Here is a 57671-nt window from a genome sequence, read left to right on the forward strand (position 1 = left end):
GGCTAAGAACGAATGGATTTACGATAAAAATTATAGTTCTTATTACTATCTAACAGCTGAAGGTAGCTATGCACGTAACAAATTGGTGGGTAATTACTATCTAAAATCAAACGGTAAGATGGCTAAGAATGAATGGATTTATCACACAGATTCCCTCTCTTACTATTATCTAACATCCGAAGGTAGTTACGCTCGAAATAAATGGGTAGGAAATTATTATCTTAAATCAGATGGTAGGATGGCGAAAAGTCAGTGGGTAGATGGTGGCCGTTATTATGTTGATCCGAATGGTCTATGGCTACCAAAGTCAACAGATGGTGATCCGTATGCAGCAGCTTTAAATGAAGCAAAAAGTTATAATAGGATACATTTGTCAAAAAAAAGAATTTATAAGACATTAATTCTTTTTGGGTTTAATAGTGATGTTGCACAATACACTATCGATCATTTGTATGCAGATTATAAGGCAAATGCCTTAGCTACAGCAAGGAATAATCGTAAATATAGTAAACTCTCAAAAACGGAAATTTATGAGAGACTAGTCTCCTCATCATATTTTAACGGTGAATTTACAAAAGAAGAAGCCAACTACGCAATTCAACATCTTGATGACTAATTGTTTCAAATATTGAACTGTTTTTAGATGTTTTAATATTGGTTTTAACATGCAAAGCTTTGCACAAATCTAACGATTTTGTTATACTATGTCTGTAAGCATTTCCATTAATAAATATAAAGGAGAAAAAGATGAGTCAAAAGATTATTGGGATTGACCTTGGTGGAACTTCTGTCAAGTTTGCAATTTTAACTCAAGAAGGAGAAATCCAAGAAAAATGGTCTATCAAGACTAACATTTTGGATGAAGGAAGCCATATCGTAGATGATATGATTGAATCTATTCAACATCGTTTTGAATTGCTTGGATTGGCTGCGACGGATTTCCAAGGGATTGGTATGGGTTCACCTGGTGTAGTTGACCGTGAAAATGGAACTGTTATTGGTGCTTACAACCTCAACTGGAAAACTCTTCAACCGATCAAAGAGAAAATGGAAAAAGCCTTGGGTATTCCATTCTTTATCGACAATGACGCTAACGTAGCTGCTCTTGGTGAGCGTTGGATGGGTGCTGGTGAAAACCAACCAGACGTTGTCTTTATGACTCTGGGTACAGGTGTTGGTGGCGGTATCGTGGCAGAAGGCAAATTGCTTCACGGTGTTGCAGGTGCTGCAGGTGAACTTGGACATATCACAGTTGACTTTGACCAACCAATCCCATGTACTTGTGGTAAAAAAGGCTGTCTTGAGACAGTGGCTTCAGCAACAGGGATTGTCAACTTGACTCGCCGTTACGCGGACGAATATGAAGGCGATGCAGCCTTAAAACGCTTGATTGACGACGGTGAAGAAGTAACTGCTAAAACTGTCTTTGACTTGGCAAAAGAAGGGGACGATCTTGCCTTGATCGTTTACCGTAACTTCTCACGTTACTTGGGTATTGCGTGTGCCAACATCGGTTCTATCCTAAATCCATCAACGATCGTTATCGGTGGTGGTGTATCAGCTGCTGGGGAATTCCTTCTTCAAGGCGTGCAAAAAGTTTATGATGAAAATACCTTCCCACAAGTTCGTACAACAACAAAATTAGCTCTTGCAACTCTAGGAAATGACGCTGGAGTGATTGGAGCAGCATCTCTTGTCTTGTAATAAGAAATAAAAAGGAGAAAATCACTATCTTGAAGCGAGTGATTTTCCTCCTTTCTTTTTTTATGCTATACTAGTTAAGAATAAACGTTGAGGAGAGAGTAAATGACAAAAGCAGATAAGATTTTTAAAGAAAATATTGAGCGAATTCTCAATGAAGGAGTCTTTTCAGAACAAGCTCGTCCCAAGTATAAGGATGGAACAGTAGCTAACTCCAAGTACATTACAGGTGCTTTTGCGGAGTATGATTTGTCCAAGGGTGAATTTCCCATCACAACCCTACGTCCAATTGCTATCAAATCAGCTATTAAAGAAGTTCTTTGGATCTACCAAGACCAGACAAATAGCCTAGAAGTTCTCAATGACAAGTACAATGTTCACTACTGGAATGACTGGGAAGTGGAAGATACAGGGACAATCGGTGAGCGTTATGGGGCTGTTGTTAAAAAGCACGAAATCATTAACAAGATTCTCAAACAGTTAGAAACTAATCCTTGGAACCGTCGCAATATCATCTCTCTCTGGGATTACCAAGCTTTTGAGGAAACAGACGGCCTTCTTCCATGTGCCTTCCAGACCATGTTTGATGTCCGTCGTGTAGATGGGGACATCTATCTGGATGCAACCTTGACCCAGCGTTCTAATGATATGCTGGTGGCCCACCATATCAATGCCATGCAGTATGTTGCGCTTCAAATGATGATTGCTAAACACTTTGGTTGGAAAGTTGGAAAATTCTTCTATTTTATCAATAACCTTCACATCTATGATAATCAATTTGAACAAGCTCAGGAATTGCTCCGTCGTGAACCTTCAAATTGCCAACCACGTTTGGTCTTGAATGTACCAGACAAGACTAATTTCTTTGATATTAAAGCAGAGGATTTTGAGCTGGTTGATTATGATCCAGTGAAACCGCAGTTGAAGTTTGACCTAGCTATTTAATACTCTTCGAAAATCTCTTCAAACCACGTCAGCGTCGCCTTACCGTAGATATATGTAACTGACTTCGTCAGTCATATCTACAACCTCAAAGCAGTGCTTTGAGCAACCTGCGGCTAGCTTCCTAGTTTGCTCTTTGATTTTCATTGAGTATAAAAGAATAGAAAAAAAGAAGTTGGAAATTCCAACTTCTTTTTTTATTAATTAGCGTGATACGCGACGGCGAGCTGCTTTTTTACGATTTTCTTCGATGAAAGCTGCTTTTTGTTCTTCTGGTTCAATCACTTTCTTTTTGAATGCGTATACTGCACCTGCAACAGCAGCAACAGTTCCTGCAACACCTGTTACGAGACCTTTAGCAAATCCTTTAGCCATGAGTCTTCCTCCTTTTATTTATAAATCAGACGGAAATAGCTTAAGATATAGCATTTTTCTGCCTGTCTATTTTGTGATATAATAATAGTAACGAAAAAATGGGAATTTTTCAAGGAAAAACGATGAAAAGCAAAATAATTGTGATTGTTGGTCCAACTGCAGTTGGAAAGACAGCCCTAGCCATTGAAGTTGCTCAGCGATTCAATGGTGAAGTAGTCAGTGGGGATAGCCAACAAGTATACAGAGGACTGGATATTGGAACAGCCAAGGCAAGTCCGGAGGAGCAGGCAACTGTCCCTCATCATTTAATTGATGTGAGAGATGTAACCGAGTCTTACTCGGCTTTTGATTTTGTTTCAGAAGCAAAGGCAGCCATCGAGGATATTCAAAATCGCGGTAAACTTGCTATTATCGCTGGTGGGACAGGACTTTATATTCAGAGTCTACTAGAGGGATATCATCTAGGTGGAGAGACACCACACGAGGATATTTTAGCCTACCGAGCTAGTTTAGAACCTGTTTCGGATGAGGAGTTATTTCATCTGGTAGAGAAAGCAGGTCTTGAAATTCCACAAATTAATCGTCGTCGTGCTATGCGTGCCTTGGAGATTGCTCATTTTGGTCAAGATTTGGAAAATCAAGAAAGTTTATATGATCCGCTGATTATTTGCTTGGATGATGAGCGTAGTCAGCTTTATGAGCGTATCAATCACAGAGTGGACCTGATGTTTGAAGCTGGACTTCTAGACGAAGCCAAGTGGTTGTTTGACCATTATCCAGATGTGCAGGCTGCTAAAGGAATTGGTTACAAGGAACTCTTCCCCTATTTTCGTGGAGAGCAGAGATTGGAGGAGGCTAGCGATAGTCTCAAGCAAGCGACTCGCCGATTTGCCAAGCGCCAGTTGACCTGGTTCCGTAACCGCATGCAGGTGACTTTTTATCAGATAGGAGAATCGGGTGTTAAAGAGCGTATTTTAAGCCAGATTGAGGAGTTTTTAAATGATTGAAACGGAGAAAAAAGAGGAACGAGTCCTGCTCATTGGTGTTGAGCTCCAGGGCATGGATAATTTTGACCTCTCCATGGAAGAGTTGGCTAGTCTAGCTAAGACAGCTGGAGCAGTTGTGGTAGATAGCTACAGACAAAAACGAGAAAAATACGACTCTAAGACCTTTGTCGGTTCTGGTAAGTTGGAAGAAATTGCTCAAATGGTGGACGCAGAAGAAATCACGACTGTCATCGTCAATAACCGTCTGACACCTCGACAAAATGTCAATTTAGAGGAAGTCTTAGGTGTCAAGGTCATTGACCGTATGCAGTTGATTTTAGATATCTTTGCCATGCGAGCTCGAAGCCATGAAGGTAAGCTACAAGTTCATCTTGCACAACTCAAGTATCTCTTGCCTCGTTTGGTTGGTCAGGGGATTATGCTCAGCCGTCAGGCAGGGGGAATTGGTTCCCGTGGTCCAGGTGAAAGTCAGCTGGAGCTGAACCGTCGTAGTGTTCGCAACCAGATTACAGATATCGAACGTCAACTCAAGGTGGTTGAGAAAAACCGAGCGACAGTTCGAGAAAAACGTTTGGAGTCAAGTACCTTTAAGATTGGTTTGATTGGTTACACCAATGCTGGAAAATCAACCATCATGAACACCTTGACCAGTAAGACCCAGTATGAAGCAGACGAGCTCTTTGCGACTTTAGATGCGACGACTAAGAGTATCCATCTGGGAGGCAATCTCCAAGTAACTTTGACAGATACCGTTGGCTTTATCCAAGATTTGCCGACAGAGTTGGTGTCCAGTTTCAAGTCAACCTTAGAAGAAAGCAAGCATGTGGACCTTCTGGTTCATGTTATCGATGCCAGCAATCCTTACCACGAAGAGCATGAAAAAACAGTTCTTTCCATCATGAAAGACTTGGACATGGAGGATATTCCTCGCCTGACCCTGTATAATAAAGCGGATTTGGTGGAGGATTTTACGCCGACCCAAACGCCTTATGCCCTTATTTCTGCCAAGTCTGAGGATAGTCGTGAGAATTTTCAGGCACTATTTTTAGAGAAAATCAAGGATATTTTTGAATCTTTTACCTTGCGCGTGCCTTTTTCAAAATCCTACAAGATTCATGATTTAGAAAGTGTTGCGATTTTGGAAGAACGTGATTATCAGGAGGACGGCGAAGTGATTACAGGCTACATTTCTGAAAAAAACAAATGGAGGTTAGAGGAATTTTATGACTGATATCAAAACTTTGGCTCTAAAATATGGGGGCTATACAAGTCTAGACAAGGTCTATCTAGATCAGCTTCTAGCTGGAAAGACAGAGCAGGAGCAGTTGGCACTGATCACACCTCCGCCGAGTGTAGTTAACGCCTACTTTGCTGAACTCTACCAGAAAAAGAGTCCTGAGGCTGCGACGGATTATTTTGCAGAACTCAGTCAAGAATTGAATCTTTACAATGTTGAACCAAGTTTCACCTTAGAAAGTAAGCCTTTTATTCGGCTTAATCTGTCTGGCAAATCCTTTGGTTTTTGTTATGAGAGTGAGGGTCTGGGTAGAATTTTCTCTGAAAATAAAGAGGTTATTTCAGAAGACTTGCTCTTTGAGATTGCGCAAATTTTCCCCCATCAACTAGTCTTTGAGGAGTCTGGCAAGATCTACATGAAGGCTGTCGGGGACGAGGAAGTTGTTAGCGTGGAAAATCTTACAGCTTTGACTGATTTGGAAAGTTTGGCTGATGGTCGCAAACGTCTAAAAGGCTACAGCCAAGAGGATTTATTGCAAGAAGCTGTTGCTTTTTCTGGCAAGCGCTATTTCCAATCGGAAAACCGCACTGCCATGTTATATATTGATTAATTAGAAAGTATCGAATGGATATTCAATTTTTAGGAACGGGGGCTGGCCAGCCCTCTAAAGCCCGCAACGTTTCAAGTCTCGCCCTGAAACTCTTGGACGAGATTAACGAAGTCTGGCTCTTTGACTGTGGAGAAGGTACGCAAAATCGCATTCTGGAAACCACGATTCGACCACGCAAGGTCAGCAAAATCTTTATTACACACTTGCATGGAGATCATATCTTTGGTTTGCCAGGATTCCTTTCTAGTCGTGCCTTTCAAGCCAATGAAGAACAGACAGATTTGGAAATCTATGGTCCCCAAGGCATCAAATCTTTTGTCTTGACCAGTCTACGAGTGTCAGGTTCACGCTTGCCCTATAAGATTCATTTCCATGAGTTCAACCAAGATTCTCTAGGGAAAATTCTTGAAACCGATAAATTTACAGTTTATGCGGAAGAGTTGGATCACACTATTTTCTGTGTGGGCTACCGTGTCATTCAAAAGGACCTAGAAGGCACTCTGGATGCTGAAAAATTAAAGGCTGCCGGCGTACCATTTGGACCACTCTTTGGAAAAATCAAAAACGGTCAGGATGTCATCCTAGAAGACGGCACCGAGATTAAGGCAGCAGACTATATCTCAGCGCCACGTCCAGGTAAGATTATCACTATCTTGGGTGATACTCGAAAAACTAATGCCAGTGTGCGTCTGGCTGTCAATGCAGATGTCCTTGTCCATGAGTCTACTTATGGCAAGGGAGACGAGAAGATTGCTCGTAATCACGGTCACTCCACCAATATGCAGGCTGCTCAGGTAGCGGCAGAAGCGGGAGCCAAACGACTCTTGCTCAACCATATCAGTGCCCGTTTTCTTTCAAAAGATATCAGCCAGCTTAAGAAAGATGCTGCAACGATTTTTGAAAATGTCCATGTGGTTAAAGACTTGGAAGAAGTGGAAATCTAGAATCTCGAGAAAGGAAAAGTATGTCTACTATTCTCATTACGGGTGCTAGCGGGGGTCTAGCCCAAGAAATGGTCAAACTCTTGCCTCAAGACCAACTCATTTTGCTAGGTAGAAATAAGGAAAAATTAGCTCAACTATACGGAAATTATCCTCAGGAAGAATTGATTGAAATTGATATTACCGACGCTCAAGCCTTAGAAGAACTAGTTGCTGAACTCTATCAGCGTTATGGTAAGATTGATGTCTTGATTAACAACGCTGGATATGGGATTTTTGAAGATTTTGACAAGATTTCTAATCAAGATATTCATCAAATGTTTGAAGTCAATACTTTTGCTTTGATGAATCTGTCTCGTTTGGTTGCTTCTCGTATGAAGGAGATGCGAAAAGGTCATATCATCAATATCGTCAGCATGGCAGGATTGATTGCGACTGCTAAGTCTAGTCTATATTCTGCGACCAAGTTTGCGGCCATAGGTTTTTCAAATGCTCTTCGCCTTGAGCTCATGCCCTATGGTATCTATGTGACAACTGTTAATCCAGGACCTATCCGTACAGGATTTTTCGACCAGGCAGACCCAGATGGGACCTACCTCAAATCGGTCGACCGTTTTCTATTGGAACCAGATGATGTAGCGAAAAAGATTATCAAGACCATAGGAAAAAACAAACGCGAGCTCAATCTCCCAGCCTTGCTCAATCTAGCCCACAAATTTTATACCCTCTTTCCTAAGTTAGCCGATAAGTTGGCTGGGGAGACTTTTAATTATAAGTGAAAAGGCTGTTCCCTTGAGGAATGGCTTTTTATTTTTTTCGGTTGCTAATTTGTAGAAAAATACCACATGATAAACAGGCAGTTTATAACGATTAAGCCCATTTAAGGTATAAATAGAGATAAGAAAGCAGAAAAGAGAGGATAAACTTCGAGTCTAACATAACTGAAAGTATATCTATAGCCGAAGCTTATGAAGTCAAGATAAAATAGGATTAAAAGAACTTGCCCTTTGTCAGATTGATTAGACTGTAAATTGGAGTTAGGAATATTCTTAGAATAGATGAAGAAAATAAAAAAAGTAAAAATGTTAAAATATCTTGACATTTTATCGATTTAGAGTATAATAAGAAATGTAAAGAGCTCTTGACATTATTACAAAAATTTGGAGGAACAAAGCCATGAAAAAGATGGATGAAATGGACAGAGATATTCAGTTGCGTTCTGAGGAGTGGGGCTATAAAAAAGCGCTTTTGGGTTTATGTGCATGGACAGGATTTAATATCTATCAAGCACTTGTTGTTGGTGGCAAACTTGAAATGCTTCCTTGCTTAATTTTGATCTTATCTGTAAGTGTGCAAGGATTTGCTCAAACCGCAATAAAACGCAATATGATTGCTGGTGATGAAGAGTATAAAGAACCAAATAAACTTGTTCAAGGAGTCATTCTAGCAGTTGTCACTGTTATCGTAGTATTGGCTGTTGGCGTTTATTTTTTTCAGAAAGACTAATGCTGTATGAAAAATAACATCAAACAGTTAAGAAAGTCTGAGGGACTACGTCAGGAAGATATGGCAAGAATATTAGGCGTTAGTCGACAAACCATAATTGCTATAGAGAATGACAAGTACAATCCTACACTTGAACTAGCAATGAAAATTGCAAGGTTGCTACGACTACATGTTGAAGAAATTTTCATTTTAGAAGATTAAAGATATCAGATAGCTTTTATTTTAATCATCTGATTCGTAATGATGAGAGAGTTTTTCAGTTCATGGAAACTCTCTTTTTAAAGCTCAAAAAGAGTCTACTCAATTTTACCCTTGTCCATCTTATATATCTATCGTAAAACTGGTATAAAATTTGCAAATAAACAGCTAAAATAGTATACTAGTTCTGTTAATTATGAAAACGTTTGCGTTTTTGTTGATGATAGATTATTTAGGAGACAAATGATGGAATTAACAGCTATTTATCATAGACCAGAATCAGAGTATGCATATCTTTACAAGGAAGATCAGCTACATATCCGAATTAGAACCAAGATAAATGATGTCCAGAAGGTTATCTTACACTATGGAGATCCCTTTATTTTCATTGAGGATAAGTATGAAGCCAAGAAAGAAATGACCAAAGTAACCTCAGATGCCCTATTTGACTATTGGCAGATTACAGTCTCGGTTGATTTTGCACGGATTCAGTATCTCTTTGAGCTCCTCGATGAGGAAGGTCATGGTGTCTACTATGGGGATAAGGGTTGTGTAGAACATACTCAAGAAAACTTGGATGCTGAAGGGAATGGCTTGAAGCTTCCTTATATTCACAAAATTGACGGTTGCCAAGTTCCTAACTGGGTTTCAAATACCGTTTGGTATCAGATTTTCCCAGAACGATTTGCAAATGGAAATCCTAATTTGACCCCAGATAGAGCTCGAGAGTGGGATGCTGAGCTTGCGCCTAACAGGGATGACTTTTTTGGTGGAGACTTGCAAGGAATTATCGACCACCTAGACTATCTAAAAGACTTGGGAATCACTGGACTTTATCTATGTCCGATTTTTGAAGCTACGACCAATCACAAGTATGATACGACAGATTATTTTGAGATTGACCGTCACTTTGGAGACAAGGAAGTCTTCGCTAATCTTGTCGAGGAAGCTCATAAACGGGGCATCAAAATCATGCTTGATGCAGTGTTTAACCATATCGGTTACCAGTCAGCCCAATGGCAGGACGTTCTAAAGAATGGAGAAAATTCCCCTTATAAAGATTGGTTCCATATTCAAGAATTTCCAGTTACAGAGGACAAACTTAAGAACCCAAGAGAACTACCTTACCATACCTTTGCCTTTGCTAGCTATATGCCTAAGTTAAATACAGCTAATCCGGAGGTTAGGGACTATCTTTTAAGTGTTGCGACCTACTGGATTGAAAATTTTGATATCGATGCTTGGCGCTTGGACGTTGCCAATGAAATTGACCATCAGTTCTGGAAAGATTTTAGAAAGGCAGTTCTCGCTAAAAAGCCTGATTTGTATATTTTAGGTGAAATCTGGCATACTTCTCAGCCTTGGCTACAAGGGGACGAGTTCCATGCGGTCATGAATTACCCACTCTCTGAAAGTATCAAGGATTATTTCTTGCGTCAGCGTAAAAAGACAGAGCCGTTTATTTCAGAAATCAATAGCCAGTCGATGTACTACAAGCAACAAATCTCAGAGGTGATGTTTAACCTTTTAGATTCTCATGATACAGAGCGTATCCTTACAACTGCCAAAGGAAATCTCCAGCATGTCAAGGCAGCCCTAACTTTCCTCTATCTTCAAAAAGGGACCCCTTGTATCTATTACGGAACAGAGTTGGCCCTAATTGGTGGACCAGACCCTGACTGCCGTCGTGTCATGCCTTGGAATCGTGTTTCTGAAGACAATGACATGCTGAATTTTATGAAGAAATTAATCAAGGTTCGTAAGGACGTTGCAAGCATTATTCAGCATGGAAATTATCGCTTGGAAGAAGTGGAACCAGATGTCCTATCTTTGAAGTGGAACTACCAAGAAAAAGAAGTTCAGGCCATCTTTAATCAGTCTTCTGAGAATTTTGTTTTAGAAAGAGACTCTGTTGATTTATCTAGTCATTGCCAGTTTGAAGATGGTCAGCAAGTCATCTTGCCAGATGGATTTGTCATTACTGTTTCGAAATAAAGCAATCAACTGCAACAAGTATCTAGTTACAAAAAATGAAGGGATTATGTGATTTTAGATGCATTAAAAAAAAAAGAAGCTGTCCTCTAGTAGGACAGTTTTTTGGTAAATTTCACTAAATGTACATTCAGATTTTTATAGTTTTCTACAAAATATAGAAAAAACAATCAAAAGTATGATTTTTACAGTCATAGTATTGAAGTTTCCTATATTATTTTATAAAATAGAAGTAATAATTACAAAAAAAGTATAGCGCTTTCAACAAAAATGGAAGCGGTTACTTAACAAGGAGAACCCTATGGGAAAAGATTATTGGAATCGCAAAAGTATCTATAGCATCCGTAAATTTACGGTAGGAACATGCTCAGTGCTTATCGGGACTTGCTCTGTTTTATTTGGAGCAAATCTAGCAGGTGTAAATTCTGTATCTGCAGATGAGACACCAGTCGCTGTTGCTACAGAAAAAGTGGAGAAAGAAACTCCTAAAGAGGAAGCTGTAGATTCAAAAGCTTCTGAACAACCTGTAACAACAGAAACTGTTAACAGTGAAGCAGTAGAAACTAATCATGAAGTAGAGAAAAAAGTGGAAGCCCCAACTACTGAGACTACTCCTGAGAAAAAAGAAACCTCTGATGTAGAAAAGCAAGCTCCAGCTGTGACTCAGGATCAATCTGCTCAAACAGAAAAACCAGAGCTCAAACCTGCAACTAATGATGAGGTAAAACAGTTGATTGAGGATAGAAAAGTAGAATTCAACCAAAACTGGCATTTCAAGCTCAACGCCAATGCTAAAGATGCAGTCAAGCCAGATGCCGATGTTTCTAGTTGGAAGAAATTAGACCTCCCTCATGACTGGAGTATCTACAATGACTTTGACCATGACTCACCTGCCCAAAACGAAGGTGGGCAACTCAATGGTGGTGATGCTTGGTATCGTAAGACCTTTAAACTCGATGAAGAAGACCTCAATAAGAATGTTCGTATCACATTTGATGGGGTTTACATGGATTCTCAGGTTTATGTAAATGGACAGCTAGTTGGTCACTATCCAAATGGTTACAACCAATTCTCATATGACATCACTGACTATCTCCATAAAGACGGTCGCGAAAATGTCGTAGCAGTGCATGCCATCAACAAACAACCAAGTAGCCGTTGGTACTCAGGAAGTGGAATTTACCGTGATGTTACCCTTCAAGTCACAGATAAGGTCCATACTGAGAAAAATGGAACAACTATCTTAACACCAGACCTTGAAAAACAACAAAATGGCAAGGTTGATACTCATGTAACAAGTAAGATTGTCAATACTGATGATAAAGATCATGAAATTCTTGCTGAGTATCAAATCATTGAACGTAATGGTCAAGCTGTAACGGATCTAGTTCGTACAGCTAGTCAAGTCTTGAAAGCTCATCAATCAGCCAGCTTGAATGCTATTTTACAAGTTGATAAACCAAAACTTTGGACAGTTAATAGCGACAAGCCTGCCCTTTACGAATTGGTGACACGTGTTTATCGTGATGGTCAATTGGTCGATGCTAAGAAGGACTTGTTTGGTTACCGTTACTACAATTGGACACCAAATGAAGGTTTCTCTTTGAATGGTGAACGCATTAAATTCCATGGAGTTTCTCTTCACCATGACCATGGAGCTCTTGGAGCTGAAGAAAACTATAAGGCAGAATACCGTCGTCTGAAACAAATGAAGGATATGGGTGTGAACTCTATCCGTACAACTCACAACCCAGCTAGTGAGCAAACTTTACAAATCGCTGCTGAGCTTGGTTTGTTGGTCCAAGAAGAAGCTTTCGATACTTGGTATGGTGGTAAGAAACAGTATGACTATGGTCGTTTCTTTGATAAAGATGCTACTCACCCAGAAGCTAAAAAAGGTGAAAAATGGTCTGATTTTGACCTTCGTACCATGGTTGAACGAGGAAAGAACAACCCTGCTATCGTTATGTGGTCTATCGGTAATGAAATCGGTGAAGCAGACGGGAAACCTCGTTCTCTAGCAACAGTTAAACGCTTGGTTCAAGTTATTAAGGCTGTTGATAAGACACGCTATGTCACTATGGGAGCAGATAAGTTCCGTTTTGGTGATGGTAGTGGTGACCATGAAAAGATTGCCAATGAACTTGATGCCGTTGGTTTTAACTACTCAGAAGACAACTACAAGAAACTTCGTGCGAAACATCCAAACTGGTTGATTTACGGTTCTGAAACTTCTTCAGCTACTCGTACACGTGGAAGTTATTTCCGTCCAGAACGTGAATTGGTCCACAGCAATCAGGCTTACCGTAATTACGAGCAATCAGACTACGGTAATGACCGTGTTGGTTGGGGTAAAACAGCAACAGCATCTTGGACTTTTGACCGTGACAATGCAGGTTACGCAGGTCAGTTCATCTGGACAGGTACGGACTATATCGGTGAACCTACTCCATGGCACAATCAAAACCACACACCGGTTAAAAGCTCGTACTTTGGTATCGTAGATACAGCTGGTATTCCAAAGAATGATTACTACTTGTACCAAAGCCAATGGGTTTCTGCTGAGAAGAAACCAATGGTTCACTTGCTTCCTCACTGGAACTGGGAAAATCCTACCCTAAAAGAGAATGTAGCGGATGCAGATGGTAATATTCCAGTCCGTGCCTATTCTAACGCTGCAAGTGTAGAACTATTCTTGAATGGTAATACTCTAGGCAAGAAGACATTTACTAAAAAACAAACAAGCGATGGCCGTACTTACCAAGAGGGTGCTAAACCGAATGAACTTTACCTTGAATGGAAGGTTGCTTTTGAAGCTGGTACTTTAGAAGCAGTAGCTCGTGACGAAGCTGGTAACATCGTTGCTCGTGATAAGATTGTGACCGCTGGAGAACCTGCAGGAGTTCGTTTGGTCAAAGAAGAAAATGCTATCGCAGCTGACGGAAAAGACCTCACTTATATCTATTACGAAATTGTTGACAGTAAAGGTAACGTAGTTCCTACAGCCAATAATCTTGTTCGCTTCCAGTTGCATGGACAAGGTCAGATTGTCGGTGTGGATAACGGGGAACAAGCCAGCCGTGAACGTTACAAAGAACAAGCAGATGGTTCATGGATTCGCAAAGCCTTTAATGGTAAGGGTGTTGTGATTGTCAAATCAACTGAGCAAGCAGGTAAATTCACCTTGACTGCCCACTCTGATTTCTTGAAATCTGGTCAAACAACTATCTTCACAGGTAAGAAAGACCAAGAGGAAAAAACTGTTTTAGGTACAGAGGTTCCTAAAGTTCGTACAGTAATCGGTCAAGCAGCGAAAATGCCTTCAAAAGTAGGATTTATCTACAGTGATGGCAGCCGTGCAAAACTTCCAGTAGAATGGTCCGCAGTTGATGTCAACCAACCTGGTATTTTTACTGTTAAAGGTGTGGCTGACGGAAGAGATGTGGAAGCGCGTGTTGAAGTTTTGGCACTCGAAGCAGAATTACCTGTAGTTAAGAGAATTGCACCAAGTACAGATCTGAGTACGGTTGATCCATCTGTGACCTATGTATTGTCAGATGGTACTCTAGGAAGCTATGACGTTGATAGGTGGGAAGTTGCAGCTGAAGATCAAGCTAAATTAACTATCCCAGGCTCTCGTATCCAAGCTAAAGGAATTTCAGGTGATGATGAAATCGCTGCGACCTTTGTAGTCGCAGAAGGTCAAGCGGCTTCACCAGTAGTACCGACTGTAACTGTTGCAGACCAGCCTGTAGAAGGGCTCTCAACGGACCAACCGGTTCTATATCATAAACTTGCCTATGGAGCTGCTTTGCCTGAAGTCAAAGCTTTAGCTGAAAATGCGCAAGTTACTGTTATTCAAGCTAACGAAGCAAATGGTATGCGTGCTAGTATTTATGTTCAACCAAATGATGGTGGAGCACTTCAGACTTATGCTATCCAATTCTTACAAGAAGCTCCTCAGATTGAACGTTTAAGTCTAGAAGTTGAAAATGCAGACGCACTGAAAGAAGACCAAACAGTTGGTATCAAAGTCTTGGCTCATTATCAAGATGGAACTCAGGCCGTATTAAAAGCTGACAAGGTAACCTTCTCAACATCAGGTGAAGGAGACGTAGCTGTTCGTAAGGGTATGCTTGAATTGCATAAACCTGGTCAAGTAACTTTGAAAGCTCAATTTGAAGGAGCAGAAGGTCAGATTGACTTGAACATTCAGGCAAATACTGAAAATAAAGTTGTCCAGGCCATTCGTCCAGTAAGTATCGTGACAGGTTTGAACCAAGAACCAAGTCTACCTGATACAGTAACGGTAGAGTACGATAAAGGATTTCCAAAAGTTCACAAGGTAACTTGGCAAGCAGTTGCTAAGGAAGACCTTGCTAAATACCACAGCTTTGATGTTCTAGGTAAAGTAGAAGGAATTGAAAACAAAGCTCATGCTAAAGTTTCTGTAGAAGGTATCATTGCAGTCGAAGAAGTGACTACAACAACTCCAGTTTCAGAAGCTCCTCAATTACCAGAAAGTGTTCGTACTTACCACTCAAACGGCCAAGTATCTTCAGCTAAAGTGACTTGGGATGCTATTGACCCAAGCCAATATGCAACTGAAGGTAGCTTTACCGTTACAGGACATGTCGAAGGAACTCAGTTACCAACGAAACTTCATGTGCGCGTTTCTGCTCAGACAGAAACTGGTGCAAACATTTCTGACCAGTGGACAGGTTCAGAGTTGCCACTTGCTTTTGCATCAGACTCAAATCCAAGTGACTCAGTAGCCAATGTCAATGACAAACTTATCTCATTTAATGATCAACCGGCAAACCGCTGGACAAACTGGAAACGTACAAGTGAAGCATCAGTGGGAATCCTCTTTGGTGATTCTGGTATCCTGTCTAAACGTTCGGTTGACAATCTCAATGTTGCCTTCCACGAAGACCACGGTGTTGGTGCACCTAAGTCTTATGTCATCGAATACTATGTAGGAAAAGATGTTCCAACAGTTCCTAAGAACCCAAGCTTTGTAGCTAGTGAAGACCATGTCTTTAACGATGACAATAACTGGAAACAAGTGACAAATCTTAAAGCTCCAGACCAAGTGAGAGCTGGAGAAATGACTCACTTTAGCTTTGATAAAGTCAATACCTATGCGGTTCGTATCCGTATGGTTAGACCAGATGGTAAATGGGGTACTTCCATTACAGAAATTCAAATCTTCTCTAAACAAGTAGCTGCAGCTAAGAAAGCTCAAGCTCAAATCAAAGTAGATGGAAAAGATTTGCCAAACTTTAACCCTGGCTTGACTGACTATTATCTAGAAGCTAAAGAAGACCAAGCACCAACTGTAACAGCAAGTGTATCCGATAATGGTATTGCAACAGTGATTCCAAGCGTTCGTGAAGGGGATCCAGTTCGTGTTGTCGTTAAGGCTGAAAACGGAGATATTCTAGGTGAATACCGTCTCCACTTTACAAATGATAAAGACTTGCTAGCAAGTAAACCTGTTGTTGCTGTGAAATCATCACGCTTGGTTGCTAAGGGTCATACTCTTGAGTTACCTGCGAAAGTCGCTGTTTACTTCACAGGTAAAGATGGCTATGAAGTCAAAGACTTGGCAGTTGAATGGGATGAAGTTCCGGCTGAAAATCTAGCGACTGCAGGTGAATTTACAGTTCGTGGTCGCGTTCTAGGTACTGATTTAACTGCTGAAGTGGCAGTACGTGTGACTGATAAACTCGGTGAAAACCTATCAGATAACCCTGATTTTGATGATGATAGCAACCGTTCATTTGCTTCTGCAACCAATGATATTGATCCAAATTCTCATGACCGTGTGGACTATGTTAACGATGGTTCTGATGATGAAACCCGTCGTTGGACCAACTGGTCTCCAACTCCATCTGATAATCCAGAAGTTTCAGTAGGGGTTATCTTTAGAGAAGCTGGCAAGATTGTTGAACGTACAGTCGCTGAAGGAAGCATTCGATTCTTCTCAGATGGTGGTACAGATGCACCTTCTAAACTAGTCTTAGAGCGCTATGTGGGACCAGAATTTGACTCACCAGAATACTACTCTAACTACCAACCATACGATCCAGAACATCCATTCAACACTCCTTCTAACTGGGAGAAAGTTGAATACCGTGCGGATCAAGAGATTCAAGCAGGTACAGATATCCATGTAACCTTTGCCCCAGTTAAAGCTAAGGCTATGAGATGGCGCATGGATAGAAAAGCTGATACCAAGGGTGTAGCTATTACAGAGATGGCCTTCATTGCTCCAAGTGAAGAACCTAAGGATAGTACAGCTGCAAAACTTCTTGTGGATGGTAAAGAGATTGCTGACTTCTCTGAAGATCGTGTGGATTACCAAGTAACCTACAGTGGAAATCGTCCTCAAGCAACAGTTGAAGCTGGCGAAAATGTAGCAGCAACTATTGTTGATAGTGGTGATGATAAACTTCCAGTCTTGATTCATCTTGTTTCAGAAAGTGGTAAACATATTAAGGAATACCGCATTCAATTGACTAAGGCAGATGCTGAAAGCGCCAAGACAGAACCAGCAGTACACGAAGTTCCAGAGTTCACAGGCGGTGTGAATGGAGAAGAACCAGCAGTTCACGAAATTCCAGAATACACTGGAGGCGTGAATGGAGAAGAACCAGCAGTACATGAAGTTCCAGAGTTCACAGGTGGCGTGAATGGAGTTGAAGCAGCAGTTCACGAAGTACCAGAACATACTTTAGGAGCGAATGTAGTCGAACCAGCAGTTCACGAAGTACCAGAATACACTGGTGGTGTGAATGCAGTCGAGGCAGCGGTACACGAAGTTCCAGAATACAAAGGTGGTGCCAATGCAGTCTTTGCAGCGGTGAACGAAGTTCCAGAATATACTGGTGGAGTAAATGGTGTCGAAGCAGCGGTTAACGATGTGCCAGAGTACAAAGGTGGTGCCAATGCAGTCTTTGCAGCGGTGAACGAAGTACCAGAATATACTGGTGGCGTGAATGCAGCCGAAGCAGCGGTCAATGAAGTACCGGAGTACAAAGATAATCAATCTCTTGTAGCCCTCGCTATGTCACAAGACAAGACTTACCAGGCGCCTGCAAGTCGTCAACATATTCTCCCTGAAACAGGTACTAAGGAAAATGCAACCCTTGCAACAGCAGGTGTTGTGGGAGCGCTTCTTGGACTCTTTGCAATGGGAAAGAAGAAAGACGAAGAATAAAATAATCTGACATTATTTAGATTATAGAGATTGGACAAGAAAACAATCTCAACTATAAAAAGTGGACAAACTAGTTTCAAGAAACAGAACTAGATCTTGTCCGCTTTTTTATGTTTCTTGGTAGAAAAAAATCCTTAACAAAGATGCTAAACTTGATAATTGAGTTTTCAAATAACAAAAAACAAATAAGAAAGCCCTTTGTGGCTTTTTTATTTTCATAAAAATGGTAAAATAGTAAGAGTAGAAATGGAGTTCTAGATATGAAACGAATTGATCAGTTTGAAAATAAGAAAGTATTAGTCCTAGGTTTAGCTAAATCAGGTGAGTCTGCAGCTCGTCTTTTGGACAAGTTGGGAGCCATTGTAACGGTTAATGATGGCAAGCCTTTTGAGGAAAATCCAGCAGCACAAAGTCTTTTGGAAGATGGTATCAAGGTTGTAACTGGGGGGCATCCCTTGGAATTGTTGGATGAAGATTTTGCCCTCATGGTGAAAAACCCTGGTATTCCTTATAGCAATCCTATGATTGAAAAAGCTCTAGAAAAAGGTATTCCAGTCTTGACAGAGGTTGAGTTGGCCTATTTGATTTCTGATGCACCAATCGTCGGTATTACTGGTTCAAATGGTAAGACAACGACCACAACCATGATTGGTGAAGTTCTGACTGCTGCAGGACAAAATGGACTCTTATCAGGTAACATCGGTTATCCTGCTAGTCAGGTTGCTCAAACTGCGACAGATAAGGATACCCTTGTCATGGAACTTTCTTCTTTCCAATTAATGGGAATCCAGGAATTCCATCCTGAAATTGCTGTTATCACCAACCTTATGCCAACACATATTGACTATCACGGTTCTTTTGGAGCCTATGTGGCAGCCAAGTGGAATATCCAAAGCAATATGACAGCGGCTGATTACTTAGTATTGAACTTCAACCAGGAATTAGCTAAAGAACTTGCGACAAAGACAAATGCGACTGTAATACCATTCTCAACACTTGAAAAGGTTGACGGAGCTTATCTTGAAGATGGTCTTCTCTACTTCCGTGGTGAAAAAGTCATGGCAGCTGATGAAATCGGTGTTCCAGGTAGTCACAATGTGGAAAATGCTCTTGCAACCATTGCCGTTGCTAAACTGCGTGGCGTTGATGATGAAACCATCAAGGAAACTTTGTCAGCCTTTGGTGGAGTTAAACACCGTCTCCAGTTTGTAGACCAAATCAATGGCGTTAAATTCTACAACGATAGCAAGTCAACCAATATCTTAGCAACTCAAAAAGCCTTGTCAGGATTTGATAATAGCAAGGTTATCTTGATTGCTGGTGGATTGGACCGTGGTAATGAGTTTGACGAATTGGTTCCAGACATCACTGGTCTTAAGAAAATGGTCATCCTCGGTCAGTCTGCAGAGCGTGTCAAACGTGCAGCGGATAAGGCTGGTGTGGCTTATGTCGACGCGACTGATATTGCAGACGCAACTCGCAAGGCTTCTGAACTTGCGGAAGAAGGAGATGTGGTTCTCCTCAGTCCTGCTAATGCGAGCTGGGATATGTATGCTAACTTTGAAGTACGTGGAGATCTTTTCATCGACACTGTAGCGGAGTTAAAGGGATAATATGAAAAAAATAGTATTTACTGGTGGGGGAACGGTTGGACACGTTACCCTCAACCTTTTGTTAATGCCTAAGTTCATCGAAGATGGCTGGGAAGTCCACTATATTGGTGATAAAAATGGGATTGAGCATCATGAAATTCTCAAGTCAGGTTTAGATGTTACCTTCCATTCGATTGCAACAGGGAAACTACGTCGATATTTCTCATGGCATAATATGGTTGACGTCTTTAAGGTTGCTTTTGGAATTCTTCAATCGCTCTTTATCATGCTTCGAGTTCGTCCACAAGCCCTCTTTTCTAAGGGTGGATTTGTATCTGTTCCGCCTGTTATCGCAGCGCGAGTATGCAGAGTACCAGTCTTCATCCACGAGTCTGATCTCTCTATGGGATTGGCCAATAAAATTGCCTATAAGTTTGCGACTAAGATGTACTCTACTTTCGAGCAAGCGTCTAGTCTCACTAAGGTAGAACATGTAGGAGCTGTGACCAAGGTTTCTGGTCCAGTTATGGAAGAACCTGAAGAAATGGTGGATATCCGAACTTCTTTCAACGACAAGTTACCAACTCTTCTATTTGTTGGAGGTTCTGCTGGGGCGCGTGTCTTTAACCAACTAGTAACAGACCACAAGGAAGAGCTGACTAGTCGCTATAATATCATTAACCTGACAGGTGATGCTAGTTTAAATGAACTAAGTTCAAACCTCTACCGTGTTGACTATGCGACGGAACTCTATCAACCACTCATGAATATGGCTGATGTGGTCATCACTCGTGGTGGTGCCAATACGATTTTTGAACTCCTTGCTATGGCTAAATTGCACGTCATTGTGCCATTGGGGCGTGAAGCCAGTCGTGGAGATCAGATTGAAAATGCAGCCTATTTTGTGAAGAAAGGCTATGCTGAGGAGTTGCAAGAGAGCGATTTGACTTTGTCAACTTTAGAAGAAAAAGTAAATCAACTCTTGACCAACAAAGAGATTTACCAAAACAAGATGAAGAATTCTCAGGAATTAAAATCTGTGGCAGATTTTTATGAGCTACTCAAAAAAGATTTATCATAAGGAAAATTGATGTCAAAGGATAAAAAGAATCAGGACACTCAAGGCAAGGAATTGTCAGAGTGGCAAAAACGAAATCAAGAATATCTTCAAAAAAAAGCTGAAGAAGAGGCGAAACGTGCCGAAGAAGAAGCACGTGAAAAAGAAGAACAAGTATCAGAGTCTTCTGAAAGCGCTCAAGAAGTGTCAGAATGGCAAAAACAACACCAGGAGTATTTGAGTAAAAGAACGGAAGAAAACTCTACGAGTTCTGAAGAAGTGGCCGAAGAATCCGAAAAATCTGAAGAGAAGGATTCGGATACTAGCGATGAGACTTCAAATGAAGAGAAAGATTCGGAGGAAACTCCTCAAGAAGACTCTAAGAGTCAGGATCAAGTAGAGAAAGAAAAAGCTGACGAAAAGGTTAAGAAACAGAAAAAGGTAAAAACCAAGAGTAAACCTCCAAAACCGGCCATTCCTTCTATACATATCTGGCGAGCAGTTACGATCCTCGTCCCTAGTTTTATAATCTTATTCTTGTCTATTTATCTACTAAGTCCTCTAGCTACAATGAAACATATTGAAGTTACAGGGACGGTTCAGACAAGTGCAGACCAAGTCAAAGAAGCTTCTGGCATTCGTGACAGTGACTATACAATCAGCTTGCTCTTAAATAAAGATAAGCATGCGGAAATGGTCAAATCAAATCACTGGATTGAATCGGCTAAGATAACTTATCAATTTCCAGTTCACTTCACCATTGAAGTGAAGGAATTTGAGATTGCGGCCTACTCTGTTTCTGGAGATAGCTATTATCCAATCTTATCTAGTGGAAGCATTGAATCAACTGCCGTTAGTTCTGACAACTTACCTGAGAAATACATATCTGTTTTATTTAACGATGAGGAACAGATTAAAACCCTAATTTCTCAGCTAAATGAAGTTAGTCCAGAAATTAAGCAAGAGATTGAGAAGATTGAACTTGCACCAAGTAAGGTAACAAGTGACCTTCTAAAGATTACCATGTATGATACAGACGAGATTTTGGTGCCATTATCAGAACTAGGGAAGAAGTTACCTTACTATAGTAAGATAAAACCACAGTTAACAGTTCCTAGCGGTATTGACATGGAGGTCGGTATCTATAGCTATAGTCTAGTGGATAAGGCTCTGGATGACGAAAGAGTCAAAGCCAAAGAAGAGGAAAAGAAGAAGCAGGAAGAAGAGAAGAAAAAACAAGCTGAGCAAGGAAATCAAGATCAAACAACACAGACGACTCAAACAACACAGAGTCGCTAACTTTCAGATGATTCGTTCAGTTACTTGTTTTTACTTGACAAGTACCGCTTTAAATAATAGAATAGTAAAAAACCTTTAAAGCAGTCCAGAGAGGCAGCTAAGGTTAGACGGTGAAAGGGTGGAGACTACCCATTTTTCGTGGAACCTTGCTGTAGGCAGGTTCCTTTTTTCATACTCTCTAGCTAACAAAGGTAAAAGGAGAAAAGTATGCGCGAAGCTCGTCCAGTTATTGCTCTTGATTTTCCAAGTTTTGAGGCAGTCAAGCAATTTTTAGCTCTTTTTCCAGCAGGGGAGAGCCTCTATCTAAAGGTAGGTATGGAACTCTATTATGCTACAGGACCTGAGATTGTTTCTTATCTGAAAGGTTTGGGACATAGTGTCTTTCTGGATCTTAAACTCCATGATATTCCAAATACGGTCAAATCAGCCATGAAGGTCTTGTCTCATCTGGGCGTTGATATGACCAATGTTCATGCAGCAGGTGGCGTTGAGATGATGAAGGCTGCGCGTGAAGGCCTTGGGAAAGAAGCCAAATTGATTGCTGTCACTCAGTTAACTTCAACCTCTGAGGAGCAAATGAGAGACTTTCAAAATATTCAAACCAGTCTTCAAGAATCGGTTATTCACTATGCCAAGAAAACTGCTGAAGCAGATTTAGATGGAGTGGTTTGTTCAGCTCAAGAAGTAAAACTCATCAAAGAAGCTACTAGCCAAGACTTTATCTGTCTGACACCAGGTATTCGGCCTGCTGGAGCCGCTGTTGGAGACCAAAAACGAGTCATGACACCAGCAGATGCCTATCAAATTGGTAGCGACTATATCGTTGTCGGACGCCCAATCACTCAAGCCACTGATCCAGTAGTAGCTTATCATGCTATCAAGGATGAATGGACACAAGACTGGAAATAAGAATAAAGTAAAAAATACAAAGGAGAATCCCATGACACTTGCTAAAGACATTGCTAGCCATCTATTGAAAATTCAAGCTGTTTACCTTAAACCAGAAGAGCCCTTCACTTGGGCATCAGGTATCAAGTCACCGATTTATACGGACAACCGTGTGACGCTTGCCTACCCAGAGACACGTACCTTGATTGAGAATGGTTTTGTGGAAGCCATCAAGGCAGAATTCCCAGAGGTAGAAGTGATTGCAGGAACAGCGACTGCGGGTATCCCACACGGTGCCATCATCGCTGACAAGATGAATCTGCCATTTGCTTATATCCGTAGCAAACCAAAAGACCACGGAGCAGGAAACCAAATCGAAGGCCGTGTAGCTCAAGGACAAAAGATGGTCGTTGTAGAAGATTTGATTTCAACTGGTGGTTCGGTTCTCGAAGCCGTAGCAGCAGCCAAACGTGAAGGAGCAGATGTGCTTGGTGTCGTGGCAATTTTCAGCTATCAATTACCAAAAGCAGATAAAAACTTTGCGGATGCTGGTGTCAAACTGGTGACACTTTCAAACTACAGTGAGCTTATCCACCTAGCCCAAGAAGAAGGTTACATTACACCAGAAGGACTTGCTCTCCTTAAACGCTTTAAAGAAGACCAAGAAAATTGGCAAAATGTATAAATAGATAGACACTCAGGTATTCTAAGAACTACCTGAGTTTTTTATTTAATGGAAGGTTTATAACCATAGTCTCTGTTTAGAGTAGGATAGGCGGAGTGAATCTGTATCATCTTTAACTTCTAGTTCTTAATCTGTTTACCATTATGATAAAAAGTATAGACAAATTTTTTGAAAACATTATGAAAAAGTTTTAAACTATTCTAGTAAACAAAAGTAAACGCTTACTCGACAAGGAGGATATTTTATGTCATATAAAACAAGCAATGCAGAAGGACTTGTAGATTTCATTAACACCTATGATTTAGAGCCAATGGCGCAACAAGTTATTCCAAAGGCGGCATTTGGTTATATCGCTAGTGGAGCAGAAGATACCTTTACTTTGAGAGAGAATATCCGAGCTTTTAACCACAAACTCATTGTTCCTCGGACCTTATGTGATGTGGAAAACCCAAGCACAGAGATTGAATTTGATGGTGAAAAACTATCTTCACCAATCATTATGGCACCTGTTGCAGCCCATAAACTAGCTAATGAGCAAGGAGAAGTTGCGACTGCGCGTGGAGTACACGAGTTCGGTTCACTCTATACAACTAGCTCCTACTCAACAGTTGACCTGCCAGAAATTTCTCAAGCCCTTCAAGGTACACCTCATTGGTTCCAATTCTACTTTAGTAAAGATGATGGCATTAACCGTCACATTATGGATCGCGTCAAGGCAGAAGGTTATAAGGCTATTGTCTTGACAGCAGATGCGACAGTTGGAGGTAACCGTGAGGTAGATAAACGAAACGGTTTTGTGTTCCCAGTTGGCATGCCTATCGTAGAAGAATACCTACCTCAAGGTGCTGGTAAGTCAATGGACTATGTCTATAAATCAGCCAAACAACGCCTATCTCCACGAGATGTAGAGTTTATCGCAGAATACTCAGGACTTCCTGTTTATGTCAAAGGTCCACAATGTCGTGAAGACGTTGAACGCTCACTGGATGCAGGGGCTTCAGGTATTTGGGTAACCAACCACGGTGGTCGACAAATTGATGGTGGACCGGCTGCTTTTGACTCGCTACAAGAAGTGGCTGAAGCAGTAAATAAACGTGTGCCAATCGTTTTTGACTCTGGTGTTCGTCGTGGTCAGCACGTCTTTAAAGCCTTGGCTTCTGGAGCCGACTTAGTAGCCATTGGACGACCTGTCATTTATGGTTTAGCCCTTGGTGGTAGTGTTGGTGTACGCCAAGTCTTTGAACATTTGAATGATGAATTGAAGACAGTTATGCAGTTATCTGGAACACAGACAATTGAAGATGTGAAACGATTCAAGCTTCGTCACAATCCATATGATCCAAGTTTCCCAGCTGATTCACATGATTTAAAATTGTATTAGTAGTAAAATAAACCTCCACTCCATGTGGAGGTTTTTGAGTTATGTTTTTGTAAACATGAAAGAGAGTTTAAAAAGTGAACTTAACGAGTATATAAGAAAAAATTTAATACATTTTAAACTATTTTAAAAATTTTTAGGAAATTTAGTTGACAAATGTAGATTTTAAGAGTATACTGATAATTGTAATTGACAAATGTAGATTTTGGAGGTGTGCTGATGCAGATTTCGGATGCAGAATGGCAGGTCATGAAGATTATTTGGATGCAGGGAGAACAGACTAGTACTGATCTCATAAAAGTATTAGAGAAAAGGTTCAGTTGGTCCAAATCCACGATCCAGACACTCTTGGCTCGTTTGGTGGAGAAGGAATGTTTGACTCGGGAAAAACAGGGCAAGTCCTTTATCTATTCAGCCCTGTTGACACAGGAAGATAGCAAGAAGTTACTTGTCCAGGATATCAAAGACAAGCTTTGTTCCCGCAGGATCAAGCAGTTACTTGCTGATTTGATTGAAGAATGTGACTTTACCCTAGCTGACTTGGAAGGCTTGGAAGAAGTGATTTCAAAGAAAAAAGCAAGTGCTGTGGCAGAAGTAAGATGTAATTGTATGTAAAGGAGACGCTATGTTAAATCTATTTGTATCTATTGTTATTCTAGGAATGATTGCTTTTATCCTCTTTTGGTTTTTCAAAAAACCGCAAGAAGATGCTAAGAGAGCCCAGCAAAAAAATGGCTATCAAGAAATTCGAGTGGAAGTCATGGGGGGATACACTCCAGGAACTATTATCCTCAAAAAATCGCAACCTGCTCGCATTATTTTTGATCGAAAAGATCCTTCACCTTGCTTGGACCAAATCGTTTTTCCAGACTTTGGAGTGCATGCAGATCTACCTATGGGAGACCAATATGTGGTTGAAATCACACCTGAAGAAGCAGGTGAGTATGGTTTCTCTTGTGGCATGAATATGATGCACGGTAAGATGATTGTAGAATAGGAGAATGATATGACAGAAATTGTAAAAGCAAGCCTTGAAAATGGCGTTCAAAAAATCCGTATCACGGCAGACAAAGGCTACCATCCAGCCCACATTCAACTGCAAAAAGGGATTCCTGCTGAGATTACCTTTCACCGTGTGACACCATCAAACTGCTATAAGGAAATTCTCTTCGAAGAAGAAGGGATTCTAGAACCAATCGCTCAAGACGAGGAAAAAGTCATTCGCTTTACGCCTCAAGACTTGGGCGAGCATGAATTTTCATGCGGCATGAAGATGCAAAAGGGAACATATACTGTTGTTGAAAAAACTAAAAAATCTCTCAGTCTTTTACAACGTTTTTGGATTACTAGTATCTTTACTGTGCCTCTTGTGATTCTCATGATTGGGATGTCTACAGGAGGAATTAGTCACCAAGTCATGCGTTGGGGCACCTTTTTAGCCACAACACCCATTATGCTGGTAGCTGGAGTTCCATATATCAGAAGCGCCTGGGCTAGTTTTAAAAAGCACAATTCCAACATGGATACCTTGGTTGCTCTGGGAACCCTAGTGGCCTATTTCTATAGCTTAGTTGCCCTATTCACTGGTCTGCCCGTTTACTTTGAAAGTGCTGCATTTATCCTCTTCTTCATTCTTTTGGGAGCAGTTTTTGAGGAAAAAATGCGAAAAAATACTTCGCAGGCAGTCGAAAAATTATTAGACCTACAAGCAAAAACAGCAGAGGTTTTGCGTGATGATGTTTATGTTCAAATACCTCTAGAACAAGTCAAAGTTGGGGATCTCATTCGCGTTCGACCAGGTGAAAAAATTGCCGTTGATGGTATTGTCTTAGAAGGTGAAACGAGTATTGATGAATCAATGGTGACTGGGGAAAGTATTCCAGTCGATAAATCAGTTGGAGATGCTGTCATTGGTTCAACCATCAATAATAGTGGTACGATCATCTTTAGAGCTGAAAAAGTTGGTTCTGAGACTATGCTGGCTCAGATTGTGGACTTTGTGAAAAAAGCGCAAACGAGTCGTGCTCCTATTCAAGATTTGACAGACAAGATTTCTGGGATTTTTGTACCAGCAGTTGTCATTTTAGGACTTCTTACTTTTTGGGTCTGGTTTGTTTTACTTGGAGATAGCTTTGTGACGTCACTTCTCTACGGAGTTGCTGTTTTGATAATTGCCTGTCCTTGTGCACTAGGACTCGCGACACCGACAGCACTCATGGTTGGAACAGGACGAAGTGCCAAGATGGGGATTCTTCTCAAAAATGGTACAGTTTTACAGGAGATCCAAAAAGTCCAAACGGTTGTTTTTGATAAGACAGGAACCTTGACCGAAGGGAAGCCAGTAGTGACAGATGTTATTGGTGATGAAAGAGAAGTGCTAAGTTTGGCTGCTTCACTGGAAGATGTATCTCAACACCCGCTAGCTCAAGCTATTGTTAATCGTGCATCTGAACTAGGAATTAGCCTTTACCCAGTGGAAAACTTCCAAGCCTTGCATGGAAAAGGTGTGACTGGGATTATTAATGGTAAACAAGTCTTGCTGGGTAATGCTAAACTTTTAGCTGACCTTGCTATTCCACATGATTATCAAGAACGATTTGATTTGCTTGAAAAAGAAGCAAAAACAGTTGTCTTCCTATCCGTGGATGGTCAGTTAAAAGGCTTAATTGCCTTGCAGGATGTCCCTAAGGAAAATGCCAAAGAAGCTATTGCCAAATTGAAAAAACGTGGCCTTAGAACGGTCATGCTTACCGGAGATAATGCTGGAGTAGCGCATGCGATTGCAGAGCAAATTGGGATAGAAGAAGTGATTGCAAATGTCTTGCCAGAGGAAAAGGCACATGAAATTCACAAGCTTCAAAAGAATGGCAAATTGGCCTTTGTTGGAGATGGTATCAATGATGCGCCGGCCCTCAGTGTAGCGGATGTCGGAATTGCCATGGGCTCTGGGACAGATATTGCCATTGAATCAGCAGATCTTGTCCTTACAACCAACAATTTACTAGGATTGGCACGTGCTTTTGATATGAGTAAGAAGACCTTTAATCGTATTCTACTTAATCTTTTCTGGGCTTCTATCTATAACCTCATTGGTATTCCGATTGCAGCAGGAGTGTTTTCTGGTCTTGGTTTGGTACTCAATCCAGAACTTGCAGGATTGGCCATGGCCTTTAGTTCAGTATCTGTTTTAATCAGCTCTCTTATGCTTAATTTTACTAAAGTCGATTAATACTCTTCGAAAATCAAATTCAAACCACGTCAGCTTTATCTGCAACCTCAAAGCTGTGCTTTGAGCAACCTGCGGCTAGCTTCCTAGTTTGCTCTTTGATTTTCATTGAGTATAAAAAGGCGGTCTTAACCGCTTTTTTCTATTCTAAAACAGATTTTCAAACCGCTTCCAAACTGTACTGTAATAGAGAATGAAAGTTTCTGAGCATATACTTAGAAATCTAAAATCAAATGTGATAAATTAGGATTGTAAATTTACTGAATCGTTTTCAAATAACATATAAAAGCGTTTTTTGTAAATATATGAAATTATTTTGAAGGAGAGTTATCATTATGACTCAAGGGAAAATTACTGCATCTGCAGCAATGCTCAACGTATTGAAAACATGGGGCGTAGATACTATCTACGGTATCCCATCAGGAACACTTAGCTCACTTATGGACGCTTTGGCTGAAGACAAAGATATCCGTTTCTTGCAAGTTCGCCACGAAGAAACAGGTGCTCTTGCAGCGGTTATGCAAGCTAAATTTGGTGGATCTATCGGTGTTGCAGTTGGTTCAGGTGGACCTGGTGCAACTCACTTGATCAACGGTGTTTACGATGCAGCTATGGATAACACTCCATTCCTTGCTATCCTTGGATCACGTCCAGTTAACGAATTGAACATGGATGCCTTCCAAGAATTGAACCAAAACCCAATGTACAACGGTATCGCTGTTTACAACAAACGTGTAGCTTACGCAGAGCAATTACCAAAAGTGATTGACGAAGCTTGCCGTGCTGCCGTTTCTAAAAAAGGTCCAGCTGTCGTTGAAATTCCAGTAAACTTTGGTTTCCAAGAAATCGACGAAAACTCATACTACGGTTCAGGTTCATACGAGCGTTCATTCATCGCTCCTGCTTTGAACGAAGTTGAAATTGATAAAGCTGTTGAAATTTTGAACAACGCTGAACGCCCAGTGATCTACGCTGGTTACGGTGGTGTTAAAGCTGGTGAAGTGATCACTGAATTGTCACGTAAAATCAAAGCACCAATCATCACAACTGGTAAAAACTTTGAAGCTTTCGAATGGAACTACGAAGGTTTGACAGGTTCTGCTTACCGTGTTGGTTGGAAGCCAGCCAACGAAGTGGTCTTTGAAGCAGACACAGTTCTTTTCCTTGGTTCAAACTTCCCATTTGCTGAAGTTTACGAAGCATTCAAAAACACTGAAAAATTCATCCAAGTGGATATCGACCCTTACAAACTTGGTAAACGTCACGCTCTTGACGCTTCTATCCTTGGTGATGCAGGTCAAGCAGCTAAAGCTATCCTTGATAAAGTAAACCCAGTTGAGTCTACTCCATGGTGGCGTGCAAACGTGAAGAACAACCAAAACTGGCGTGATTACATGAACAAACTCGAAGGTAAAACTGAGGGTGAATTGCAATTGTACCAAGTCTACAATGCAATCAACAAACATGCTGATCAAGACGCTATCTACTCAATCGACGTAGGTGACACTACTCAAACATCTACTCGTCACCTTCACATGACACCTAAGAACATGTGGCGCACATCTCCACTCTTTGCGACAATGGGTATTGCCCTTCCTGGTGGTATCGCTGCTAAGAAAGACAATCCAGATCGCCAAGTATGGAACATCATGGGTGACGGTGCATTCAACATGTGCTACCCAGACGTTATCACAAACGTTCAATACGACCTTCCAGTTATCAACGTTGTCTTCTCAAATGGTAAATATGCCTTCATCAAGGACAAATACGAGGACACAAACAAACACTTGTTTGGTTGTGACTTCCCTAATGCTGACTATGCGAAAATCGCTGAAGCACAAGGTGCTGTAGGATTTACAGTTGACCGTATCGAAGACATCGATGCAGTCGTTGCAGAAGCTGTTAAATTGAATAAAGAAGGTAAGACAGTTGTGATCGATGCTCACATCACTCCACATCGTCCACTTCCAGTAGAAGTACTTGAGTTGGATCCAAAACAACACTCAGAAGAAGCAATCAAAGCCTTCAAGGAAAAATACGAAGCTGAAGAGCTTGTACCATTCCGCCTCTTCTTGGAAGAAGAAGGATTGCAATCACGCGCAATTAAATAATTCCTCTCATGGAAATTAAAAAGATCGGAGCAATCCGGTCTTTTTCTTTTTATGTATTTTCTGTTAAAATAGATGCATCATGATATTTTAAGGAGAAAAAAGATGCCAACAACTTTCTTTCTATTATTTGGCTTAATGTCGTTAGGCTTTGCTGCCTTCACCTATTTCATGTTCGACATTTTTATCTTTAGTAATTACAGAAATGCCAAGAGATGTACCGAAAGAACGGAAGGAGTTATTATCCGATATTCCTATGCTCTTTATAATGGAATTAGCCTGCCAGTTGTCGAGTACACTGTTGATGGGAACCAATACAAGGTTTTAGGACCGAAATTTCTATATGCGATTTCAAATACAATCAGTACTCCCTTAGATTCAATCGTATCTGATGTCAAAATGGATAATTTTGAAGATGGGGAAATTCCTCAGGTTTTAAGATACAAGATTTATAGGAACAGTTTCATCTCTTTAACAAAATCACCTTTAATGGAACGATTTCCAATTGGAGGAAAGGTAACTGTTTATTATGATCCTAAGAAACCAAAACATTCCTATGTAGAAAGACCTTTAAAACCAGGTCGTTATGCATGGCTGACTAAATGTTTAGTTTATTTCCTTGTTTTTCTGATGGTTGCTCTAGCTTTCTTTATAGTGTTCATTCTTCCAAATCTTGTGAACTAATAGTTTCTGGTAGATTTTTCGAAAGTATGAAATCCATATCGTTACTATTTTTATAAAATCTTCTCCCTACTTTATAAGATATGAAAAAGAGTTCAACTGGAACTCTTTTTTTGCTATAATGAAGGGAGAAAAATCAGACAGGAGATCAAGATGTCAGAACCGTTATTTTTAAATTCTGTAATGCAAGAAAAAATCTGGGGTGGGACTAAACTACGTGATGAGTTTGGTTACGACATTCCTAGTGAAAAAATCGGAGAATATTGGGCAATCTCAGCTCATCCAAATGGAGTGTCTAAGGTAGCCAATGGGCGCTATGAAGGAACAGACCTCGCTACTTTGTATGCAGAACACCGTGAGTTGTTTGGCAACCGTCCTGAGCCTGTATTTCCACTCTTGACTAAAATCTTAGATGCCAATGATTGGCTCAGTGTCCAAGTTCACCCAGACGATGCTTACGGATTAGAGCATGAAGGCGAACTTGGAAAGACAGAGTGCTGGTACATCATCGCTGCAGATGAGGGTTCAGAGATTATCTATGGTCACAATGCCAAGTCAAAAGAAGAACTCCGCCAGCAAATCGAGGATAAGAACTGGGATGCCTTGCTTACAAAAGTACCTGTTAAGGCCGGAGACTTCTTCTATGTACCAAGCGGAACCATGCACGCTATCGGTGCAGGTATCTTAATCCTTGAAACGCAACAGTCTAGTGATACTACCTACCGAGTTTATGACTTTGACCGTAAGGATGATAATGGCAACTTGCGTGAACTTCACCTCGAAAAATCAATCGATGTTTTGAATATTGGTGAGCCTGCAAACAGCCGTCCTGTGACTGTCAAAGCAGATGATTTGCGTTCAACCTTACTTGTCTCTAATGAATTCTTTGCTGTCTACAAGTGGGAAATCACAGGAAAAGTTGAATTTGAGAAGACGGCTGATTACAGCTTGTTGAGTGTCTTGGCCGGTCAAGGGAAACTGACTGTAGACGGAAAAGACTATCCAATTCAAAAAGGTAGCCACTTTATCCTTCCAAGCGATGTTGAGGCTTGGACTTTGGAAGGATCAGATTTAGAATTGATTGTTAGCCATCCATAAAAAAGAAAAGACTTGAGAGATATTCTCAAGTCCTTTTTTCTATTTACATAAATTGGGCGATAAAGACCACGATGATGATAATTGGAATGATGAAACGAAGAAGGAAAATCCAGAACTTGAAAAGTCCTTGTTTCCATGGTGTTTTATCAAGATGAAGTTCCTCCATGGCTAATGCTTTCTTAAAAATATAGCCTGTAAAGAGGGACAAGCAGAGAGCACCGAAAGGCATGAGGAGGTTGGAAACCAAGAAATCCATGGCGTCAAAGAAGGTCTTCCCAAAGATATGGACATCAGCCATAAGACCATAGGATAGGGCCGAAGGGATACCAAAGACAAAAGTCAATACCCCTAAAATCATGCTCCACTTAGCACGCTTACGATTGTCTTGGTTGGTGATATTTCCAACGTTGATCTCAAGCATAACGACTGAGGAAGTTATCGTCGCAAAGAGGAAAAGCAAGAGAAAGAGAATATAGAAAATAGTACCAAAAGGCATATTGTCAAAGAGTTGCGGCAACACGATAAAGAGGAGACTCGGTCCACCTTCAGATTGGATATTAAAGGCTGACATAGCAGGGAAAATCGCAAGTCCCGCCATAATAGAAACTGAGATGTTCAAGGCAACGATGGACATTCCTGATTGGAACAGATTTGTCTTCTTGTCTAGGTAGGAAGCGTAAGTCAACATGGCTGTAACTCCAAGGGATAGGGCAAAGAAAGATTGACCCAGTGCATAGAGAAGTCCAGCACTTGTTAGTTTTGAAAAGTCAGGTTTGAGGAAGTAAACGACGCCTTCCATGGCATTTGGTAAGCTAAGAGAACGCACGATAATAATGACAAAGATGATAAAAAGTAGGGGCATCATAACCTTAGAAGCTCTTTCAATACCTTTTTGAACGCCGTGTGATACGATGAAAATGTTTAAGAAGATAAAGGCTGCTTGGGCTCCTAAAGAAATAACTGGATTAGAAATGATGGAAGAGAATTGCTGGGCATAATCTCCATTTCCGATTAGGTGGAATAATCTTCCAATCTCGATACCAAGGTATACCAGAATCCAACCCCCAATTACACTATAAAATGAGAGAAGGATGAAAAGAGCAAAGGCCCCAATCCAACCAATAAAGTTATATTTTTGATTGTTTCCAAGCTTGCCAAAGGTTTTGATTGCTGACACGCCAGCGCTTCGACCAAGGGCAAACTCAGCCAGTAGAAGAGGGAAACCAATTAAAATTGTCGAGATAAGAAAGACCAGTAAAAATCCACCACCACCATTGGCAGCGGTCATATAAGGAAACTTCCAAACAGCTCCAAGACCAATAGCAGAACCAGCAGATGCAAGGATGAAGCCCAGTTTTGAGCCCCATTGCGATTTTTCAGACATCGTTAAAACTCCAATCTATTTTTAAAATAAGAAAAGGCTACTTGAGTTGTCAAATAGCCCTCTCTCAATTGCTCTTTAAGAGCCTTTTATTTGATTGATAGACTTGATTATCCTATCATGTTTTCTGAAGCCTGTCAAGAAAGCGATTTTCATGTTTTCATAAAAAATATGATAAAATACTTGACTCTACCCTAAGGTAAGGGGATATACTATTCATGTGAGGAGGAAATCATGTACCATATCAAAGAAGCTGCGCAACTTTCAGGTGTCTCCGTCAAGACCCTCTACCATTATGATAAGATTGGACTCTTAGTTCCGTTAAAGTCAGAAAATGGCTATCGAACATACAGTCAAGAGGATTTAGAACGACTTCAGGTTATCCTCTATTACAAGTATCTAGGCTTTTCTTTAGAAAAAATAGCAGAGTTATTGAAGGAAGATACGACAGATATATTGTCACATTTAACTAGACAGTTGGATTATTTAACCCAGGAGAGGCAACATCTGGATACCTTAATTTCAACCTTACAAAAAACCATTCAAGAACAAAAAGGAGAAATAAAAATGACCATTCAAGAAAAATTCACTGGATTTAGCTACCAAGACAATCAAAAATACCACCAAGAGGCGGTAGACAAGTATGGCCAAGAAGTCATGGATCAAGCCCTTGATCGTCAAAAAGGACGAGAGGATGAGGTTACATCAGCCTTTAATCAAGTCTTTCAAGCCTTGGCTCAAAATCTCAAAGCTGGTCTACCGATAACAGCATCTGAAAATCAAGAGGAAGCAGCCAAGCTCTTACAAGCTATTCGTACTTATGGATTTGACTGCTCTATCGAGGTCTTCGGTTATATCGGCCAAGGCTATGTCTATAATCCAGAGTTCAAGGAAAACATTGATAAGTTTGGAAAGGGAACAGCTCAATACACTTCAGATGTTATTGCCCACTATGTTAAAACTCAGACAAAATAAAAATCGGCGGAGTAATCTCTGCCGATTTCTTACTTTAAAGTTTAATCATAATGTAGACTTCCTGCCACCCATCCGGTGCAGAGGGCAGAAGTAATGTTAAAGCCACCTGTGTGGGCATTGATATCCAGTACCTCGCCAGCAAAGTGAAGACCAGGTACTAGTTTACTTTCCAGCGTTTTAGGATTGATTTCCTTGAGACTAACGCCACCTTTGGTCACAAAGGATTTAGCCAAGGACATTTTTCCTGTCACAGGGATTTTGAGTGCCTTGATAGACTGGACAAGTTGGTCCCGTTCTTTTTCAGTTAGCTGTTTAACTTTTTCAGGGTATCCTTGGACAAAGAATTCTGCCAAGCGTTCTGGCAACAAAGATTTCAAGGTATTTTTTAAGGATTTTTCACGGTTTTCTTCTAGAAAATTTATTAAGTCGCCTTCAGAAAGTTGTGGCAAGACATCTAAAGATAGGATTTCGCCACCCTTGACAAAGCTTGACATACGCAGAGCAGCGGGACCAGATAAACCAAAGTGGGTAAAAAGCAGATCATGGGTGATGACGTGCTTGCCATAGCTTAGAGTCACATTGTCTAGGGAAATTCCCTGCAAGGCCTTATGAGGAAAATCTGTCAATAAGGGACTTTCAGCAGCCTCAAGCTCGGTAATGGTGTGTTTGAAATGACGGGCAATCTCGTGGCCAAAACCAGTTGAACCAGTAGAAGGATAGGATTTGCCACCAGTTGTGACGATGAGTTTATCACAAGTAAAGGTCTGGTCTGCGGACTTAAGGACAAACTGGTCGTCTATCTTTTTAACAGAAACAATCTCTGTTTGAGTAGCAATTTGCCCGCCTAGTTCAATGATTTTCTTTTCCAAGGCTTCGATAATGGTTCGCGATTTATCGCTGGCTGGGAAGACACGTCCGTGGTCTTCTACCTTGAGTTTGACTCCATTTTCCGTGAAAAAGTTGATGATATCATGGTTATCAAACTGGGAGAAGACGCTATAAAGAAAGCGTCCATTTCCAGGGATGCCAGCGAGTAGATCGTCTAGAGTTCCGTTGTTGGTTACATTGCAACGACCACCGCCAGTTCCAGCTAATTTTTTTCCAAGTTTCCGATTTTTTTCAATGAGAAGGGTTTTCTGCCCGTAAAAGCTACTGGAAATCGTAGCCATCATACCAGCAGGGCCACCTCCGATAACAATAGTATCAAAATGTTTCATAAGAGTATTGTACCATAAAAAAACAAGAGATGATTAGACATCTCTTGTCAGATTTATTAGTTGATTTCGTATCCCATGAGGAGCCCGCCTTCTTCTGCATAAAAACTGCAAAGCCCAGAAGTTGGGATGATTCTAATGTCAGCTTGTGGGTATTTTTCTCGTAAGAGCTCTGAGAGCTGTTGACAGAATTTTTCATTGCTGCGGTGAGCCATGACGATACGCCCACCAGCGTAGCCAGCTTTGATTAACTCTTCATAAGCAGCCTGAAGAGACTTTTTAGCGCCACGAGCTTTTTGGAGGAGTTCTAAGGTTCCGGTTTCGCTTGCTTCCCCAACCATACGAATATTGAGGAGCCCGACAACTGTACCAATAAGCTTACTCAATCGACCGTTTTTAACCAAGTTATCCACTTTAGCAAGAACGAACAACAACTTCGTTTTTTCTTGGTAAGTAGTAATCACTTCAACGACTTCTTCAAAAGAAAGTCCTTGGTTGATCAAATCATTGATCTTTTCGACGATTAAGTCAACTTCCCCACCAGCTGATAAGCTATCGATGACATGAATCTGAGTATCAGGGTGTTCTTCGAGATAGATATTCTTAGCTAATTGAGCACTATTGTGGCTACCAGAGAGAGTTCCAGTGATAGTCACTACAAAAATATGTTTGGCACCTTCGAATGCTCGTAAGTAATCATCAGGACTAGGGCAGGCTGATTTTGAAGCTTCAGAAGTCGCATACATAGTTTCCATCATCTTATCGATATCCAGATTGGCATCATCGACAAAGACTTGATCTGCTACCTGAATCTTTAAGGGAACACTGACAAATTCAGTATCAAAAGCAAGGTTTTCCAGCTGGCGATAATCACAACCAGAGTCAGCTACAATCTTCCAAGTCATAGAAATTCTCCATCTTTATCACTTATACATTGACAAAGGTTCTGTCTTTTTTTACAATTATATCATGAAAGCCCTTGAAACAAAAGTAGTACCTCTCTGTTGTCACAAGTAGAAAGAAATTGTTATGTCTGAACGTAAAATATCTGAAAAATCGCTTGAAAACCTTAGAAAATCAAATCAAGAATCTAATTTGCTAACCAGAGAAGCGATTGAAACAGCTCTTTTGCAACTCTTGGAGAAAAAGGAGTTGGCTAAGATCAGCATTTCTGAGTTAGTCAAGCGTGCTGGCGTTTCTCGTGCAGCTTTTTATCGAAACTATGATTCAAAAGAAGAGATTTTAGAAAGTGTCTTTAAACGTAGCGTCCATAACATCATGGAGCAATTGAGTCATTACGATGTTAAAACAGACCTTTATCTCGTATGGGTTCACCTCTTTAGAGAAGCCAAGAAAGAAGCCAAGGTTATTCAGCTTGCCTTGGACTATCATTTAGAAAAAATCTTTGTGCAAGCCATGCAAGAATTTCTAGAAAAATACTATGGAAAATCTAAAGGAGTTAGCTCTTACTTGCATTCTTTTTGGAGTTCGGCCATCGTATCGGTCTTGCTTAAATGGATCAAGGATGGAATGAAGGTTCCTGCTGAAAAAATCGCAGATCTACGCCTGCCATTTTTCAAAAAATAAAACATGAGGAGAAATGCTATGACAGAAAAAAGACTAGCTTGGGATGAGTATTTTGCTGCTCAAGCTCTATTGATTGCCAATCGCTCAACCTGTAAACGTGCCAAGGTAGGAGCTGTTTTAGTCAAGGATAACAAGGTTATTTCAACAGGCTATAATGGTTCTGTATCAGGAACAGAGCATTGTATAGATCATGACTGTCTGGTGATTGAAGGCCACTGTGTCCGCACTCTTCATGCAGAAGTGAATGCTATCTTACAAGGGTCAGAGCGTGGAGTTCCTAAAGGCTTTACAGCTTACGTTACTCATTTTCCATGCCTCAACTGTACAAAACAATTGCTTCAGGTAGGATGTGAGCGTGTGGTTTATATTAATCAATACCGTATGGATGACTATGCCCAACACCTTTATCAAGAAAAGGGAACAGAATTAACTCACCTACCACTTGAAACAGTGCAGGCAGCTCTCCAAGAGGCTCACCTAATCTAGAAATTATAAAAAAATAAATGGTTTAGAAAGCTTTTTAAACCATTTTTTGATATAATAAGAAGAATAAATTGAAAGAAGGAATTCTGAAAATGGGAAAACTTGAAGTTATTAATCATCCACTGATTCAACACAAATTATCAATCTTGCGTCGCACTGACACTTCTACAAAAGCTTTTCGTGAACTAGTAGACGAGATTGCAATGTTGATGGGATATGAAGTGCTTCGTGATCTTCCACTTGAAGATGTAGAAATCGAAACACCGATCACAAAAACAGTTCAAAAACAGTTGGCTGGTAAAAAATTGGCGATTGTCCCAATCTTGCGTGCAGGTATTGGTATGGTTGATGGACTATTGAGTTTGGTTCCAGCAGCAAAAGTTGGTCACATTGGTATGTACCGTGACGAAGAAACCCTTCAACCAGTAGAATACTTGGTAAAATTACCTGAAGATATTGACCAACGTCAAATTTTTGTAGTTGATCCTATGCTTGCAACAGGTGGATCAGCGATTTTGGCTGTTGACTCCCTCAAAAAACGTGGAGCTTCAAACATCAAGTTTGTCTGCCTTGTATCAGCTCCAGAAGGTGTGAAGGCACTTCAAGCAGCACACCCTGATGTAGAAATCTTTACAGCAGCTTTGGATGAACGCTTGAACGAACATGGTTACATCGTTCCAGGTCTTGGAGATGCTGGAGACCGCTTGTTCGGAACAAAATAAGATTCTAAAGTGATATTGAGACTAAAGCCTAGTCTTAGTTTTGAAAGGAGGTTAAATTTTTGTATCTGTTAGTAGGATAGAGCAAAAATTTGACCTTTTTTGACCAAGGATATATAATAATCCTATTAACAAAGAAATTAGATATCAAAAGGAGAAATGAATGATTCCTGTAGTTATTGAACAAACAAGTCGTGGAGAACGCTCGTATGACATTTACTCACGTCTTCTTAAAGACCGCATTATCATGTTGACTGGACCAGTCGAAGACAATATGGCAAACTCAGTTATCGCCCAATTGCTTTTCTTGGATGCTCAAGATAGTACAAAAGATATTTACCTTTATGTAAATACACCAGGTGGATCTGTATCAGCTGGTTTGGCGATTGTTGATACCATGAACTTTATTAAGGCAGATGTCCAAACTATCGTTATGGGGATGGCAGCCTCAATGGGTACAATTATTGCTTCAAGTGGAGCAAAGGGCAAACGTTTCATGCTTCCAAATGCAGAATACATGATTCACCAACCAATGGGTGGTACAGGTGGTGGGACTCAGCAGACTGATATGGCCATCGCTGCTGAACACTTGCTTAAAACTCGTAAGACTTTGGAGCAAATCCTAGCAGATAATTCTGGCAAATCTGTTGAGCAAATTCATAAAGATGCTGAACGTGATTACTGGATGAGCGCTCAAGAAACTCTTGACTACGGTTTTATTGACGAAATTATGGCCAATAATTCGTTGAATTAAACTACTAAAGCAAGCTCGACTGAGCTTGTTTTTTTTGATATAATAGAAGGAAGATTGTAAGAAGGAAGTTGAATTATGTTTCAAAAAGAGAATCGGTCTGGTCTGATTATCTATTTATACTATAATCGCGATGCTAAAAAACTCGCAAATTATGGTGATATTTGTTACCACTCAAAAAAACATCGTTACCTACAACTTTATGTTCCAACAGAGGAAGTAGAAGAGCTGGTAAATCGTTTAGGAAAAGAGAAATTTATCAAGAAAGTGAGAGTTTGTCATATTCAAGAATTGGAAACTCCTTTCGTTGGGAACCTATATAAAACTAGCGAAAACGTTATCATTTAAAAAGTGAGAGAAACTTGTTGACAATTTTCTGATAATTCGGTATATTCTTAACATGTAATTTAAATTGAACATTAAAAGGAGATAAACATGAAGAAAAAATTTGCATTGTCACTTGTAGCTCTTGCAAGTACAGCTCTTTTAGCAGCTTGTGGGGAAGTGAAGTCAGGAGCTTCAAACACAACTGGTAACCCAATTGATGAAAAAGTTGTAAAAATTGGTTTCAACTTCGAAGAAACTGGTGCTGTAGCATCTTACGGTACTTCTGAGCAAAAGGGTGCTCAACTTGCAGTTGATGAAATCAACGCAGCAGGTGGTATCGATGGAAAACAAATCGAAGTAGTCGACAAAGATAACAAATCTGAAACTGCTGAAGCTGCTTCTGTTTCAACAAACCTTGTGACTCAATCTAAGGTAGCAGCTATCGTAGGACCTGCGACTTCAGGTGCGACTGCAGCAGCAGTAGCAAATGCTACACAAGCTGGAGTTCCATTGATTTCTCCAAGTGCTACTCAAGATGGTTTGACAAAAGGTCAAGATTTCCTCTTCATCGGAACATTCCAAGATAGTTTCCAAGGAAAAATCATCTCAAACTACGTTTCAAACAAATTGAACGCTAAGAAAGTGGTCTTGTATACAGATAACTCAAGTGACTACGCTAAAGGTATTGCAAAATCTTTCCGTGATTCATTCAAAGGTGAAATCGTAGCAGACGAAACATTTGTATCAGGAGATACAGACTTCCAAGCAGCTTTGACAAAAATCAAAGATAAAGACTTTGATGCAATCGTATTGCCAGGTTACTACACAGAAGCTGGTAAGATTGTAAACCAAGCTCGTGGTATGGGAATTGATAAGCCAATCATCGGTGGTGACGGATTTAACGGTGCAGAATTTGTTCAACAAGCAACTGCTGAACGCGCATCAAATATCTACTTCATCTCAGGATTCTCAACTACTGTTGATGTTTCAGATAAAGCAAAAGCCTTCCTTGAAGCTTATCGTGCAAAATATAACGAAGATCCTTCAACATTTGCAGCTCTTGCTTATGACTCAGTTTACCTTGTAGCTAATGCTGCAAAAGGTGCAAAAACTTCAGTTGATATCAAGAACAATCTTGCTAAAACACAAAACTTCGAAGGTGTTACAGGTCAAACAAGCTTTGATGCAGATCATAACACTGTGAAAACAGCCTTCATGATGACCATGAATAATGGTAAAGTAGATGCGGCAGAAGTCGTAAAACCTTAATTTTATAGATATCGTAAATGGGGAATGAGCTTTTACTCACTCCCTGTTTCGGTGTTTATAAAGGGATTATTTTTTTATAAAATCCTAAAAATAAAACTTAGAAAGAGTGAACCATATGCTTCAACAACTTGTCAATGGTTTAATCTTGGGTAGTGTCTATGCCTTGCTAGCCCTAGGTTATACTATGGTTTATGGAATTATCAAGCTTATTAACTTTGCCCATGGTGATATCTATATGATGGGTGCTTTCATGGGTTATTTCTTGATCAATGCCCTCCATTTAAATTTCTTTTTAGCCTTAATTTTGTCCATGATTGGTTCAGCAATTCTCGGTGTTATCATTGAGTTTCTAGCCTACCGTCCACTCCGACATTCAACTCGTATCTCTGTATTGATTACTGCTATCGGGGTATCATTCTTGCTTGAGTATGGAATGGTCTACCTAGTAGGTGCCAATACACGCGCCTTTCCTCAAGCAATCCAAACAGTTCGTTATGACTTGGGTCCGATCAGTCTAACAAATATTCAATTGTTGATTTTGACAGTTTCAATTGTCTTGATGATTCTTTTGCAACTCATCGTGCAAAAAACCAAAATGGGGAAAGCCATGCGTGCCGTATCTGTAGATAGTGATGCAGCTCAGTTAATGGGGATCAACGTAAACCGTACAATCAGTTTCACCTTTGCCTTAGGTTCAGCTCTGGCTGGTGCAGCGGGTGTCTTGATTGCCCTTTACTACAACTCTCTTGAACCATTGATGGGAATGACTCCAGGTATTAAATCATTCGTGGCTGCCGTTTTAGGTGGTATCGGTATTATTCCTGGTGCAGCTCTTGGAGGTTTTGTAATCGGACTATTGGAAACTTTTGCAACAGCCTTCGGAATGTCAGATTTTCGTGATGCTATCGTGTACGGAATCTTGCTATTGATCTTGATTGTTCGTCCAGCAGGTATCCTTGGTAAGAATGTGAAAGAGAAGGTGTAAACAATGAAAGAAAATTTAAAAGTTAATATTCTCTGGTTGCTCCTTTTGTTGCTTGGATATGGTTTGATTAGCTTATTAGTTTCGTTTGGTATTTTAAACCTTTTCCATATTCAGATTCTAGAACAAATCGGTATCAATATTATTCTTGCAGTAGGACTTAACCTTATCGTTGGTTTCTCTGGTCAATTTTCTCTTGGACATGCTGGGTTCATGGCTATCGGTGCCTATGCAGCAGCCATTATTGGTTCTAAATCTCCAACATATGGTGCCTTTTTTGGAGCTATGTTGCTTGGTGCTATCATTGCTGGTTTGGTTGCCTTGGTCGTTGGAATTCCTACCCTTCGTTTGAAGGGGGACTACCTTGCAGTTGCGACACTTGGGGTTGCTGAAATTATCCGTATCCTAATCGTCAATGGTGGTGATTTAACAAACGGAGCTGCTGGTATCCTTGGTATTCCAAACTTTACTAATTGGCAAATGGTATACATTTTTGCCGTGATTACGACAATTGCAACGCTGAATTTCCTTCGTAGTCCAATCGGTCGTTTAACCTTGTCTGTTCGTGAAGATGAAATTGCAGCTGAATCTGTCGGGGTAAATACAACAAAAATCAAAATTATCGCATTTGTCTTTGGAGCTATGACTGCAAGTATTGCAGGTTCCCTTCAAGCAGGATTTATCGGTTCTGTTGTGCCTAAGGATTATAGCTTTATCAATTCTATCAACGTTTTAATTATCGTTGTATTTGGTGGTTTGGGATCAATTACAGGAGCAATTGTCGCTGCTATTGTTCTTGGTATTTTGAATATGTTCCTTCAAGATGTGGCTAGCGTTCGTATGATTATCTATGCTTTGGCCTTGGTACTCGTTATGATTTTCAGACCAGGTGGTCTTCTTGGAACCTGGGAATTGAGCCTATCAAGACTCTTTAAAAAAGGTAAGAAGGAGGGACAAAACTAATGGCATTACTTGAAGTAAAACAGTTAACCAAGCATTTTGGTGGTCTGACTGCTGTTGGAGATGTAACTCTAGAATTGAACGAAGGTGAACTTGTTGGCTTGATTGGACCGAACGGTGCTGGGAAAACAACTCTCTTCAACTTGCTAACAGGGGTTTATGAACCAAGTGAAGGAACAGTAACCTTAGATGGTCACTTATTAAATGGTAAGCAACCCTATAAAATAGCTGCTCTTGGTTTAGGGCGTACCTTCCAAAACATCCGCCTCTTTAAAGACTTGACAGTTTTGGATAACGTTCTTATTGCATTTAGTAACCATCACAAACAACATGTTTTTGCAAGTTTCTTGCGCTTACCAGCTTTTTATAAGAATGAAAAAGAATTAAAAGCTAAAGCCTTAGAATTACTAAAAATCTTTGATTTAGATGGTGATGCTGAAACCTTAGCTAAAAACTTAGCCTATGGTCAACAACGTCGTTTGGAAATTGTTCGTGCCCTTGCCACAGAACCTAAAATCCTCTTCTTGGATGAGCCTGCAGCAGGTATGAACCCCCAAGAAACTGCAGAATTGACTGAGTTGATCCGTCGCATCAAGGATGAATTCAAGATCACCATCATGCTGATTGAACATGATATGAACTTGGTTATGGAAGTCACTGAACGTATCTACGTACTTGAGTACGGTCGTTTGATTGCTCATGGGACACCAGATGAAATCAAGAACAATAAACGAGTTATCGAAGCTTATCTTGGAGGTGAAGCCTAATGTCTATGTTAAAAGTTGAAAACCTCTCAGTTCACTACGGTATGATTCAAGCTGTGCGTGATGTGAGCTTTGAAGTTAATGAAGGGGAAGTTGTTTCTCTTATCGGTGCTAACGGTGCTGGTAAAACAACTATCCTTCGTACTCTTTCAGGACTTGTGCGTCCAAGTTCTGGTCGAATTGAATTTTTGGGACAAGAAATCCAAAAAATGCCTGCACAGAAGATTGTGGCATCAGGACTTTCTCAAGTACCAGAAGGACGTCATGTCTTCCCTGGTTTGACTGTTTTGGAAAACTTGGAGATGGGAGCCTTTCTTAAGAAAAATCGTGAAGAAAATCAAGCCAATTTGAAAAAAGTCTTCTCTCGTTTCCCTCGTTTGGAAGAACGTAAAAACCAAGATGCGGCTACTCTATCTGGTGGTGAACAGCAGATGCTTGCCATGGGACGTGCACTCATGTCAACGCCCAAACTTCTTTTATTAGATGAACCATCAATGGGGCTTGCGCCAATCTTTATCCAAGAAATTTTTGATATCATCCAAGATATTCAAAAACAAGGAACAACCGTTCTCTTAATTGAACAAAATGCCAATAAAGCACTTGCCATCGCTGACCGAGGATATGTTCTTGAGACAGGAAAGATTGTCCTATCAGGAACAGGAAAAGAACTCGCAGCATCAGATGAAGTCAGGAAAGCATATCTAGGTGGCTAAAAACTGCGTCAGCAATTAACATCTAGTCTGGGAGACCTTTTTAGTCGGCGGATAAAGATTGCAAAGCAATCATACAATCTACATAAGTATAAGATTAAGGGCTCTAAGTTGAGCTCTTTTTCGTAAAGTCCTTCAGATTTTTCTGAATCTTGAAAAAGAAATGAAAGCGTTTGATAGCTTTCCGTAAAAAGTGTATAATGAAACTATAAACATAAAGGAGATTTCCTATGGCAGTTAAAGATTTTATGACACGCAAGGTCGTTTATATCAGTCCTGATACAACTGTTGCACACGCAGCAGATTTGATGCGCGAACAAGGCTTGCACCGTCTCCCTGTTATTGAGAATGATAAATTAGTAGGCTTGGTAACAGAAGGGACAATCGCTGAAGCTAGTCCTTCAAAAGCGACTAGTCTTTCAATCTTCGAGATGAATTATTTACTTAATAAGACAAAAGTAAAAGACGTCATGATTCGAGATGTTGTTACTGTCTCAGGCTATGCAAGTTTAGAAGATGCAACTTATCTCATGCTTAAAAATAAGATTGGAATTTTGCCAGTTGTTGACAATGGACAATTGTATGGAGTCATTACAGATCGTGATGTATTCAGTGCCTTTCTTGAAATCGCAGGTTATGGTGAAGAGGGAATCCGTGTTCGTTTTATCACAGAAAATGAAGTTGGAGTTTTAGGTAAGATTGTTTCTTTAATCGTTGAGGAAAATCTTAATATCTCTCATACCGTTAATATTCCACGTAAGGATGGTAAGATCGTTATTGAAGTACAAATTGAGGGAAGTATTGATCTTTCATCATTGAAAAAGAAATTCGAGGATGAAAATATTCTCGTAGATGAAATTACAAAAACTTCTGCAAAAAAACTCTAAAAAGAAAAATATAACTTACTTTAAGCTTGCGAAAAAAACTTTTTTCTAGTATAATAGTTTATTGTGAGCAAACCTCACTTACCCCTTGCAAAGGCTTGGGGTCATTAGACCAAAAGGAGGAACATATCAATGGCTAAATACGAAATTCTTTATATTATTCGTCCAAACATTGAAGAAGAAGCGAAAAACGCTTTGGTAGCACGTTTTGACTCTATCTTGACTGACAACGGTGCAACTGTTGTTGAATCAAAAGATTGGGAAAAACGTCGTCTTGCATACGAAATCCAAGATTTCCGTGAAGGACTTTACCACATCGTTAACGTTGAAGCAAACGACGACGCATCTCTTAAAGAGTTTGACCGTCTTTCAAAAATCAACGCTGACATTCTTCGTCACATGATCGTCAAACTTGACGCGTAAGAAGGTAGATTATGATTAACAATGTTGTACTTGTAGGGCGTATGACACGTGACGCTGAGTTACGTTATACCCCATCAAATGTAGCAGTTGCGACTTTTACTCTTGCAGTAAACCGTACATTCAAGAGTCAAAATGGCGAACGTGAGGCTGATTTTATCAATGTCGTTATGTGGCGCCAACAGGCTGAAAATCTTGCTAACTGGGCTAAAAAAGGCTCACTTATTGGGGTTACAGGTCGTATTCAGACTCGTAGTTACGATAACCAGCAAGGACAACGTGTCTACGTGACAGAAGTCGTAGCTGAGAATTTCCAAATGTTGGAAAGCCGTAGTGCTCGTGAAGGACAAAGTGGTGGAGCTTATTCTGCACCAACTGCGAATCATGCAGCAGCTACAAATTCAGTACCAGACTTTTCACGTGATGAAAATCCATTTGGATCAACCAATCCTTTGGATATTTCAGATGATGATTTACCATTCTAATGGACAATTAATACTATAAAGGAGAAAAAACATGGCTCAACAACGTCGTGGCGGATTCAAACGCCGTAAAAAAGTTGATTACATCGCAGCAAACAAAATTGAATATGTTGATTACAAAGATACTGAGCTTCTTAGCCGTTTCGTTTCAGAACGTGGGAAAATCCTTCCTCGTCGTGTAACTGGAACTTCAGCTAAAAACCAACGTAAAGTAACAACAGCTATCAAACGCGCTCGCGTAATGGCTTTGATGCCTTTCGTAAACGAAGATTAAAGAAAAGACCCTTACGGGTCTTTTTTTCACGAGCATTGAAATGTGAGAGCGAGTTGAGGTCCAGTGGACCTCTTTTTTATGAGCTTGAAAACAAGAGAGCGAGTAAGACCCTGACGGGTCTTTTTTTCACGAGCCTCGAAATGTGAGAGCGAGTGGGGTCCAGTGGACCTCTTTTTCATGAGCTCGAAAACTAGAAAGTGAATTAAGACCCCGACGGGTCTTTTTTCACGATCATAAAAATAGAAGGGTTTGTTTCTTACGTGTTTTTAGTAGATAGCGTTCAATCATTATTGATTTTAATGACTTTTTTTAAAAAATAAAATTGAGGAATTCAATATATTTCTCTATATTATAATATAGAATGCAAATATTACTAAAAGTTGTTGAAATCCTTTATTACAAAAGGATTTCATAGTGTTACAAAACTATTAAAACCATTAGTGGATTCTAAAAAAATTTGACATTTAAATTAATTGTCGGTAAAATAATTAAGACAATCAAATTAATTGACTCTTGAAATATTCTATATTCGAATCAATATTATGTGTCAAATTTTATTATGTTTAAAAGGAAACCATAATGGAAAAACTTAAAGTGATGGTTGTTTTTGGAACGCGTCCAGAAGCCATCAAAATGGCCCCTTTAGTGTTGGAATTACAAAAGCATAGTGATTGTATCGAAACGATTACAGTTGTAACAGCTCAACACCGTCAAATGCTAGATCAGGTTCTTGAAACCTTCCGTATTCAACCAAACTATGATTTAGATATTATGGGGAAAAATCAGTCACTTTTAGATATTACTGCTAAAATTCTCCAGAAGTTCGATCCTATTGTTAAGAAAGAACTTCCAGATATGATTTTGGTACACGGTGATACTACAACAACTTTTGTAGCAAGTCTGGTAGCTTTCTATAATCAAGTTCGCATCGGGCATGTTGAAGCAGGGTTAAGAACCTTTGATAAATATTCTCCATTCCCAGAAGAGATGAACCGTCAGATGACAGATAATCTAGCGGATCTCTATTTTGCTCCAACGACTGATAGTAAGGAAAATCTTCTTAAGGAAAACCATCCTGAATCTGCTATTATCATCACTGGGAACACTGCTATTGATGCTTTAAAATTGACTGTTCAATCAGATTACTATCATGAAGTCCTAGATCGATTGGATCCTTTAAAGAAATTAGTTTTGGTGACAATGCACCGTCGTGAAAATCAAGGTCAACCTATGCGTGATGTCTTTGCTGCTTTGCGCGAAATGGTAGATCTTCATTCAGAATTAGAAGTTGTCTATCCTGTTCACCTTAGCCCTGCAGTCCAAGAAGCTGCTAAGGATATTCTTTCTGGTCATGAACGAATTCATTTGATTGAACCATTAGATGTATTAGATTTTCACAATTTGGCATCAAGAAGTTATTTTATCATGACGGATTCTGGAGGTGTTCAGGAAGAAGCTCCTTCTTTAGGGAAACCAGTTCTTGTCCTTCGTGATACAACTGAACGTCCAGAAGGAGTACGAGCAGGAACTCTAAAATTAGTTGGAACAGATCCAAATCGTGTGAAAGAGGCAATGACAGCACTCTTAACTGATGAAAAACTCTATAAAGATATGTCTCAAGCTCCGAATCCTTATGGTGACGGAAAAGCTTCTGAACGGATTGTACAAGCCATTCAACATTATTATGGTTTGAGGGAAGCTGTATCTGAATTTAGAGAAGGAGATGAAGCATAATGAAAAGTTGGATTAAATTTAGGAACTGGTCTATTGCTTTAATTGGATTTGAGTTATTTCTCCTAGTGTTTTGTGGGCTTTATGCTAGACAACTCTTACTTGAACAAATCTTATTTTTCTTCTTAGCCTTGTTTGCAGCCTTGGTATTATCAGATTTGTTGCTGACTTGGACAATATTGTTAAGCTTTGGTCTAGGCATTATCTTTTTAGTGCTGGGCATTGTCTATATCCCAAGTCTTCAGATTTTTATTTTCCTTTTTAGTTTTCCTGTTTTAATTGGAATTTTAATCAAGATTCGTTATTACCTCTTTAAGATGGCTTCTCAGGTGCAAGATCAAGAAGAAGAGGCTGCTTTAGAATATGAATCTATGCTTTCTTCTAAAAGCGAGGAAATACAGACTCTCTTGATTCATTGGTCCCATGAGGACTTATTCTTCCAGATTAAACCTAAAGAGTATAATCGTATGCTAAGTCAGATTCAAGATGTCATTTCACAGAGGCTGATGTACAATGATAAACTCTTTTATATTTCTGAGGGGAATTTCCTTGTTATTTCTGATAGCAATCAACATTCCTTGAAGGAAATCTATTTCAATGATTTGAAGGAAAAACTAGAAGAGTTAGTTTTTCATGGTGAAGACGGAAATCAAGGAATTCAATTTCAAACGGGTTACTTGATAGTTGACTCTGAAAACAGAGAGAAAAATAAACACTACTCTGATTTAACTAGTCATTTAAAACGTCAGCTAGAGACGGATGTCATTGTAGAATATTAGGAGGAGAAAATGAATCTGACAGATACATTTTGGGGAGTTGCTTTTGGAGTAAGTCTCGTGTTTGGCATTTGTTTTGTCATATTATTTATTGCGTACAAGGTTTTATACCATCGTGTAAATAAAAATTTTAAGGCGGTGGATTATGATTAGTCAAATATTGATGATTTTTACTTTGATTTCTATCTGGATTTCTCTTGCCTGGGGATTGGTTATTCTTTTTTCGGCTGTTCACTTTTGGTTTAAACATAGTGATTTTCGTGTTGATACAACACCATTACCATACTATCCTAAGGTGACGATTGTCGTTCCTGCCCATAATGAAGATGTGGTTATTGCACAGACAGCTAAAGCCATCCTTGATTTGAATTATCCTCACGATCGTGTGGAATTGCTCTTGTTTGCAGATAATTGTTCAGATAACACTTATCAAGAGTGCTTATCTGTTAAGGCTATGCCAGAATACGTTGGAAGAGATCTAACCATTATCAATCGCAGTGGTACTGGAGGTAAAGCTGGAGTTCTTAATGATGCTTTGAAGATGGCTACAGGAGACTATATCTGCGTTTATGATGCTGATGCTATGCCCGAGAAAAATGCTCTCTATTTCCTTGTCAAGGAAGTCATGAAGGATCCAGAACGTCATGTGGCCTCTTTTGGTAGAAATAAGACGCGTAATGCGAATCAAAACTTCTTAACGCGTTGTATCAATCAAGAAATCGTCGTTACTCAGCGTGTGCACCATGTGGGTATGTGGCATCTCTTTAAAATTGGACGTATACCTGGGACCAACTTCCTTATTCAAACTGAGTTTGTAAAAAGTATTGGTGGTTGGAAAAACGGTGCCTTAACAGAAGATACCGACATTTCCTTTAAAATCATGCAAAGTGGGAAATTGATTGCCCTTGCTTATAATTCAGAGGCCTTCCAACAAGAGCCAGAGACTTTAAAGAGTTATTACATGCAACGGAAACGTTGGGCTAAGGGGAACTATGAAGTAGTCCTATCAAACTTTAAGCACCTGTTTGGTAAAGGAAACTGGCGTGTTAAGTTAGAAGTATTTAACTATTCTTGTATCTTCTTTTGGTTTAACTTTGCCATCGTTCTTTCTGATTTGATTTTCTTTGCTAATATAATCGCAATGCTTGTTCGTATATTTGTCCCGGACTTTGATATTCCATTTGCCTTTGATGCAAACAATATTTATATCACTCAATTAATGCTCTTTAACTGGATTTTCATGATTGGCCTTTATTTGATGCAGATTATGATTGCATTAGCGAGCCAATTTGGGCAAGCAACAAGCAGGCAGGTTTGGTTGGCCTTGTTAGCTTATTTCACTTATGCTCAACTATTTATCATAGTATCTATTGATTCCATTACTTCAATTGTGATGGACAAGATTCTTCGTAGAAAAGAAACGAAGTGGGTTAAAACCAAACGCTTTGCAGGTTAGGGGGAACTATGAAACTGAATAAATTAAAATATGTATGGTTTGTTCTCATCCTTTCAATCTTTTGCCTAACCTTGTTCTTGGCAAGAGGAAGGAGCAAAATCGAAATGCGTAATCGTATCTACCATCAATGGAGTCAGCAGTTCCTCGTTTCAAATGGGGATCAAACTTATGTTCGTACGACTAGTAGTGGTGATGAGACAACTGTTTTATCAGAAGCTCAGAGTTACGGTATGCTCTTAACAGTTTATGCAGCTCAAAAAGGACAAGCCAATCAAGAGAATTTTGATAGCCTGTATCGTTACTATAAAAACCATCGACTAGAGGGGACTCAGTTGATGTCTTGGAAGCAGGTTATCAAGAATGGACAAGAAACTGTTGAAAAGCATAATGCAACAGATGGCGATCTCTATATTGCTTATTCCTTGATCGAAGCTGCTAAGCAGTGGCCAGATAAGGCTCAGGAATATGAAGGTCAAGCCAAAAGTATCTTGATTGATATTCTTCGATTCAATTATAACGAGGATACTGGTGTTCTAAAGGTAGGAAATTGGGCGAAAAAAAATACGGATTTTTACTATTTGATGAGAACATCTGATACACTACCTCATTATTTCCAAGTATTTTATAATCTAACTGGAGATAAACAATGGCTCGATATTAAGGATAAAATGCTTGGGCAATTGGAGCAAATCAGTTCTCAATCTGAGACAGGTCTCTTGCCAGACTTTATCTGGGTAGAGAAGTCAGGTGTGCGTGTTGCTGATGCTAATACCATTGAATCTCAATACGACGGAGCTTATTCTTATAACGCTTGTCGCTTGCCTTACCACTTGGCACAGAGTCGGGACGAAAGAAGTCAGAAAATCGTTCAAAAGATGATGGATTTCTTTATGAAAGAGAAACGGATCTATGCCGGGTATGATCTTCAAGGCCATGCTTTAAATCAATATCAAGCAGGAAGTTTCTTAGCTCCAATTACTTATGCGGCAAATACTGTCGAAGGGAATCTTAAACTCCTCCAACAGAATAAATATATTTTTACGCAAGATTTACCATTGGATAATTATTATAATGCAACTATGATTACTATGATTGCTCTTGAGCTATTCTAAAATATAAAAAAGAGACTAGTTTTACTAGTTCTCTTTTTTGGTGTTTTTTTCTGACCTTGGTGTGCTATAATGGCAATAGAAGGAGTAAAGGTGGGTAAGTTAAAGATGAATTGTACGATTAGAAATATGATTAAGTCTGATATTGAATCCTTATCTCATGGATTTATGAATCAAGGTTGGCCTGGTAGAGAGGAAATTTTGGCTAGATATTTTCTGGAACAGGAAAGTGGGGAGAGAGAAGTCTTAGTTGCAGAGATTGATGGTGTTGTAGCGGGCTACGTTACCATTTTGCCCTCTGCTAAACATGGTCCTTTTGCAGAAGTCTATCCAGAATTATCAGATTTTAATGTGTTTGAGCCTTTTCGAAATCAAGGGATTGGGAATCAACTGCTAGAAGAAGCAGAAAAACGAGTCAAGTTTGTTTCGAGTAAGGTCACTCTTGGTGTAGGTTTGCACTTAGGCTATGGCCCTGCCCAGAGATTATATATCAGACGGGGCTACATTCCAGATGGGACAGGTGTCTGGTATCGAAATCAACCCTTGGAAATGAATGCAACTAGCCAAAATAATGATGATTTGGTTTTGTATCTAGTAAAGGAATTCGGATAAGAGACAAGGATTTTATTGGGGATGTGGGATTTCTCTACTTTATGGTATAATGGAAGGAGTGAATTGAAGGAGTTATTATAATGGATGCCAAGTTAAGATACAAGGCTAAGAAGATTAAGATTATCTTTTTTGATATAGATGATACTTTACGAAATTCAAAGACTGGCTTTATTCCAAGCACTATTCCAACAGCCTTTAAACAATTACGTGATAAAGGAATTTTGACAGGAATTGCGACTGGTCGAGGTATTTTTGGTGTCGTCCCAGAGATTAAAGCCCTCAAACCTGATTTCTTTGTAACCTTGAATGGTGCTTATATTGAGGACAAAAAGGGCAATGTCATTTATAGTAACAAAATTGCTAAAGATAAGGTTGAAGAATATATTACTTGGACCAAAGAAGTTGGAATTGATTATGGTTTGGTGGGAAGTCATGCTGCTAAACTATCAAGGCGAACAGAGATGATTAGTCAGGCGATTGACCCGATTTATCCTGATTTAGAGGTGGACCCTGATTTTTACCAAAAAGAAGATATTTATCAGATGTGGACCTTTGAGGAGCGGGGAGATGACCTTGTCTTGCCTGAAAGTTTAGCATCGACTTTGCGTATGGTACGCTGGCATGAACATTCGTCAGATGTGGTGCCGATTTCCGGTTCTAAGGCAGCTGGAGTTGCCAAAGTGGTAGACCAATTAGGTTTAAAACCTGAAAACGTGATGGTTTTTGGGGACGGACTTAACGATTTAGAGCTCTTTGATTATGCAGGCATTAGTGTCGCCATGGGTGTTTCTCATGACAAAATCAAAGAAAAAGCAGATTATATTACAAAAACATTAGAAGAAGATGGCATCTTTGATGCCTTAGAAGGATTTGGTATGGTAGAAAAAGAATTACATTTTCCACAAGTAGACATTGAAACAGTAGAAGGTCCAATTGCGACTATTAAGACAAATCATGGGGATATGCGTATCAAACTTTTCCCTGATCACGCACCAAAAACAGTAGCCAACTTTATTGCTCTGTCAAAAGATGGTTACTATGACGGTGTGATTTTCCACCGTATTATTAAAGATTTTATGATTCAAGGTGGAGACCCAACTGGAACCGGTATGGGTGGAGAGTCTATCTATGGTGAGTCGTTTGAGGATGAGTTTTCAGAAGAACTTTACAATGTCCGTGGAGCCCTTTCTATGGCTAATGCTGGGCCAAATACAAATGGTAGCCAGTTCTTTATCGTGCAGAATCAACACTTGCCATATTCTAAGAAAGAAATTGCTCGTGGTGGTTGGCCAGAGCCAATTGCGGAGATTTATGCAGAACAAGGTGGAACTCCTCACCTAGACCGTCGTCATACTGTATTCGGTCAACTTGCGGATGAAGCTTCTTATGAAGTTCTGGATGCAATTGCAGGTGTCGAAACAGGTGCAATGGACAAGCCAGTTGAAGATGTCGTAATTGAAACTATTGAAATTGAGGACTAAAATGAAAATCGGTGATAAGCTAAATGGCCGTATTACTGGGATTCAGCCCTATGGAGCTTTTGTTGAGTTAGAAACAGGAGTGACAGGCCTGATTCATATTTCGGAGATTCGGACAGGATTTATCGAGAATATTTACGAGGTTTTAAAAATCGGTGATGAAGTCCAGGTACAAGTAGTAGATTTTGACGAATATACAGGGAAGGCTAGCCTTTCCATTCGTACCTTGGAAGAAGAAAAACATCAACTTCCTAGACGGAGACGTTTTTCGAATGATCGCATCAAACATGGATTCGCGCCGCTTGGTCGCATGATGCCTGTTTGGACACGAGAAGCCTTGGAACATTTAAAGAAAAACAGTAATTGATATCCCTTGAGTCGCTTGTGATGTTATTATATTTTGCTATAATGGAAGTATGAACGAAGAACAATTATTAAAAACAGGAGAGCGCATTAATCAACTCTTCTCTACAGATATCAAGATTATTCAAAATAGAGAGGTTTTCAGCTATTCGGTGGATAGTGTTCTCCTGTCGCGTTTCCCTCGTTTCCCTAAAAATGGGTTAATTGTGGATTTTTGTGCAGGAAATGGAGCTGTTGGACTGTTTGCCAGTAGCCGAACCAAGGCTAAAATTCTATCTGTAGAAATTCAGGAACGTCTTGCTGATATGGCTGAACGATCAGTACGTTTAAATGGGCTGGACGGACAGATGCAGGTCATCTGTGATGATTTGAAAAATATGCCAAGTCACATTCAGGGGAGCAAGGTTGATTTGATTTTATGCAATCCGCCTTATTTTAAAGTGGATCCAAATTCTAATCTGAACGAAAGTGAGCATTACCTTTTAGCTCGGCATGAAATTACAACCAATCTTAAGGAAATCTGTCGTAGTGCTCAGAGTATTCTCAAATCAAATGGGCGTTTGGCTATGGTTCATCGTCCTGATCGATTATTAGATATCTTAGCTACGCTCCAACAGCATAATCTGGCTCCAAAACGTCTGCAATTTGTTTATCCTAAACGGGAGAAGGAAGCTAATATGCTTTTGATTGAAGCTATCAAGGACGGCTCCACTAGTGGCTTTAAGGTTTTACCACCACTCATTGTTCATAATAGTGATGGTACTTATACACCAGAAATTCAAGAGATTTACTATGGATCATAAGGCTTATATGTATGTGGTTGAGTGTTGTGATGATTCCTACTATACAGGGTATACAACAGATGTGAAGAAACGGATTGCCGTGCATAATAGCGGTAAAGGTGCCAAGTATACACGCGCTCGATTGCCGGTAAAACTCATCTTTGCGGAAGGTTTTGACAGCAAGGAAGAGGCCATGTCTGCTGAAGCTCTTTTCAAGCGCAAGACACGTATGCAAAAAGAACATTATCTCAAAGAGTGTCAAAATAAGAATTTAGTAGATACTTTTGAAATGTAATGAGGAGTCCTTTGGCTCCTCTTATTTTTGTCAAAAATTGAAAAAAATGCTACAATAAAGAGAATAAAGAAACGAGGTATTATCATGTCTAAGATTCTAGTATTTGGTCACCAAAATCCAGACTCAGATGCTATTGGTTCATCTGTAGCTTTTGCTTATCTTGCAAAAGAAGCATACGGTTTGGACACAGAAGCGGTGGCTCTTGGAACTCCAAATGAAGAAACAGCTTTCGTCTTGAACTATTTTGATGTAGAAGCACCGCACGTGATTACATCTGCTAAAGCAGAAGGTGCAGAACAAGTCATCTTAACAGACCACAATGAATTCCAACAATCTGTTTCAGATATCGCTGAAGTAGAAGTTTACGGTGTAGTGGATCACCACCGTGTGGCTAACTTTGAAACTGCCAGCCCACTTTACATGCGTTTGGAACCAGTTGGATCAGCATCATCTATCGTTTACCGCATGTTCAAAGAGCATGGCGTAGCTGTTCCAAAAGAAATCGCAGGTTTGATGCTATCAGGTTTGATTTCAGATACTCTTCTTTTGAAATCTCCAACAACCCACCCATCTGATAAGGTGATTGCGCCTGAATTGGCTGAATTGGCTGGTGTAAACTTGGAAGAATACGGTCTTGCCATGCTCAAGGCTGGTACAAACTTGGCAAGCAAATCTGCTGAAGAATTGATTGATATCGATGCTAAGACATTTGAACTTAATGGAAATAATGTTCGTGTGGCTCAAGTGAACACAGTTGATATTGCTGAAGTATTGGAACGCCAAGCTGAAATCGAAGCTGCCATCCAAGCCGCAAATGCAGCTAACGGCTACTCTGACTTTGTCTTGATGATTACAGACATCGTCAACTCAAACTCAGAAATTTTGGCTCTTGGTGCTAATATGGACAAGGTAGAAGCAGCTTTCAACTTTAAGCTTGAAAACAACCACGCTTTCCTTCCAGGTGCTGTTTCACGTAAGAAACAAGTGGTACCACAATTGACTGAAAGCTTTAATGCATAATCATAGATGGGGAAGCCCATTGTTAAAAAGGAGTTTCGACTCCTTTTTTTTCTAGGGGAGAAGTATGTTAGAAAATGGCGATTTGATTTTTGTGAAAGATGATTCGGATATAGGACAGGCCATCCAGGAATCTACTGGTCAATATAGCCATGTGGCCATCTTTTTGGACGGACAGGTCTATCATGCCACGGTAGAAGGTGGTGTTCTTGCTCAGTCTCCTGAGGACTTCTTTGAACACGGGAAAGTATATGACCTTTATCATTATGAGCAGATTGATGGTACAGAGGTCAAAAAGCGAGCAGAGAGTCTTTTAGGGGCTCCCTACAATGCGTACTTTTATCCAGATGGAGATGGTTTCTATTGTTCCCAGTTTGTAGCAGAAATTCTCCCTATTTTTGAGACCATTCCCATGAAGTTTGGTGATGATACACAGGAAATCAGTGATTTCTGGAGAGAATATTATCGAGAGTTGGGGCTTCCTGTACCTCTGAATCAGCCTGGCACTAACCCGAGTCAATTAGCAGCATCTCCTCTTTTAGTTTGTAAAGAAAGGAATCTTCATGATTCAGATTTTTAATCCATCACGTTTGACGCGACAGCCATTCTTTAAGGATTTGGTTGACTATCTTGATCAGCATGATGAAGTTATTTTGCGAGAGATTAAGGCACATTTTACAGAAGTTGCAGTTGATAAGTATTTGGAGGAGTACATTAAAGCGGGTTTGATTTTGAGAGAAAACAAACGCTATTATCTCAATCTTCCCTTTCTAGAATTTACAGACTCTCTTGAACTAGACCAAGAAGTCTTTGTGAGGGATGATAGTCCTATCTATCAAGAAATCCTGGAGAAAGATTTTAAGACAGAATTGCGCAATCAAACAAATGCAGCTATACTAGAAGAGTACACCGATTTTGCAAGGGAAAAGATGACCTTGTCTAATTACTTCTACAAGGTCAAGTTCCAGTATCTACTGACGGAAGAACAGCAGAGACTGTATGAAATTTTAGGGGATGTCAATCCTGAGTATGCGCTCAAGTATATGACAACATTCTTGCTAAAGTTTCTTAAAAAAGATCAACTCATGCAGAAACGACCTGATATCTTTGTTGATAGTCTAGTCTTATTAGGTTACATCGTTCAAAACGAAGATGGGAAATATGAGTTGGCTATAGAATTTGATAAAGAACGATTCATCTTTAGAAAAAAATAGAAGAAGGCTAGGAATTTTCCTAGCCTTCTTTAAATATACTATAGATAACGTTCAGCGATGGCTGCATCACCTGGATAGTTTTCTTTCTTACCTTGAATGATTTGGTAGCAGTCAGCTCCTTTACCAGCGATAATGACCGCATCCAGTTCTTGACTTGTAACAGACATCGCAGTCTTGATAGCTTGTTCACGGTCAGCAATTTTTTCAACAGGACGATGGATGTAGCTACTAATTTCATCTGCAATGGCCATCGGATCTTCATAGTTTGGATCGTCAGCCGTAAGGAATACTTGAATTTCAGGATGTTTATCGAGGAGAAGTCCAAAGTCCTTGCGACGGCTTTCTCCCTTGTTTCCAGTTGAACCAAGTACTAAAGCAATTTTTCCAGTTTGATGAGTTTCAACGACAGAGATTAGTTTTTTAAGACTGTCACCATTGTGGGCGTAGTCGATGAAAACTTTTGCACCATTTTTCTGAGTGAGAACTTCCATACGACCAGGTACGCGAGTAGTCGCAATCCCTTTTTTGATGTCATCCAGACTAGCACCTAGACGAAGACAAGCAAGTCCAGCAGCGACTGCATTTTCTTGGTTGAAGTGCCCAATCAACTGAATATCATAGTCTCCAGCTAATTTACCAGTAGCTGAGAAGCTAAAGGCTTTGGAGTTTTCGATTTGGTTATCAGATTGGCTACCGTAGAAGTCATGCTCTTGATTTTCAACTTGTTCTTTTAGAACAGAGAAGTGGTCCATATCGCTATTAATGACAACTGCGCGACTATTTTTCATCAAGAGACGTTTATGGTAGAAGTAGTCTTCAAAAGTTGGATGCTCAATAGGACCAATATGGTCAGGGCTGATATTTAGAAACACACCTACATCAAAAGTGAGGCCGTAGACTCGCTTCACCA

55 protein-coding genes and 2 pseudogenes (1 of these 57 running past the window's edge) are annotated in these 57671 nt (G+C 40.0%); 52 read left to right on the forward strand and 5 right to left on the reverse strand.

Features of this window, described 5'->3' with window-relative positions; genetic code table 11:
• From O3643_RS00005 to O3643_RS00015, 3 genes are all read left to right on the forward strand, one after another.
• Positions 1 to 616 (forward strand): Ltp family lipoprotein (locus O3643_RS00005; RefSeq protein WP_371498958.1); only part of this gene is annotated, 616 nt, incomplete at its 5' end.
• 131 nt (positions 617 to 747) lie between these two features.
• On the forward strand, positions 748 to 1704 hold the full coding sequence (locus O3643_RS00010; protein WP_371498960.1) for an ROK family glucokinase: 957 nt from the start codon (positions 748 to 750) through the stop codon (positions 1702 to 1704).
• Positions 1705 to 1806: 102 nt separating this feature from the next.
• The gene (locus O3643_RS00015) at positions 1807 to 2646 is read left to right on the forward strand and encodes a thymidylate synthase (protein ID WP_371498962.1); all 840 of its coding nucleotides are present in this window, start codon (positions 1807 to 1809) and stop codon (positions 2644 to 2646) included.
• Positions 2647 to 2847: 201 nt separating this feature from the next.
• Here O3643_RS00015 and O3643_RS00020 read toward each other — a convergent pair whose 3' ends face one another.
• Positions 2848 to 3018 carry a DUF3042 family protein gene (locus O3643_RS00020; protein WP_001051780.1) on the reverse strand — a complete coding sequence of 57 codons (171 nt, stop codon included), beginning with the start codon at positions 3016 to 3018 and terminating at the stop codon, positions 2848 to 2850.
• 122 nt (positions 3019 to 3140) lie between these two features.
• Between O3643_RS00020 and miaA the strand changes: the two genes are divergently transcribed.
• The 22 genes and pseudogenes from miaA to manA all read left to right on the forward strand — a co-directional run bounded on the left by miaA (position 3141) and on the right by manA (position 31746).
• Complete coding sequence (miaA, locus tag O3643_RS00025) at positions 3141 to 4025, forward strand: tRNA (adenosine(37)-N6)-dimethylallyltransferase MiaA (RefSeq protein WP_371498964.1); 885 nt, start codon at positions 3141 to 3143, stop codon at positions 4023 to 4025.
• On the forward strand, positions 4018 to 5256 hold the full coding sequence (gene hflX / locus O3643_RS00030; protein WP_178895282.1) for a GTPase HflX: 1239 nt from the start codon (positions 4018 to 4020) through the stop codon (positions 5254 to 5256). The genes miaA and hflX overlap by 8 nt, the downstream gene beginning before the upstream one ends.
• Complete coding sequence (locus tag O3643_RS00035) at positions 5249 to 5872, forward strand: cystathionine beta-lyase (RefSeq protein WP_178895281.1); 624 nt, start codon at positions 5249 to 5251, stop codon at positions 5870 to 5872. Before hflX ends, O3643_RS00035 begins: the two co-directional genes overlap by 8 nt.
• Positions 5873 to 5886: 14 nt before the next feature.
• On the forward strand, positions 5887 to 6816 hold the full coding sequence (gene rnz / locus O3643_RS00040) for a ribonuclease Z (RefSeq protein ID WP_036755430.1): 930 nt from the start codon (positions 5887 to 5889) through the stop codon (positions 6814 to 6816).
• A gap of 20 nt (positions 6817 to 6836) precedes the next feature.
• Positions 6837 to 7592 (forward strand): SDR family NAD(P)-dependent oxidoreductase, encoded by a 756-nt coding sequence (locus O3643_RS00045; protein WP_371498967.1) that lies wholly within the window; start codon positions 6837 to 6839, stop codon positions 7590 to 7592.
• Between the two features lie 397 nt (positions 7593 to 7989).
• Positions 7990 to 8319 (forward strand): hypothetical protein, encoded by a 330-nt coding sequence (locus tag O3643_RS00050; RefSeq protein WP_371498969.1) that lies wholly within the window; start codon positions 7990 to 7992, stop codon positions 8317 to 8319.
• Between the two features lie 6 nt (positions 8320 to 8325).
• The gene (locus tag O3643_RS00055; protein ID WP_006150191.1) at positions 8326 to 8520 is read left to right on the forward strand and encodes a helix-turn-helix transcriptional regulator; all 195 of its coding nucleotides are present in this window, start codon (positions 8326 to 8328) and stop codon (positions 8518 to 8520) included.
• Between the two features lie 243 nt (positions 8521 to 8763).
• Positions 8764 to 10512, forward strand: coding sequence for a glycoside hydrolase family 13 protein (locus O3643_RS00060; RefSeq protein ID WP_371499690.1), 1749 nt, complete (start codon positions 8764 to 8766; stop codon positions 10510 to 10512).
• Positions 10513 to 10810: 298 nt separating this feature from the next.
• A pseudogene (locus tag O3643_RS00065) lies at positions 10811 to 10958 on the forward strand (YSIRK-type signal peptide-containing protein); the annotation flags it as partial.
• A 251-nt stretch (positions 10959 to 11209) separates the two neighbouring features.
• Positions 11210 to 17734: pseudogene (locus O3643_RS00070) on the forward strand (SIALI-17 repeat-containing surface protein); the annotation flags it as partial.
• A gap of 260 nt (positions 17735 to 17994) precedes the next feature.
• Complete coding sequence (gene murD / locus O3643_RS00075) at positions 17995 to 19347, forward strand: UDP-N-acetylmuramoyl-L-alanine--D-glutamate ligase (protein WP_371498972.1); 1353 nt, start codon at positions 17995 to 17997, stop codon at positions 19345 to 19347.
• Between the two features lies 1 nt (position 19348).
• On the forward strand, positions 19349 to 20407 hold the full coding sequence (locus O3643_RS00080) for a UDP-N-acetylglucosamine--N-acetylmuramyl-(pentapeptide) pyrophosphoryl-undecaprenol N-acetylglucosamine transferase (protein WP_371498974.1): 1059 nt from the start codon (positions 19349 to 19351) through the stop codon (positions 20405 to 20407).
• Positions 20408 to 20416: 9 nt separating this feature from the next.
• Positions 20417 to 21682 (forward strand): cell division protein FtsQ/DivIB, encoded by a 1266-nt coding sequence (locus tag O3643_RS00085; RefSeq protein WP_371498976.1) that lies wholly within the window; start codon positions 20417 to 20419, stop codon positions 21680 to 21682.
• Positions 21683 to 21889: 207 nt separating this feature from the next.
• Positions 21890 to 22591: an orotidine-5'-phosphate decarboxylase gene (gene pyrF, locus O3643_RS00090; protein ID WP_371498978.1), complete on the forward strand. Its 702-nt coding sequence runs from the start codon at positions 21890 to 21892 to the stop codon at positions 22589 to 22591.
• 31 nt (positions 22592 to 22622) lie between these two features.
• Complete coding sequence (gene pyrE, locus O3643_RS00095; RefSeq protein WP_371498980.1) at positions 22623 to 23255, forward strand: orotate phosphoribosyltransferase; 633 nt, start codon at positions 22623 to 22625, stop codon at positions 23253 to 23255.
• A gap of 244 nt (positions 23256 to 23499) precedes the next feature.
• Positions 23500 to 24636: an L-lactate oxidase gene (gene lctO, locus O3643_RS00100; RefSeq protein WP_006151769.1), complete on the forward strand. Its 1137-nt coding sequence runs from the start codon at positions 23500 to 23502 to the stop codon at positions 24634 to 24636.
• A 216-nt stretch (positions 24637 to 24852) separates the two neighbouring features.
• Complete coding sequence (locus tag O3643_RS00105) at positions 24853 to 25248, forward strand: CopY/TcrY family copper transport repressor (protein WP_036755397.1); 396 nt, start codon at positions 24853 to 24855, stop codon at positions 25246 to 25248.
• 10 nt (positions 25249 to 25258) lie between these two features.
• Complete coding sequence (locus O3643_RS00110) at positions 25259 to 25630, forward strand: cupredoxin domain-containing protein (RefSeq protein ID WP_036755394.1); 372 nt, start codon at positions 25259 to 25261, stop codon at positions 25628 to 25630.
• A 9-nt stretch (positions 25631 to 25639) separates the two neighbouring features.
• The gene (locus O3643_RS00115; protein ID WP_371498982.1) at positions 25640 to 27862 is read left to right on the forward strand and encodes a heavy metal translocating P-type ATPase; all 2223 of its coding nucleotides are present in this window, start codon (positions 25640 to 25642) and stop codon (positions 27860 to 27862) included.
• A gap of 332 nt (positions 27863 to 28194) precedes the next feature.
• The gene (gene spxB, locus O3643_RS00120; RefSeq protein WP_006148113.1) at positions 28195 to 29970 is read left to right on the forward strand and encodes a pyruvate oxidase; all 1776 of its coding nucleotides are present in this window, start codon (positions 28195 to 28197) and stop codon (positions 29968 to 29970) included.
• Between the two features lie 102 nt (positions 29971 to 30072).
• The gene (locus O3643_RS00125) at positions 30073 to 30651 is read left to right on the forward strand and encodes a DUF3592 domain-containing protein (RefSeq protein ID WP_004252350.1); all 579 of its coding nucleotides are present in this window, start codon (positions 30073 to 30075) and stop codon (positions 30649 to 30651) included.
• Between the two features lie 150 nt (positions 30652 to 30801).
• Positions 30802 to 31746 carry a mannose-6-phosphate isomerase, class I gene (manA, locus tag O3643_RS00130; protein ID WP_371498984.1) on the forward strand — a complete coding sequence of 315 codons (945 nt, stop codon included), beginning with the start codon at positions 30802 to 30804 and terminating at the stop codon, positions 31744 to 31746.
• A 43-nt stretch (positions 31747 to 31789) separates the two neighbouring features.
• On the opposite strand, the gene O3643_RS00135 is transcribed toward manA, so the two are convergent.
• Positions 31790 to 33130, reverse strand: coding sequence for a sodium-dependent transporter (locus O3643_RS00135; RefSeq protein WP_371498986.1), 1341 nt, complete (start codon positions 33128 to 33130; stop codon positions 31790 to 31792).
• Positions 33131 to 33361: 231 nt separating this feature from the next.
• On the opposite strand from O3643_RS00135, the gene O3643_RS00140 reads away from it, so the two are divergent.
• Positions 33362 to 34102 carry a MerR family transcriptional regulator gene (locus O3643_RS00140; RefSeq protein WP_371498988.1) on the forward strand — a complete coding sequence of 247 codons (741 nt, stop codon included), beginning with the start codon at positions 33362 to 33364 and terminating at the stop codon, positions 34100 to 34102.
• Positions 34103 to 34143: 41 nt separating this feature from the next.
• Here O3643_RS00140 and O3643_RS00145 read toward each other — a convergent pair whose 3' ends face one another.
• Both O3643_RS00145 and O3643_RS00150 read right to left on the reverse strand, forming a co-directional pair.
• Positions 34144 to 35319: an NAD(P)/FAD-dependent oxidoreductase gene (locus tag O3643_RS00145; RefSeq protein ID WP_371498990.1), complete on the reverse strand. Its 1176-nt coding sequence runs from the start codon at positions 35317 to 35319 to the stop codon at positions 34144 to 34146.
• Between the two features lie 56 nt (positions 35320 to 35375).
• Positions 35376 to 36221 (reverse strand): DegV family protein, encoded by an 846-nt coding sequence (locus O3643_RS00150; RefSeq protein ID WP_004252360.1) that lies wholly within the window; start codon positions 36219 to 36221, stop codon positions 35376 to 35378.
• Positions 36222 to 36345: 124 nt separating this feature from the next.
• Between O3643_RS00150 and O3643_RS00155 the strand changes: the two genes are divergently transcribed.
• The 26 genes from O3643_RS00155 (at position 36346) to O3643_RS00280 (ending at position 56761) form a co-directional block, all read left to right on the forward strand.
• Positions 36346 to 36903 carry a TetR/AcrR family transcriptional regulator gene (locus O3643_RS00155; RefSeq protein WP_004252362.1) on the forward strand — a complete coding sequence of 186 codons (558 nt, stop codon included), beginning with the start codon at positions 36346 to 36348 and terminating at the stop codon, positions 36901 to 36903.
• 18 nt (positions 36904 to 36921) lie between these two features.
• Positions 36922 to 37389 (forward strand): cytidine/deoxycytidylate deaminase family protein, encoded by a 468-nt coding sequence (locus O3643_RS00160; RefSeq protein ID WP_006155564.1) that lies wholly within the window; start codon positions 36922 to 36924, stop codon positions 37387 to 37389.
• Between the two features lie 89 nt (positions 37390 to 37478).
• On the forward strand, positions 37479 to 38108 hold the full coding sequence (gene upp / locus O3643_RS00165; protein WP_004252365.1) for a uracil phosphoribosyltransferase: 630 nt from the start codon (positions 37479 to 37481) through the stop codon (positions 38106 to 38108).
• A 160-nt stretch (positions 38109 to 38268) separates the two neighbouring features.
• Positions 38269 to 38859, forward strand: a complete 591-nt coding sequence (clpP, locus tag O3643_RS00170) for an ATP-dependent Clp protease proteolytic subunit ClpP (protein WP_006148124.1) — start codon at positions 38269 to 38271, stop codon at positions 38857 to 38859.
• Between the two features lie 75 nt (positions 38860 to 38934).
• Positions 38935 to 39204 (forward strand): YlbG family protein, encoded by a 270-nt coding sequence (locus tag O3643_RS00175; RefSeq protein WP_004252368.1) that lies wholly within the window; start codon positions 38935 to 38937, stop codon positions 39202 to 39204.
• Positions 39205 to 39291: 87 nt separating this feature from the next.
• A complete protein-coding gene (locus tag O3643_RS00180; RefSeq protein WP_004252370.1) occupies positions 39292 to 40452 on the forward strand; it encodes an ABC transporter substrate-binding protein in 1161 nt (386 codons plus the stop codon).
• Positions 40453 to 40567: 115 nt separating this feature from the next.
• Positions 40568 to 41437 (forward strand): branched-chain amino acid ABC transporter permease, encoded by an 870-nt coding sequence (locus O3643_RS00185; RefSeq protein ID WP_004252371.1) that lies wholly within the window; start codon positions 40568 to 40570, stop codon positions 41435 to 41437.
• A 3-nt stretch (positions 41438 to 41440) separates the two neighbouring features.
• A complete protein-coding gene (locus tag O3643_RS00190; protein WP_371498995.1) occupies positions 41441 to 42397 on the forward strand; it encodes a branched-chain amino acid ABC transporter permease in 957 nt (318 codons plus the stop codon).
• Positions 42397 to 43161: an ABC transporter ATP-binding protein gene (locus O3643_RS00195; RefSeq protein WP_006151788.1), complete on the forward strand. Its 765-nt coding sequence runs from the start codon at positions 42397 to 42399 to the stop codon at positions 43159 to 43161. Before O3643_RS00190 ends, O3643_RS00195 begins: the two co-directional genes overlap by 1 nt.
• Positions 43161 to 43871: an ABC transporter ATP-binding protein gene (locus O3643_RS00200; protein ID WP_006151996.1), complete on the forward strand. Its 711-nt coding sequence runs from the start codon at positions 43161 to 43163 to the stop codon at positions 43869 to 43871. Before O3643_RS00195 ends, O3643_RS00200 begins: the two co-directional genes overlap by 1 nt.
• A gap of 227 nt (positions 43872 to 44098) precedes the next feature.
• Positions 44099 to 44755 carry a CBS domain-containing protein gene (locus O3643_RS00205; RefSeq protein WP_006148127.1) on the forward strand — a complete coding sequence of 219 codons (657 nt, stop codon included), beginning with the start codon at positions 44099 to 44101 and terminating at the stop codon, positions 44753 to 44755.
• A gap of 129 nt (positions 44756 to 44884) precedes the next feature.
• The gene (gene rpsF, locus O3643_RS00210) at positions 44885 to 45175 is read left to right on the forward strand and encodes a 30S ribosomal protein S6 (protein ID WP_371498998.1); all 291 of its coding nucleotides are present in this window, start codon (positions 44885 to 44887) and stop codon (positions 45173 to 45175) included.
• Positions 45176 to 45186: 11 nt separating this feature from the next.
• Positions 45187 to 45657: a single-stranded DNA-binding protein SsbA gene (gene ssbA / locus O3643_RS00215; protein ID WP_254724388.1), complete on the forward strand. Its 471-nt coding sequence runs from the start codon at positions 45187 to 45189 to the stop codon at positions 45655 to 45657.
• Positions 45658 to 45688: 31 nt separating this feature from the next.
• Entirely contained in the window at positions 45689 to 45928 is a 240-nt protein-coding gene (gene rpsR / locus O3643_RS00220; protein ID WP_000068664.1) for a 30S ribosomal protein S18, read from the forward strand.
• A 579-nt stretch (positions 45929 to 46507) separates the two neighbouring features.
• Positions 46508 to 47662, forward strand: coding sequence for a non-hydrolyzing UDP-N-acetylglucosamine 2-epimerase (gene wecB, locus O3643_RS00225; RefSeq protein ID WP_371499000.1), 1155 nt, complete (start codon positions 46508 to 46510; stop codon positions 47660 to 47662).
• On the forward strand, positions 47662 to 48438 hold the full coding sequence (locus O3643_RS00230; protein WP_371499002.1) for a hypothetical protein: 777 nt from the start codon (positions 47662 to 47664) through the stop codon (positions 48436 to 48438). The genes wecB and O3643_RS00230 overlap by 1 nt, the downstream gene beginning before the upstream one ends.
• Positions 48439 to 48580: 142 nt before the next feature.
• Entirely contained in the window at positions 48581 to 49891 is a 1311-nt protein-coding gene (locus O3643_RS00235) for a glycosyltransferase (protein ID WP_314944180.1), read from the forward strand.
• 8 nt (positions 49892 to 49899) lie between these two features.
• Positions 49900 to 51003 carry a glycosyl hydrolase family 8 gene (locus tag O3643_RS00240; RefSeq protein WP_371499005.1) on the forward strand — a complete coding sequence of 368 codons (1104 nt, stop codon included), beginning with the start codon at positions 49900 to 49902 and terminating at the stop codon, positions 51001 to 51003.
• 105 nt (positions 51004 to 51108) lie between these two features.
• Complete coding sequence (locus tag O3643_RS00245) at positions 51109 to 51612, forward strand: GNAT family N-acetyltransferase (RefSeq protein WP_006152325.1); 504 nt, start codon at positions 51109 to 51111, stop codon at positions 51610 to 51612.
• An 80-nt stretch (positions 51613 to 51692) separates the two neighbouring features.
• Positions 51693 to 53093, forward strand: a complete 1401-nt coding sequence (locus O3643_RS00250; protein ID WP_371499007.1) for a bifunctional Cof-type HAD-IIB family hydrolase/peptidylprolyl isomerase — start codon at positions 51693 to 51695, stop codon at positions 53091 to 53093.
• Between the two features lies 1 nt (position 53094).
• The gene (locus tag O3643_RS00255; RefSeq protein ID WP_004252382.1) at positions 53095 to 53457 is read left to right on the forward strand and encodes a S1 RNA-binding domain-containing protein; all 363 of its coding nucleotides are present in this window, start codon (positions 53095 to 53097) and stop codon (positions 53455 to 53457) included.
• Positions 53458 to 53506: 49 nt separating this feature from the next.
• Positions 53507 to 54256 (forward strand): tRNA1(Val) (adenine(37)-N6)-methyltransferase, encoded by a 750-nt coding sequence (locus tag O3643_RS00260; RefSeq protein WP_004252383.1) that lies wholly within the window; start codon positions 53507 to 53509, stop codon positions 54254 to 54256.
• Positions 54246 to 54530, forward strand: a complete 285-nt coding sequence (locus O3643_RS00265; RefSeq protein WP_281137919.1) for a GIY-YIG nuclease family protein — start codon at positions 54246 to 54248, stop codon at positions 54528 to 54530. The genes O3643_RS00260 and O3643_RS00265 overlap by 11 nt, the downstream gene beginning before the upstream one ends.
• 84 nt (positions 54531 to 54614) lie before the next feature.
• Positions 54615 to 55550: a manganese-dependent inorganic pyrophosphatase gene (locus O3643_RS00270; RefSeq protein WP_371499010.1), complete on the forward strand. Its 936-nt coding sequence runs from the start codon at positions 54615 to 54617 to the stop codon at positions 55548 to 55550.
• A 64-nt stretch (positions 55551 to 55614) separates the two neighbouring features.
• Positions 55615 to 56127, forward strand: a complete 513-nt coding sequence (locus O3643_RS00275; protein ID WP_371499012.1) for a YiiX/YebB-like N1pC/P60 family cysteine hydrolase — start codon at positions 55615 to 55617, stop codon at positions 56125 to 56127.
• Complete coding sequence (locus O3643_RS00280) at positions 56111 to 56761, forward strand: DUF1803 domain-containing protein (RefSeq protein WP_371499014.1); 651 nt, start codon at positions 56111 to 56113, stop codon at positions 56759 to 56761. The genes O3643_RS00275 and O3643_RS00280 overlap by 17 nt, the downstream gene beginning before the upstream one ends.
• A gap of 38 nt (positions 56762 to 56799) precedes the next feature.
• On the opposite strand, the gene O3643_RS00285 is transcribed toward O3643_RS00280, so the two are convergent.
• Positions 56800 to 57671, reverse strand: the 3' portion of a protein-coding gene (locus O3643_RS00285) for a UDP-N-acetylmuramoyl-L-alanyl-D-glutamate--L-lysine ligase (protein ID WP_371499016.1). It continues 574 nt past the right edge of the window; only the last 872 of its 1446 coding nucleotides appear in the window; its start codon lies beyond the right edge, outside the window — the gene reads right to left on this strand; it ends in the stop codon at positions 56800 to 56802.

It is taken from the genome of Streptococcus sp. 20925_1_44, from assembly GCF_041432435.1.
In the GTDB taxonomy this organism is placed as follows: Bacteria; Bacillota; Bacilli; order Lactobacillales; family Streptococcaceae; genus Streptococcus; species Streptococcus infantis.

Bases quoted from the DNA above. Each gene is read 5' to 3' on its own strand.
- O3643_RS00010 (WP_371498960.1), top strand. From the start codon at position 748: ATGAGTCAAAAGATTATTGGGATTGACCTTGGTGGAACTTCTGTCAAG.
- O3643_RS00015 (WP_371498962.1), top strand. From the start codon at position 1,807: ATGACAAAAGCAGATAAGATTTTTAAAGAAAATATTGAGCGAATTCTC.
- O3643_RS00020 (WP_001051780.1), bottom strand. From the start codon at position 3,018: ATGGCTAAAGGATTTGCTAAAGGTCTCGTAACAGGTGTTGCAGGAACT.
- miaA (WP_371498964.1), top strand. From the start codon at position 3,141: ATGAAAAGCAAAATAATTGTGATTGTTGGTCCAACTGCAGTTGGAAAG.
- hflX (WP_178895282.1), top strand. From the start codon at position 4,018: ATGATTGAAACGGAGAAAAAAGAGGAACGAGTCCTGCTCATTGGTGTT.
- O3643_RS00035 (WP_178895281.1), top strand. From the start codon at position 5,249: ATGACTGATATCAAAACTTTGGCTCTAAAATATGGGGGCTATACAAGT.
- rnz (WP_036755430.1), top strand. From the start codon at position 5,887: ATGGATATTCAATTTTTAGGAACGGGGGCTGGCCAGCCCTCTAAAGCC.
- O3643_RS00045 (WP_371498967.1), top strand. From the start codon at position 6,837: ATGTCTACTATTCTCATTACGGGTGCTAGCGGGGGTCTAGCCCAAGAA.
- O3643_RS00050 (WP_371498969.1), top strand. From the start codon at position 7,990: ATGAAAAAGATGGATGAAATGGACAGAGATATTCAGTTGCGTTCTGAG.
- O3643_RS00055 (WP_006150191.1), top strand. From the start codon at position 8,326: ATGAAAAATAACATCAAACAGTTAAGAAAGTCTGAGGGACTACGTCAG.
- O3643_RS00060 (WP_371499690.1), top strand. From the start codon at position 8,764: ATGGAATTAACAGCTATTTATCATAGACCAGAATCAGAGTATGCATAT.
- murD (WP_371498972.1), top strand. From the start codon at position 17,995: ATGAAACGAATTGATCAGTTTGAAAATAAGAAAGTATTAGTCCTAGGT.
- O3643_RS00080 (WP_371498974.1), top strand. From the start codon at position 19,349: ATGAAAAAAATAGTATTTACTGGTGGGGGAACGGTTGGACACGTTACC.
- O3643_RS00085 (WP_371498976.1), top strand. From the start codon at position 20,417: ATGTCAAAGGATAAAAAGAATCAGGACACTCAAGGCAAGGAATTGTCA.
- pyrF (WP_371498978.1), top strand. From the start codon at position 21,890: ATGCGCGAAGCTCGTCCAGTTATTGCTCTTGATTTTCCAAGTTTTGAG.
- pyrE (WP_371498980.1), top strand. From the start codon at position 22,623: ATGACACTTGCTAAAGACATTGCTAGCCATCTATTGAAAATTCAAGCT.
- lctO (WP_006151769.1), top strand. From the start codon at position 23,500: ATGTCATATAAAACAAGCAATGCAGAAGGACTTGTAGATTTCATTAAC.
- O3643_RS00105 (WP_036755397.1), top strand. From the start codon at position 24,853: ATGCAGATTTCGGATGCAGAATGGCAGGTCATGAAGATTATTTGGATG.
- O3643_RS00110 (WP_036755394.1), top strand. From the start codon at position 25,259: ATGTTAAATCTATTTGTATCTATTGTTATTCTAGGAATGATTGCTTTT.
- O3643_RS00115 (WP_371498982.1), top strand. From the start codon at position 25,640: ATGACAGAAATTGTAAAAGCAAGCCTTGAAAATGGCGTTCAAAAAATC.
- spxB (WP_006148113.1), top strand. From the start codon at position 28,195: ATGACTCAAGGGAAAATTACTGCATCTGCAGCAATGCTCAACGTATTG.
- O3643_RS00125 (WP_004252350.1), top strand. From the start codon at position 30,073: ATGCCAACAACTTTCTTTCTATTATTTGGCTTAATGTCGTTAGGCTTT.
- manA (WP_371498984.1), top strand. From the start codon at position 30,802: ATGTCAGAACCGTTATTTTTAAATTCTGTAATGCAAGAAAAAATCTGG.
- O3643_RS00135 (WP_371498986.1), bottom strand. From the start codon at position 33,130: ATGTCTGAAAAATCGCAATGGGGCTCAAAACTGGGCTTCATCCTTGCA.
- O3643_RS00140 (WP_371498988.1), top strand. From the start codon at position 33,362: ATGTACCATATCAAAGAAGCTGCGCAACTTTCAGGTGTCTCCGTCAAG.
- O3643_RS00145 (WP_371498990.1), bottom strand. From the start codon at position 35,319: ATGAAACATTTTGATACTATTGTTATCGGAGGTGGCCCTGCTGGTATG.
- O3643_RS00150 (WP_004252360.1), bottom strand. From the start codon at position 36,221: ATGACTTGGAAGATTGTAGCTGACTCTGGTTGTGATTATCGCCAGCTG.
- O3643_RS00155 (WP_004252362.1), top strand. From the start codon at position 36,346: ATGTCTGAACGTAAAATATCTGAAAAATCGCTTGAAAACCTTAGAAAA.
- O3643_RS00160 (WP_006155564.1), top strand. From the start codon at position 36,922: ATGACAGAAAAAAGACTAGCTTGGGATGAGTATTTTGCTGCTCAAGCT.
- upp (WP_004252365.1), top strand. From the start codon at position 37,479: ATGGGAAAACTTGAAGTTATTAATCATCCACTGATTCAACACAAATTA.
- clpP (WP_006148124.1), top strand. From the start codon at position 38,269: ATGATTCCTGTAGTTATTGAACAAACAAGTCGTGGAGAACGCTCGTAT.
- O3643_RS00175 (WP_004252368.1), top strand. From the start codon at position 38,935: ATGTTTCAAAAAGAGAATCGGTCTGGTCTGATTATCTATTTATACTAT.
- O3643_RS00180 (WP_004252370.1), top strand. From the start codon at position 39,292: ATGAAGAAAAAATTTGCATTGTCACTTGTAGCTCTTGCAAGTACAGCT.
- O3643_RS00185 (WP_004252371.1), top strand. From the start codon at position 40,568: ATGCTTCAACAACTTGTCAATGGTTTAATCTTGGGTAGTGTCTATGCC.
- O3643_RS00190 (WP_371498995.1), top strand. From the start codon at position 41,441: ATGAAAGAAAATTTAAAAGTTAATATTCTCTGGTTGCTCCTTTTGTTG.
- O3643_RS00195 (WP_006151788.1), top strand. From the start codon at position 42,397: ATGGCATTACTTGAAGTAAAACAGTTAACCAAGCATTTTGGTGGTCTG.
- O3643_RS00200 (WP_006151996.1), top strand. From the start codon at position 43,161: ATGTCTATGTTAAAAGTTGAAAACCTCTCAGTTCACTACGGTATGATT.
- O3643_RS00205 (WP_006148127.1), top strand. From the start codon at position 44,099: ATGGCAGTTAAAGATTTTATGACACGCAAGGTCGTTTATATCAGTCCT.
- rpsF (WP_371498998.1), top strand. From the start codon at position 44,885: ATGGCTAAATACGAAATTCTTTATATTATTCGTCCAAACATTGAAGAA.
- ssbA (WP_254724388.1), top strand. From the start codon at position 45,187: ATGATTAACAATGTTGTACTTGTAGGGCGTATGACACGTGACGCTGAG.
- rpsR (WP_000068664.1), top strand. From the start codon at position 45,689: ATGGCTCAACAACGTCGTGGCGGATTCAAACGCCGTAAAAAAGTTGAT.
- wecB (WP_371499000.1), top strand. From the start codon at position 46,508: ATGGAAAAACTTAAAGTGATGGTTGTTTTTGGAACGCGTCCAGAAGCC.
- O3643_RS00230 (WP_371499002.1), top strand. From the start codon at position 47,662: ATGAAAAGTTGGATTAAATTTAGGAACTGGTCTATTGCTTTAATTGGA.
- O3643_RS00235 (WP_314944180.1), top strand. From the start codon at position 48,581: ATGATTAGTCAAATATTGATGATTTTTACTTTGATTTCTATCTGGATT.
- O3643_RS00240 (WP_371499005.1), top strand. From the start codon at position 49,900: ATGAAACTGAATAAATTAAAATATGTATGGTTTGTTCTCATCCTTTCA.
- O3643_RS00245 (WP_006152325.1), top strand. From the start codon at position 51,109: ATGAATTGTACGATTAGAAATATGATTAAGTCTGATATTGAATCCTTA.
- O3643_RS00250 (WP_371499007.1), top strand. From the start codon at position 51,693: ATGGATGCCAAGTTAAGATACAAGGCTAAGAAGATTAAGATTATCTTT.
- O3643_RS00255 (WP_004252382.1), top strand. From the start codon at position 53,095: ATGAAAATCGGTGATAAGCTAAATGGCCGTATTACTGGGATTCAGCCC.
- O3643_RS00260 (WP_004252383.1), top strand. From the start codon at position 53,507: ATGAACGAAGAACAATTATTAAAAACAGGAGAGCGCATTAATCAACTC.
- O3643_RS00265 (WP_281137919.1), top strand. From the start codon at position 54,246: ATGGATCATAAGGCTTATATGTATGTGGTTGAGTGTTGTGATGATTCC.
- O3643_RS00270 (WP_371499010.1), top strand. From the start codon at position 54,615: ATGTCTAAGATTCTAGTATTTGGTCACCAAAATCCAGACTCAGATGCT.
- O3643_RS00275 (WP_371499012.1), top strand. From the start codon at position 55,615: ATGTTAGAAAATGGCGATTTGATTTTTGTGAAAGATGATTCGGATATA.
- O3643_RS00280 (WP_371499014.1), top strand. From the start codon at position 56,111: ATGATTCAGATTTTTAATCCATCACGTTTGACGCGACAGCCATTCTTT.